The organism is Variovorax sp. AC103 (assembly GCF_979254005.1).
Genome location: NZ_CEEDFC010000002.1, coordinates 166513 through 223037 on the forward strand (window position 1 = coordinate 166513; position 56525 = coordinate 223037).

Sequence of the window (56525 nt, forward strand, 5' to 3'; positions counted from 1 at the left end):
TTCGAGGGATCGAACGATTCTGGCGCAGTCGCCCGCCGCGCGCACGCGCGGGTTTCGCAGGCCGTGCGGCTTTACCCGAGCCGCCCTTGCTGCCGCAGCGTCGCGCCGATGCGCCGGATCTCGGCCTCGCCCTGCTCGAGCGTCGAGCGGCTCGTGTGCACCGAGTAGTGGCCCATCACCAGTTCGTGCGGATGCTTCACCGCCGAGCCCAGCACGAAGGCCGTGTCGCCCCGGGCGGTGAAGTCGATCGCGTCCTGCGACTCGTCGAACACCGCGAGTTCGCCGCCGCCGATGGGGCCGCCCCGGTCGTCGCCGGTTGCGAGCGCGCCTTCGTTGACCGCGACCCAGCCCACCGTGTGCCCGGCCGGCGGCACGTAGCGCCAGTGCTCGCCGTCTTTCAGCTGCACGGCCAGGTAGTTCATCGACGCGGGCGCCGCTATTGCGCTACGCGCCGCGCCATAACGTCCGAGCAGCACGCGCGCCGGGCCTTCCTGCGGCACCTGCGCGGGCGCGAGGTACAGGCTTTGCGCGGGCGCGTTCTCTTCAGAAGCCGGCAGCGCCACCCACAGCTGGAAGCCGCGCACGCGCGTCACGCCCGGCGCGGGGCCGCCGGTGTGCCACACGCCGTTGCCGGCGCGCATCCACTCCACGCCGCCGCCCAGCAGCGTGCCTTTCTCGCCGGTCGTGTCTTCGTAGAGCGTGTCGCCTTCGATCAGGTAGGTGAGCGTGGCGATGCCCGAGTGCGGATGCAGGCCGAAGCCCTTGTGGCCGCCGGTGGTGTCGAAGCCGAAGAGGTCGAGGAACACGAAGGGCTTGAGAAATTCGCCCAGGTCGCCCGGGCTCACCAGCCGCGTGATGCCGCCGTGCTTCGCGCCGCGCGTGCGGTAGACGATGGCGCGGGCCTGCGTGACTGTGTCGGTGCTCATGCGGCCTCCCTTGCGGTCTTCAGCGCGCGGGTCCACCAGGCCATGTCGTCGAGCATGGCGGTGGCAGCCTGTGCGAGGTGAGGGAAGTCGTCGAACGACTTGCCCTGCTGCCAGATGCCCATGAACTCCACCATGCCGATGTGCACCGCATGGCGCACCGGCGCCATCTGCATCTCGACGGCAACGAGCCGCAGCTGCTCGACGGCCCGCGCCGCGCCCACGCCGCCGTAGCCCACGAAGCCGATCGGCTTGCGAATGAACTCCTTGTAGGCCCAGTCGATCGCGTTCTTCAGCACCGCGCTCGGGCCGTGGTTGTATTCGGGCGTGACGACGACCAGGCCGTCGAAGGTGGCCAGCTTCGCCTGCCAGCGCTGCGCGGCCTCGTTCTTCACCGGACCCCACGCGGGGGCGCCGGCCTCGTCGAAGAAGGGCAGCGGATGGTCGCGCAGGTCGACGAGTTCGAAGGCCAGGTCGGTGCGCTGCTTTGCGATCTCGTGGATCCAGCGGGCGGGCTTGTCGCCGAAGCGGCCTTCGCGGGTCGAGGCGATGACGATGCCGATGCGGGGTTGTGCCTGGGTCATGGGGGGCTCCTGATGGGTTGGCATGGCGGCCGGGGTGGCCATGCACCGAAGCTTAGGCACGCACCCATTGATCGACTAGACGGTAGAGTCGGATTGCACTCATCCAGAATTCGAAGGAATCAACCCGCCATGCTCGACCTCAACGACATCGCCATGTTCGTGCAGGTGGTGCGCCACGGCAGCTTTGCCGAGGCCGCCCGCCGGCTCGGCCTGCCGCCCAACACCGTGAGCCGGCGCGTCCAGCAGCTCGAGGCGCAGCTGGGCACGCGGCTGATGCAGCGCTCCACGCGCAAGCTGACGCTGACCAGCGCGGGACAGGCCTTTCACGAGCGATGCGCGGGGGCGGTCGACGGGCTGGTGGCGGCGGGGCAGGAACTGGTGGCGGGCGGGCAGGCGCCCAGCGGGCTGATCCGGGTGGCGGCGCCGGCGGATTTCTTCGATTTCTTCCCGATGGAATGGGTGGCGGACTTCCTGGCCGAACACCCCCTGGTCAGGCTCGACTTCGTGCTCAGCGACGCCGCCGCCGACCTGATCGCCGAGCAGATCGACGTGGCGTTCCGCGGCGGCGTGCTGCGCGATTCGGGCTATATCGGCCGGCGGCTGGCCACGCGCAGCGGCGGCCTGCTGGCCAGTCCCGCCTACCTCGCGCGGCGCGGCGCGCCCGCGACCTTGCAGGCGCTGGCGGACCACGACTGCGTGACGCCGCCGCACCCGGCCGGCCACACCACATGGCGGCTCACGGGCCCCGACGGGGTGCAAGAAGAAGTGCAGGTCGCCGGGCGCTTCACCGGCAACACGGCCCAGGCGCTGCGCAAGGCCGCGCTGGCCGGCATGGGCATCGCGCAGCTGCCGCCGTCGATGGCGACGCGCGACGAGCAGGAAGGGCTGCTCGTGCGGGTGCTGCCGCAGTACGCGTACACGGGGCGGGGGCTGAGCGTGGTCTACCCGAGCCGCAAGCACCTGCCGCTGGCGGTGTCGGCGTTCATCGAGATTGTGGTGGGCAAGCTGGGGCAACTGGACGTGCTGCAGGAGCCCGTGCCTTCAGGGAAAGCCTAGCCGCCTGCGCTTTTTCGTTTCCACTGAAAATGCCTTCCCATGAAAATCGAAAAAGACACCGTCGTCACCATCAAGTACAAAGTCTCCGACGCCCAGGGCAAGCTCATCGAGGCGAGCCCCGAGCCGATGGCCTACCTGCATGGCGGCTACGAGAACACGCTGCCCAAGATCGAGGAAGCGCTCGACGGCAAGGAGAAGGGCTACCAGACCGTGGTGAACCTCTCGCCCGAAGACGCCTTCGGCCAGCGCGACGAGGCGCTGGTGCGCAGCATTCCCAAGGCCGAGTTTCCGCCCGGCGTGAAGATCGGCGGGCAGCTGCAAGGCCGCCTGGACGACGGCACCGAGCATGTCTTCACCGTGATGAAGATCAAGGGCCCGGTCGTGCTGCTCGACGGGAACCATCCGTGGGCCGGCAAGGCGCTGAAGTTCAGCCTGCAGGTGACGGATGTGCGTGCGGCGCTGCCGGTGGAGATCGAGCACAAGCATGTGCATGGGGCGCACGGGCACCATCACTGACGACTGAAGCAGCCGGGTCGCCGGGACCGGCGGCCGCTCAGTTCTTCTTCCAGAACCTCGGCGCGTCCCCGATCTTTCCCAGCGCCTTGCGGCAGGCCTTCGCGCCGCCCGCATGCCGCGCAGTGAACCAACCCACCGCAAACCACGCGCGCGCATCGCGTTCCGTGGCCTCGCGGTACAGCGCCAGCGCGACCGCCTCGTCGTTGAACTCCCCCAGCGCGTCCTGCGCGGGCCGCAGCGCCTTCAGGTAGCGCTCGGCGGCCTCCTTGTCTTCGCCCTCGAACAGCGGCGCCACGAACTCCGCCAGGTAGCGCAGGCGCTTGAGCCGCTTGCGCACGCGGTGCTGGCTTTCGGTTGCCAGTGACTCGAAGCGCTCGCCGTCGCGCACCGCCTGCTTGTGCAGCTTCTGCAGGCGCTTGCGCAGCAGGCGGCGGGCGTCGTCGGCACTGGCCGCGGCGGATTCCGCCGGCGCCAATGCGGTGAAGCCGATCAGCGAAACCAGCACGTCCTGGAACGCCGCAGCACGCACCACATCGCCTGCAGACGACGCGCTGGACGCCGCGTCGCCCGCCATCGGGTCGAAGGCCGGCCCGCCCGCTTCGCGCAACAGGGGCTGCGCGAGCTTCACGACCTGTTCGCGGTCGCGCAATTCGCCGAGCGCGCGGAAGGCGTCGACCAGCGGCGGCTCCCACGCGGCGGCCTCGAACAGCCCTGAGTCCGCATCGAGCGGCGCCAATTCGCGCAGCGCCGTGCGCAGCCGCCGGATGCCGATGCGCAGCTGGTGAATCTGCTCTTCGTCCGCGGGGTCGGTATTGCCCGCCGCAATCTCGCTGGCATTCGGCAGCATCTGCGCCAGGCAGGACGCGACCACGGCCTGCTGAATCGCCCGGCCGTCGGGGTGCTGCGCGGCGAAGCGCGGCGGCTGCGCCTTCACCGCTTCCACGCGGTCTTGCGCGGCCAGCAGGCGCGCGCCGCGCTCGGCCTTCGACACGGTGCCGAACCACAGCCCATGCTGCTGCGACCAGCGCCGCGCGAGCGACACCAGGCCCCGCACGTCGCCGCTCTTGAGTTCCAGCTCCAGCTCGCACACCGGCGATTGGCGCTGTTCGGGCGTGCCAGCGTGCGCGACGACCTTGCCGACGTCCAGCGCCATCTCGACCACCGCGCCACCGGGCCCCGTCACGCGCACGTCGCGCGTGAGCCGCACGATGTCGGTCGATTGCCGTTCGACCAATGCAGCATCTCCCCCCTCCGCCAGCAGTTTGGCGAGCCGTTCGCCCACGGGCGTGCCCTGGTGGCGCTGCGGATCGATTTGCGGCGCCTTGCCCGCCGTGCCCAGGTCGACGTTGTGCTCCAGCCGGTGCAGCGCGTTGTCGCCCGTGGCCTTCACGGTCTGGACCCAGCGCGGGCCTTCCTTGCGCAGCCGCAGCACCATGCCATGGGCGGCCAGCCGCTGGTCGGCGGTGTCGAAGTAGCGGGCCTGCAGGCGGGTGCGCACGACGGCGCCGCGCTTCAGCGCGGCTTCGACGGCCTTCAGGCGGCCGGGGGGAATGCAGAACTTGAACTCGATTTCCATAGCCGCCGATGATGCGCGCGCCGCATCCGCCAGCAGCGCAAAACCCCCGCGCCGAAATTCATGTGGACGCCGTCCATTTTCTTTGGTATCTTTTGTGGACGGCGTACACAAACACCGGAAATCCTCCATTCATCCTCATCGACACAGGACGACACCATGGCCACCAAGCAGATCTTCGTGAATCTCCCCGTCAAGAACCTCGACAAGACCAAGGCTTTCTTCGCCGCCCTGGGCTACACCTTCAACCCGCAGTTCACCGACGCCAATGCCGCGTGCATGGTGGTGCAGAAGGACAGCATCCACGTCATGCTGCTGGTGGAAGACTTCTTCAAGACCTTCACGGCCAAGGCCATCGCCGACACCGGCAAGACCACCGAGGTGCTGCTGTGCCTGTCGTGCGAGAGCCGCGCCGAGGTCGACGACCTCGTGGCCAAGGCGGTGGCGGCCGGCGGCACCACGCCGCGCGAGCCGCAGGACTACGGCTTCATGTACGGCCACGGCTTCCAGGACATCGACGGCCACCTGTGGGAGCTGATGTACATGGACCCGAACGCAGAAATGCCCAAGCAGTAAGGCATCGACCGACCCGGCAGGAGGAACGAACGATGCCCATCGTTCCATACGCGCTCTTCACTGTTGCAGGCAAGGCACCTACCGGAAGGCGCTTGCGCCCCGATATTCCAGCCATCGGCAAGGCACCATCGGCCATGCCCCCCATGGAAAGGAATAACGACATGTCCGAAGACAACAACAAGCGCGCAAGCCCCGTCCTGCAGGTCGCGCCCCTCGGGTTCCCGTGGCAGACGATCGACCCGTTCCTGTTCTGCGTGTACCACGACGACGCCTACCCGCAGGGCAACGGCCGCATGGGCCCCGAAGCCTCGCTCGCCGGGCGCCAGATCGGCCAGGACTTCAGCCGCAAGGACGGCTGGAGCATGTACCACGGCGACACGGTGCCGGGCTTTCCCTCGCACCCGCACCGCGGCTTCGAGACGGTGACCATCGTGCGCAAGGGCCTGGTCGACCACTCCGACTCGCTGGGCGCCACCGCGCGCTTCGGCGGCGGCGACGTGCAGTGGCTCACGGCCGGCAAGGGCATCGTGCATTCCGAGATGTTCCCGCTGCTCGACGCCGGTGCGCCGAACCCGCTGGAGCTGTTCCAGATCTGGCTCAACCTGCCGGCGCGCAGCAAGATGGCCGAGCCGCATTTCACGATGCTGTGGTCCGACGACATTCCGCGTTTCGCGTCCGACGACGCCAAGGGCGGGCGCACCGACGTCGCGGTGATCGCGGGCAAGCTCGGCGACGCCCTGAACGGCCAGGCGCCGATCCAGCCGCTGGCGCCGCCGCCCGATTCGTGGGCCGCGCAGGCCGACGCCGACGTGGCCATCTGGACGATCAAGATGACGCCCGGCGCGCAATGGACGCTGTCCGCCGCCACGGGCGAGGACACGCGGCGCATGCTGTACTTCTTCAAGGGCGCGACGGCGCACGTCGGCGGCGAGCGCGTGCAGGGCCCGGTGGCCATCGAGCTGCGCGCGGACATGGCCGTCGAGCTGGTCAACGGCCCCGACGAGGCGAGCGAGTTCCTGGTGCTGCAGGGCCGCCCGATCGCCGAGCCGGTGGTGCAGTACGGCCCCTTCGTGATGAACACGCAGGCCGAGATCAGCCAGACCATGGCCGACTACCGGCGCACGCAGTTCGGCGGCTGGCCCTTCGACAATTCGGCACCGGTTCATGGCCGCGAGACGGCGCGCTTCGCGAAGCACCCGGGCGGGCGCGAGGAAGTGCCTGTGGCCTGACCGAGCCTTGCGGGCGGGGGCGTCAGAGGGTCTTCAGCACCTCGGCGCCCAGCGCGGTCATGCTCGGGATGAACTCGAGCACCTCCGTGCGCGCCACACCGTTCTGCACGAACGGGTCGCGCGCCAGCACCGCGTCGAGCGCCTCCCGGTCGCCCGAGCGCGCCAGGATCACACCCCCCTTGCGCGGCACCTGCCGGCCAGAGGCCACGAACAGGCCGCTCGCATAGTGCTTCTTGAGCCAGGTGACATGCGCGTCCATCAGGGCGTCGAGTTCCTCGAGCGGGCGGACGTAGGTGAGGGTGACGATGAACATGGCGGGATGGCGGGAGTTCAAGAAACGCCATCCTATGGGCTCGGCGTGTTGCCGACTGCGCCAAGGTGTGCGCACCGGTAACCGCCGGCGCGCCGGCGCGGGCTAGTCGATCGCCACGCCGCCTTCCTTCACCAGCTTCGCGAACTTGGCCGTCTCCTCGCGGATCTGCTTCGCCATCTCGTCCTGCGTGCCACCCAGCGGCTCGGCGCCGATGGCCTGCATGCGCTGCGCGAAGTCGGGCGAGTGGATGATCTTCACCATCTCGGTGTTCAGCCGCGCCAGCACGTCCTTGGGCGTGGCCGCCGGCGCGAGCACGCCGAACCAGGTGCCGATGTCGAAACCCTTGAGCCCCGCTTCTTCCAGCGTGGGCACGTCGGGCAGCACCGACGAGCGGCGTGCCGTGGTCACGGCCAGCGCGCGCAGCTTGCCGCTCTTGATGTGCTGCAGCACCGGCGTGATGGTGTCGAAGGACATCGCCACCTGCCCGCCCAGCAGGTCGGTGGTGAGCGGGCCGCTGCCCTTGTAGGGCACGTGCAGCAGCGTGGTGCCAGTGCTGGCCTGGAACTGCGTGCCGATCAGGTGCTGCGCCGTGCCGTTGCCGTTGGAGCCGTAGGCCAGCTTCTCGGGCGTGGCCTTGGCCAGCGCCACCAGTTCGGCCACGTTCTTCGCGGGCGTCTGGGCCGCATTGACGACCAGCACGTTGGGCACCATGGCCACCACGGTGACGGGCGCCAGGTCTTTCTGGAAGTCGTAGGGCAGCTTCTTGTAGACGCTGGTGGCGATGGTGTGGTGCACCGCGCCCATCAGCAGCGTGTAGCCGTCGGGCTTGGCCTTGGCCACGTAGTCGGCCCCGAGCGTGGCGCCGGCGCCGGGCCGGCTCTCGACCACCACGGGCTGGCCCAGCGACTGCGAGAGCTTGTCGGCCAGCGCACGCGCCAGCACGTCGGTGGTGCCGCCCGCGGGGAAGGGCACGACGAGGCTGATGGGCCGCGCGGGCCAGCCGGCGGGCTGCTGCGCGAAGGACAGCGCGGTTGCACCCAGGCCCAGGCCCAGCCCGAGCCCCAGGGCGGTGGCGCGAAGCACGGTGCGCCGGCGGCGCGCGTCGAAAAAAGCGGTCATGGTGTTTGTCTCCGGCTTGTTGTCGTGGTGCGCGCATCGAGGCACGCGAATACCGTCGGGGTCGCTCGAAATCGATCAGGCCATCAAGGCCCGGGCCGTCAGGCGGCCATGCGCTGCGGCACGCCGGCGATGTGGTCGCACACCGCGCGCGTCACCTGCGCCGTGGTCGCGCTGCCGCCCAGGTCGCGCGTGTGCAGCGACGGGTTGGCCGTGACGTGCTCCACCGCCGCCATCACGCGGCGCGCGGCCTCGGCCTCGCCCAGGTGCTCCAGCAGCATCACCACCGACCAGAAGGTGCCGACCGGATTGGCCAGCCCCTTGCCCATGATGTCGAAGGCCGAGCCGTGGATGGGCTCGAACATCGAGGGGTAGCGGCGCTCGGGGTCGATGTTGCCGGTGGGCGCAATGCCCAGGCTGCCCGCCAGCGCCGCCGCCAGGTCACTGAGGATGTCGGCATGCAGGTTGGTGGCGACGATGGTGTCCAGCGTGGCCGGTCGGTTGACCATGCGCGCGGTGCACGCGTCGACCAGCTCCTTGTCCCAGGCGACGTCGGGGAACTCCCTGGAGACCTGCAGCGCGATCTCGTCCCACATCACCATCGCGTGGCGCTGCGCGTTGCTCTTGGTCACCACCGTGAGCAGCTTGCGCGGCCGCGAGCGGGCCAGGGTGAAGGCGAAACGCATGATGCGTTCGACGCCCGCGCGGGTCATCATGCTCACGTCTGTGGCGGCTTCGATGGGGTGGCCCTGGTGCACGCGGCCGCCGACGCCCGAGTATTCGCCCTCGGAGTTCTCGCGCACGATCACCCAGTCGAGCTGGCCCGGCGCGCAGCGCTTGAGCGGGCCGTCGATGCCCGGCAGGATGCGCGTGGGCCGCACGTTGGCGTACTGGTCGAAGCCCTGGCAGATCTTCAGGCGCAGTCCCCACAGCGTGATGTGGTCGGGAATGTGCGGGTCGCCCGCGGAGCCGAAAAGAATGGCGTCTTTCTCGCGCAGCGCGTCCAGGCCGTCGGCCGGCATCATCTCGCCGTGCGCGCGGTACCAGTCGCCGCCCCAGCCGAAGTCCTCGAAGCTGAACTGCAGCGCGCCGCCGGAAGCCGCGGCCAGCGCCTCCATCACCTCGCGACCCGCGGGGATCACTTCCTTGCCGATGCCGTCGCCGGGAATGGTGGCAATGCTGTAGCTGCTCATCGATGTCCTTGTGAATGTGTGCTCTGTCGAAAGAGCCCACTGTAGGATTCGATGCGCCGAACGATTCATGCCGAAAGTGAATCCATCCTTAACTTCAATTCAACAGTGAGGTGGCCATGACATCCCCCGTCCAGCCCGCCGACCTCGGCTTCTTCGCCACGCTCGCGGCCTGCGGCAGCCTGAGCGCCGCGGCGCGCGAGCTCGGCATCAGCACGCCGGCGGTGAGCAAGCGGCTCGCGCTGATGGAAGCGCGCCTGGGCGTCACGCTGGTGAACCGCACCACGCGGCGCATGAGCCTCACGCCCGAAGGCGAGCTCTACGTGGCCAGCGCGCGGCGCATCCTCGGCGAGATCGACGACATGGCACAGCAGCTCGGCGGCGCCAATGGCGAGGCACAGGGCCTGCTGCGCGTGAACGCCACGCTGGGCTTCGGGCGCAGCCATGTGGCGCCGCTCATCTCGAAGTTCGTGCGCAAGCATCCGCAGGTGGAGGTGCAGCTGCAGCTCTCGGTCAACCCGCCGCCGCTGTCCGACGACGCCTTCGACGTCTGCATCCGCTTCGGCGCGCCGCCCGAGGCGCGCGTGATCGCGCGGCGCATCGCGTCGAACCGGCGCCTGCTGTGCGCCTCGCCCGCCTACCTGGCGCGCGTCGGCACGCCCAAGGTGCCGAACGACCTCACGCACCACCGCTGCATCGGCATCCGACAGGGCGACGAGGCCTACGGCGTGTGGCGCCTGAGCACGGGGCGCGGCACGGCGCAGCGCACCGAGGCGGTGAAGACGCGGGGCGCGCTGAGCACCAACGACGGGGAGATCGCGGTCAACTGGGCGCTGGACGGCCACGGCATCCTGATGCGCGCCGAATGGGACATCGCGCGCTACCTGCGCAGCGGCCGGCTGGTGCAGGTGCTGGCCCACTGCCGCACGCCCGACGCCGACATCCACGCGGTGTACCCGCAGCGCCACCAGCTCTCGGCGCGCGTGCGGGCCTTCGTCGATTTCATGGCCGCGGCGCTGGGCAAGGACGACGCCGAACCGGCGCTCAGCCGCCGCTGAGCACCGAGCCCACCAGCCACACGTTGGCCGCGCCGATCACGCCGAACAGGCCCCAGGCCAGCAGCTTGACCACCGGCCCGTTGGCGAAGCTGCCCATCATGTCGCGCCGGCTCGTGAAGCGAATCAGCGGCCACATCGCGAACGGCAGCTGGAAGCTCAGCACCACCTGGCTGAGCACCAGCATCTTGCCCACGCCGCCGTCGCCGAACCACCAGACGCCGAGGAAGGCCGGGCCCAGCGCCAGCAGGCGCGTGATCAGCCGGCGCTGCCAGCACGGGATCTTCATGTCGAGAAAGCCTTCCATGATGATCTGGCCCGCGATGGTGCCGGTGAAGGTCGAACTCTGCCCCGAGGCCAGCAGCGCAATGCCGAACAGCGTGGCCGCGAACGCGCTGCCCACGATGGGTTCGAGCAGCCGGTAGGCGTCGTCGATCTCGGCCACTTCGCGGTGACCCGTGGCATGGAACGCGCTGGCCGCCAGCACCATGATCGCAGCGTTGACCAGCAGCGCGAGCGACAGCGACACCACCGCGTCGAGCGTGCAGAAGCGCACCGCCTCGCGGCGCGCCGCGTCGGTGTCGGCCACGAGGCGGGTCTGCACGATGGACGAATGCAGGTACAGGTTGTGCGGCATCACGGTGGCGCCCACGATGCCGATGGCCAGGTACAGCGCGCCCGGCTGGTGCAGCCGCTCCAGGGCGGGCGCGAAGCCCATCGCCACGCCGAACCAGTTGGGCGGCGCCATCGCCAGCTCGACAATGAAGCAGCCCGCGATGGTGCCCACCAGCCCGAGCACGATGGCCTCCACGCGCCGGAAGCCCGCGCCCTGCAGGCCCAGCACCAGCAGCGTGTCGAAGGCCGTGATGGCGATGCCCACCGGAATCGACACGCCGAACAGCAGGTGCAGCGCCAGCGCGCTGCCCAGCACCTCGGCCAGGTCGCAGGCCACGATGGCCAGTTCGGCGCCCAGCCACAGCAGCCGATTGACGCGCGGCGAATAGTGCTCGCGGCAGGCGCGCGCCAGGTCTTTCTGCGTGACCAGGCCCAGGCGCACGCACAGCGTCTGCAGCAGCATCGCCGCCAGGCTCGCGAGCAGCACCACGAACAAGAGGCCGTAGCCGAAGCGCGAACCGGCCTCGATGTCGGTGGCCCAGTTGCCGGGGTCCATGTAGCCGACCGACACCAGCAGGCCCGGGCCCGCGTAGCGCATCAGCTTCTTGATGAACGGCAGGTCTTGCGGGACGGCGACGCTGCCCTTCACTTCGGACGGGCAGAAGGGCGCGGTGGCCGTGCGGGGCAGCGGAAAGAACATGCGCGCGATGATAGGGACAAGCCTGCGAAGTTGTCGCGGACCGGACCCGCGCCCTCTGCGCGGCGGCGCGAAATCTCTTAGATTCGAGCGTCGAAATTCCTACACACCCTGGAGACCTTTCACATGATCCACGTCGTCGCAGTCATCACCGCCAAGCCGGGCCAGCGCGCCGCATTGCTCGAGGCCTTTGCCGCCAACCGCGCGGCCGTGCTGGCCGAAGCGGGCTGCATCGAGTACGGCGCCGCGGTCGATGCGCAAGGTGTCCCCACGTCCAAGGCCAGCTTTGGCCCCGAGACCTTCGTCGTGATCGAGAAGTGGGAAACGCTGGCCCATCTGCAGGCCCATGCAGTGGCACCGCACATGAAGGAGCACGGCGCGAAGACCAAGGAGCTGGTCGAGAGCAAGCTGATCCACGTGCTCGAGCCGGTCTGAGCCTGGGCGAAAAGCAGCGCGGACGCGCCTTGCGGCCACCCATGAAAAAACGCGCCCTCGGGCGCGTTTTTCATTGAAGCCGCGAAGTCTTACTTCGACACGACCTTCACCATTTCGAGGCACTTGTTCGAGTAGCCCCATTCGTTGTCGTACCAGCTCACCAGCTTCACGAAGGTGCTGTCCAGCGCGATGCCGGCTTCGGCGTCGAAGATGGAGGTGCGCGGGTCGCCGCGGAAGTCGGTGGCCACCACCTTGTCTTCCGTGTAGCCCAGCACGCCCTTCAGCGCACCTTCGCTCTGTGCCTTCATTTCGGCGCAGATTTCCTTGTACGTGGCTTCCTTCTCGAGTTCGACCGTGAGGTCGACCACCGACACGTCGGAGGTCGGCACACGGAAGCTCATGCCCGTGAGCTTCTTGTTGAGCTCGGGAATCACCACGCCCACGGCCTTGGCTGCACCGGTGCTGGACGGAATGATGTTTTCCAGGATGCCGCGGCCGCCGCGCCAGTCCTTGTTGCTCGGGCCGTCCACGGTCTTCTGCGTGGCGGTGGTGGCGTGCACGGTGGTCATCAGGCCGCGCTTGATGCCCCACTTGTCGTTCAGCACCTTGGCCAGCGGGGCCAGGCAGTTGGTGGTGCAGCTGGCGTTGCTGATGATGGCTTCGCCGGCGTACTTCTTGTCGTTCACGCCGTAGACGAACATGGGGGTGTCGTCCTTCGACGGTGCCGACAGGATGACCTTCTTGGCGCCCGCGTCGATGTGCTTCTGCGCCGTTTCCTTGGTGAGGAACAGGCCGGTCGATTCGAGCACGACGTCGGCGCCGACTTCGTCCCACTTGAGCTGCGACGGGTCGCGCTCCTGCGTCAGGCGGATCTTCTTGCCGTTCACGATCAGCGTGTTGCCTTCGACCGTGACTTCACCCTTGAAGCGGCCGTGCACCGAGTCGTACTGGAGCATGTAGGCCAGGTAGTCGGGCTCGAGCAAGTCGTTGATGGCAACGATTTCGATGTCGTTCTTGAAGTTCTGCACCGCTGCGCGCAGCACGTTGCGACCGATGCGGCCGAAGCCGTTGATACCGAGTTTGATAGCCATCTGACTTGCTCCTAAGGTTGAAAAACTTGTTGTGAACCGGCAAGAAGAAACGCTGCGCGACGGTCAGTCGCGCAGTGCCGCTTCCACCGTGGCGGCCACGTTCTCCGCCGTGAATCCGAAGTACTTGAACAGTTCCGGCGCGGGCGCCGACTCGCCGTACGTGTCGATGCCGACGACGGCGGCGCAGCCGTACTTCCACCAGCCGCCCGTGCAGCCCATTTCAACGGCGATGCGCGGCAGCTTCTTCGGCAGCACGGCCTTCTTGTAGGCGAGGTCCTGGCGGTCGAAGGTGGTGGTCGAGGGCATCGACACCACGCGCACGGCGATCTTCTTTTCGGCCAGCAGCTTCTGCGCGGCCAGTGCGAGCTGCACTTCGGAGCCGGTGGCGATGATGACGGCGGCTGTCTTCTTGCTCTTGAGGCCCACGGTTTCCGGCTCGGACAGCACGTAGGCGCCGCGGCTGATGTCGCCGAGTTCGCTCTTCGGTGCGTAGGCGATGTTCTGGCGGCTCAGCAGCAGCGCGGTCGGGCGCGTCTGGTTTTGCAGCGCCACGGCCCAGGCCACGGCGGTTTCGGCCGTGTCGCCCGGACGCCAGACGTCCAGGTTGGGAATCAGGCGCAGCGAGGCGGCGTGTTCGATCGACTGGTGCGTGGGGCCGTCTTCGCCCAGGCCGATGGAGTCGTGCGTGAACACGTGGATCACGCGGTGCTTCATGAGCGCGGCCATGCGGATGGCGTTGCGGCTGTAGTCGCTGAACGTGAGGAAGGTGCCGCCGTAGGGGATGTAGCCGCCATGCAGCGCCACGCCGTTCATGATGGCCGCCATGCCGAACTCGCGCACGCCGTAGTTGATGTGCCGGCCGATGGTGCCGTGCGGCACTTCCACCGGGGCTTCGGGCTTGGCTTCGTCTTCGGCGCCTTGCTTGGCGTCGACCGCCGGCACGTTCATGACCACGGCGCCGGTCTTCGCGTCGAAGCGCAGGGCGGCAGTGCTCTTGGTGTTGGTGAGGTTGGAGCCGGTCAGGTCGGCGCTGCCGCCGAGCATTTCGGGCAGCGCGGCGGTGAAGGCTTCCAGCGCGAGCTGGCTGGCCTTGCGGCTGGCCACGGTCTCGGCCTTGGTGTGGGCGGCGACCACGGTGTCGAACGCCACCTGGTGGAAGTTCTTGGGCAGCTCGCCCTTCATGCGGCGCGTGAACTCGGCGGCCAGCTCGGGGAACGCCACGGCGTAGGCGGCGAACTTGGCGTTCCACTCGGCTTCGATGTTGGCGCCGGCTTGCTTGTGGTCCCAGTCGGCGTACACCTCGGCCGGGATCTCGAAGGGCGCGTAGTGCCAGTCGATGGCATCGCGCGTGAGCTTGATTTCTTCGGCGCCCAGCGCCTCGCCGTGCGCCTTGGCGGTGCCGGCGCGGTTCGGGCTGCCCTTGCCGATGACGGTCTTGCAGTTGATGAGCGTGGGCTTGTCGGTCGACTGCTTGGCCTTGGCGATGGCCTTGGACACTTCGGCGGCGTCGTTGCCGTCGATCGGGCCGATCACGTGCCAGCCATAGGCGTGGAAGCGTTCGGCCACGTTGTCGATGTACCAGGGCTTGACCTGGCCGTCGATGCTGATGCCGTTGTCGTCGTACAGGGCAATGAGCTTGTTCAGGTGCCAGGCGCCGGCCAGTGCGCAGGCTTCATGGCTGATGCCTTCCATCATGCAACCGTCGCCCAGGAAGGCGTAGGTGTGGTGGTCGACGATGTCGTGGCTCTTGCGGTTGAACTCGGCGGCGAGCAGCTTTTCGGCCAGCGCGAAGCCCACGGCGTTGGTGATGCCCTGGCCCAGCGGGCCGGTGGTGGTTTCCACGCCGGGGGTCACGTCGACTTCGGGGTGGCCGGCGGTCTTGCTGTGCAGCTGGCGGAAGTTCTTGAGCTCGCCGATCGGCAGGTCGTAGCCGGTGAGGTGCAGCACGGCGTACAGCATCATCGAGGCGTGGCCGTTCGAGAGCACGAAGCGGTCGCGGTCGAACCAGTGCGGGTTCGCGGGGTTGTAGCGCAGGTGATCGCCCCAGAGCGCGACGGCCATGTCGGCCATGCCCATCGGTGCACCCGGATGTCCGGAGTTCGCTTGTTGGACGGCATCCATGGCCAGCGCGCGAATCGCGTTGGCCATCAGGGCTTGGTTTGCCATGGGCATGGGGCTTTCGGGGGAAAAGGGTGGGTGGGATTGGGGGGAACCCGCGATTTTACCGGGCGAGCCCGCCGGGGCGCCGATACAGGCCGAACACCCGTCCGATGCGCTCCTGTGCCGGGCCGGACTGCTAGAGTTGCCACCCATGCTTGGGCTGCACCTTACCGCCGACCTCCACGACTGCCAATGCGGCCTTCAATGGCTCACCGACCGGGAGGCCCTGGGTGCCGTCTGCATGAAGGCGGTGGCCGCCGCCGGCCTGCAGGCGGTGGGCAAGCTGGTCCACGGATTTCCCGCCACGCCCCTGGGGCCGGGCGGCGTCACGGCCACGGTGCTGCTGGCCGAATCGCACCTGTGCATCCACACCTGGCCCGAGCAGCGCGGCGTGACGCTGGACGTGTATGTGTGCAACTTCGGCGGCGACCATTCGGCCAAGGCGCATGCGCTGATGGAATGCCTGGTGTCGCTGTTCCAGCCCCGTCACAGCGAGCGCAACGAACTGCAACGCGGGCGCGTGGCAGCAGGCGCGCAATGACCCCGGTCCGCGCGATGGTGCTGGCCGCCGGGCGCGGCGAGCGCATGCGGCCGCTGACCGACGCCTGCCCCAAGCCCCTGCTCGAGGTGCGCGGCAAGCCTTTGATGCAGTGGCCGATGGAAGCGCTGGCCGCCGGAGGGTTCACCAAGCTGGTGGTCAACACCGACTGGCTGGGCGCGCAAATTTCAGACCATTTCGGCGCAACACCCTTGATGGACAAGGGTGTCGCGCTATCAATTTCATACTCCGACGAGGGCCGCGACTTCGGCGGCGCGCTGGAGACGGCCGGTGGCATCGTGCGCGCGCTGCCGCTGCTGGGCGAGGTGTTCTGGGTGGCGGCCGGCGATGTGTTCGCGCCCGATTTCACCTTCACGCAAGCCTCGGTCGAGCGCTTTGTCGCCAGCGGCAAGCTCGCCCACCTGTGGCTGGTGCCCAACCCCGAACACAACCCGAACGGCGACTTCGGCCTGGCACCCGACGGCCTGGCGCTGAACACGGCGCCCGAGAAGTTCACCTTCTCCACCATCGGCCTCTACCGCGCCGCGCTGTTTACGCCGCCGTACTGCGACATTCCGGCCGGCAACCCCGAAGGCCGCAAAGCCCCCTTGGCCCCGATCCTGCGCGCCGCGATGGAGCGCCGGCAGGTGAGCGCCGAGCTCTACGCCGGCCCCTGGACCGACGTGGGCACGCCGCAGCGGCTGCAACAACTCAACGCCGGCGTGGTGCCGGCGCCCGACGCATGACGATCGCCCCGCTGCCCGACGCGCTGCGCCTGCTGCCCCTGCGCATTCACGACCTGGCCCTGGAAACAGCCGCCGAACGCAACGGCGGCGCGCCCGAAGACCCGCTGAGCGTGCCGATGTACGAAAGCGACTTCACGCGCCTGAGCCTCGCGCCCATGCGCCAGGGCTGGCATGTCGAGTATTTCGGCGAGACCTGGGGCGAGGCCTTCGAGGAAACGCTGGCCTGCCTGGCCCGCCAGGACGTGGCCGACTGCATCACCTCGCTGTCGTTCAGCGGCGTCGACAGCGGAGCGAACGGCACGCGCGACTGGACCTTCGCGCCGCTGCTCGACAGCCCGGTGATGTTCCCGCGCCTGCGCTCGCTGTTCATCAAGCCCACGCAGCCGGAGGACCACAACCAGTCGCTCGTGTGCGCGAGCGGCCGCATCCTCAAGGAAGGCGGCGACATCGCGCGCTGGGTGCGCAAGACGCCGCGCCTGAGCGAGCTCACCGTGCCGAACGCGCCGGACGCCGACTTCTTCGCGGTGCCGCTGCCGCAGCTGGGCAGCCTGTGCATCGGCGCCCATTTCGACACCCAGGGGTTCATCCGCAACCTCGCCGCGGCGGCGCACCTGCCGGCGCTGCGGCTGCTGGACTTTTCCGAATCCACCGAGCAGCAGATGGTGTGGCCGCCCGACCGGGCGCCCGGCGGCATCACGCCCTTCGAGGACTACGAGGCCCTGCTGCAAGGCCCCATGGGCGCGCAGCTGCGCGTGCTGAGGCTGCGCAACACCTGCCTGGACCTGGCGCAGCTCGAACGGCTGCAGGGCGTGCGCAAGGGGCTGCAATTCATGGTCATCCAGTCAACGATCGGCGGGTACGTCAGCCACTTTGCGCAGGATGTGTTCCCATGGCGGCACCTGGTTCCCGCGGACCCCGGACTTGCACCGTATCGAAAGTGAAAACCCATGCTCATTGACACCACGATCTACGCCGAGCGCCGCGCGCGCCTCGCCGCGCAACTGGGCAAGGACGGCATCGCCCTCATCCCCACGGCCCCCGAGCGCCAGCGCAACCGCGACAGCGACTTCCTGTTTCGCCACGACAGCTACTTCTACTACCTGACCGGCTTCACCGAGCCCAACGCCTGGCTGGTGCTCTCGGGCGACGGCCGCGCCACACTGTTCTGCGCGCCCAAGGACCTGGAACGGGAAATCTGGGACGGCTTTCGCCTCGGCCCCGAGGCCGCGCCCGCCGCGCTGGGCGTGGACGACGCCCTCTCGATCAACGAGCTCGACACGAAGCTGCCCAAGCTGCTCGAGAACAAGTCGACCGTGTGGTTTCCCTTCGCCACGCACAAGGGCCTGGAGACCCGCATCGACGGCTGGCTGCAGTCGGTGCGCGCGCGCGTGCGCTACGGCGCGCTGTGCCCCGAGGAGCAGCGCGACCTGTGCGGCCTGCTCGACGAGATGCGCCTCGTGAAGGACGCGCACGAGCAGGACGTGATGCGGCGCGCCGCGCAGATCAGCGCGCGCGCCCACATCCGCGCGATGCAGCTGTCGGCGCGCATGCTGCGCGAAGGCAAGGACGTGCGCGAGTACCACCTGGACGCCGAGCTGCTGCATGAATTCCGCCTGGGCGGCTCGCAGTACCCGGCCTACGGCTCCATCGTCGCGGCGGGCGCCAATGCCTGCGTGCTGCACTACCGCGCCGACGCCGCGCCGGTGCGCAAGGGCGAGCTGGTGCTGATCGACGCGGGCTGCGAGCTCGACAGCTATGCCAGCGACATCACGCGCACCTTCCCGGCCGACGGCAAGTTCAGCGGCCCGCAGCGCGCGCTGTACGACCTGGTGCTGCAGAGCCAGTACGCCTCGGCCGCCGCCACCAAGGCCGGCAACCGCTTCAACGACCCGCACGACGCGGCGGTGAAGGTGCTGGCGCAGGGCATGCTCGACCTGGGCCTGCTCGACGCCAACAAGGTCGGCGGCCTGGACGACGTGATCGACTCGCGCGCCTACTTCCAGTTCTACATGCACCGCACCAGCCACTGGCTGGGCATGGACGTGCACGACTGCGGCAGCTACGTCGAGCCCACGCAGGTCGGCGAAGTGAGCGAGCGAAAAGATCCGCTGTCCAACGAAGTCATCAAGAACCGCCCGAGCCGCATCCTGCACCCGGGCATGGTGCTGACGCTGGAGCCCGGCATCTACGTGCGCCCCGGCGAGGGCGTGCCCGAGCAGTTCCACCACATCGGCATCCGCATCGAGGACGACGCGATCGTCACGGCCACCGGCTGCGAGCTCATTTCGCGCGGCGTGCCGGTGGACGCGGACGAGATCGAGGCGCTGATGCGGGCTTGACCGCCCGCTGCGACACCGGCGGCGGCGCATGCCGCGCCTGTAGGAAGTCGATGAACACCCGCAGCTTGCGCGGCATCTGCGCGCGGCTCGGGTGGTACAGATAGAAGCCCGGAAAGGTCGGCCACCAGCGCTCCAGCAGCGGCACCAGCCGGCCGCTTTCGAAGTCTTCGCGCACTGCGCCTTCGAAGGCCGAGGTGATCCCCGCGCCCGCGCGCGCCGCGGCCAGCAAGACCTCGCTGTCGTTGCTGACCAGCGGCCCCGGCAGCGCGATGTCCAGCACGCGCCCGTCCTGCGCGTACTCCCAGCGATAGAGGCCGCCCGTGCTCAGGCGGTAGTTCAGGCAGCGGTGCTCGCGCAGGTCTTCGGGCACCAGTGGCGGCTTGCGGCCCTTCAGGTAGCGCGGCGCGGCGAAGGTGACCATGCGCAGCGGCCCGCCCACCGGCACGGCCACCACATCCTGTGCAAGGCTTTCGCCGAGCCGGATGCCGGCGTCGAAGCCGCCCTCGACCAGTTCGACCATGCGGTTGTCGCAGACCAGCTCGAGCGTGATGTCGGGCCAGGTGTCCGCGAAGTCGCCCAGGTACGGAAAGAGCAGCAGCTCGGCCGCCACCCGCGAGACGTTCAGGCGCAGCAGTCCGGCTGGCTTGTCGCGCGCCTCGTCGAGGCCTTCGACCGCCTGGGCCAGCGCGTCGAGTGCGGGTCGCGCGCCGTTCAGCAACTGCTGGCCCAGTTCGGTCACGCCGACCCGCCGCGTGGTGCGGTCCAGCAGGCGCACGCCCAGGCGCTGCTCCAGCGTGCGCACGGTCTGCGACAGGGCCGAGGGCGACACGCCCAGTTCTTCCGCGGCGCGCGTGAAGCTGGCGTGGTGCGCCACGCGGGCGAAGGCGGCGATGGCAGGGAGCAGCTCGGGCGACATGGCTTTCATTATGAAGACAGGCTTCACAAAGCATCAACCCCAGCGGGCTGTTTCCAGAGGAATTCCGAGCCTACCTTCGAGGCCATGGCGATGCGACCGCACCGCCAGCCATCTCGAAAGGACATTCACCATGAAGCTCGACAACTACCTCACCCTCGGCCGCTCGGGCCTGCGCGTCAGCCCGATGTCGCTGGGCACCATGACCTTCGGCAGCGACTGGGGCTGGGGCGCCGACGCTGTGGAGTCGCGCCGCATGTTCGACCTGTACGTGGAGCGCGGCGGCAACTTCATCGACACGGCCAACTTCTATACCAACGGCAGCTCGGAGAAGCTGCTGGGCCAGTTCATCGCCGAGCGGCGCGAGTCGGTGGTGCTGGCCACCAAGTACACGCTGAACATGCAGCCCGGCAACCCCAACGCGGGCGGCAACCACCGGCGCAACATGGTGCGCTCGGTCGAGGCCAGCCTGAAGCGCCTGGGCACCGACTACATCGACCTGCTGTACCTGCACATCTGGGACAACCTCACGCCCATCGACGAAGTGATGCGCGGCTTCGACGACCTCGTGCGCTCGGGCAAGGTGCTCTACGCGGGCATCTCCGACACGCCGGCCTGGCAGGTGGCGCGCATGCAGACGCTGGCCGACCTGCGCGGCTGGACGCCGCTGGTGGCGCTGCAGATCGAGCACAGCCTGATCGAGCGCACCGTGGAGCGCGAACTGCTGCCGATGGCCCACGAGCTCGGCCTGGGCGTGATGGCGTGGTCGCCGCTGGGCAGCGGCGTGCTGTCGGGCAAGTACACGCGCGCCGACCTCGCGCAGATGAAGGGCGCCACGTCGGGCACGGCAGGCGTCTCGGGCACGCGCAAGGACCTGGTCGCCATCAACGGCGCGCTGAGCGGCCGCACGCTCGACATCGCCGACGTGGTCGCGCAGATCGCGAAGGAGCAGGGCCGCTCGTCCGCGCAGATCGCGCTGGCCTGGCTGCTGCACCGCAGCGCGCCGACCGTGATGCCGATCGTCGGCGCGCGCACCTTCGCGCAGTTCGAGGACAACCTGGGTGCGCTCGACGTGGAACTCGATGCCTCGGCGCTGCAGCGTCTCGATGCAGTCAGCGCCGTGCCGATGGGCTTCCCGCACGACTTCATGGCGCTGCCGGTGACGCAGGGCGTGCTCTCGGGCGGCACCGCGGCGCGGCGCCCGGCCTGAACGGCTCAGGCCAGCAACAGGAGCAGCAGGTAGAGCAAGCCGCCGCCCACGGCGACGAGCGCCGCGGCCGACCCGATCCACGGAAACCGCCGCGGCGCGCAGCCCAGCAGCCCGACCGTCGCCAACGCGGCGGCCGTGAGCGCGCCCAGCCACAGCACCCAGCCGATCGAGCTCCCCGCGGCCTGCAGGCTCGCGGCCAGCGACAGGCACAGCAGCACGGTGCCGCCCAGCTGCAGCCAGCGCCGCCACGTGCCCGGCGAGCTGCCGCGGCCGTAGACGTCTTCGCTGTGGCGGTCCATCGCGAGGCTCAGCGCGCAGAAGCCGCCGAGCGAAGCGGCGAACACGAGGGCCAGGAGCAGCGAATCCATCACGAACCCTGTTCCGAGGTGACGAGCGCGGACTGCGCCGCAGGCGTGGCCTTGGCCGCCGGCGGAGCGGCCTTCCTGGCCAGCGACTTGCGGCGCTTGCGCTCCACGATCCAGACCGCGCTCGCCAGGCCCAGGCCCAATGCCATCGCGACGAGGTCGAAGCCGGCCACCGCGCTCGGGCCCGAACGCAGGCTCACGGTCAGCGGCGCGGGACCTGTGAACGCGTTGAGCACCGGCAGCAGCACGAACAGCAGTGCGCCGAATGCCAGCTGCGCCTGCCACATGCGCAGCGTCGGTCGCAGCAGGCCGAGCACGGCGGTCGCGCCCCAGACGATGAAGAACCAGCGGATCTCGACCGCGCCGCGCTCGGCCACGTCGACCGGCACCAGCCGGTTGGCCCAGAAGAAGGCGGCCATCGCCACCGGCAGGCCGGCGACGGCGCCGACGTTCAGGCCGTCGACCAGCCGCAGGCCGAAACCGATGCGCCCGCCCTGCTTGAGCGTCTTGGCGAACTTCTGGCGCTCCTTCACGGCCCACAGCAGCAGCCCGGTCGCCACCATCAGGCAGCCGGCCAGGCCCGAGAGGAAGAACAGCGCGCGCAGCAACGGATCGCCGAAGCGCCCGATGTGCAGGCCGTAGAGCACGCCGCGCGTTTGCGCGGCCGGCCGGGGCACGTCACCGAAGGCGCCGATCAGCGCGCCAGTGGCGCCGTTGAACTGCATCGACGGCTGGTCGTACGACAGCTGCGGCCCTTCGGCGCGCGTGAGCGAGACCACCGCATTGGCATCGTTGGGCTGGTGCACCGTGATGCGGCCCACGGCGGCGCCGTTCCAGTGCGCCGAGGCCTGGGCCAGCATCGGCGCGAGGGGCGCCAGCGGCGCCTTGGTGCCCGAGGCCTTGACCTGGTCGCGGCCGCTGCCCGGGAAGGCTTCGGCGAAGAAGGCCTGCTCGCCGCCGCGGTCCTTGTAGGCCACCTGCGGGCCCCAGGGCATGTACATGAACATCAGCGTGACCAGGCCGGTGTACGTGATCATCAGGTGATAGGGCAGCGCGAGCACCGCCGTCACGTTGTGCGCGTCGAGCCAGGAGCGCTGGCCCTTCTTCGGGCGAAAGGTGAAGAAGTCCTTGAAGATGCGCTTGTGCGTGACGATGCCGCTGAAGATGGCCACCAGCATGAACATCGCGCAGAAGCCCACGATCCAGCGTGCCCACAGCGCGGGCATGTAGTGCAGGTCGAAGTGCAGGCGGTAGAAGAACTCGCCGCCGCGGGTGGCGCGCGGCGCGGACATCGCTTCGCCGGTGGCCGGGTCGAGCGAGGCGCGGTCGAAGCGGCGGCGCGGCCTCTCGGCGGGTGCGCCACCGGCGGCGGCGGGCGCCGGCGCGGCGAGATACAGCACGTCGGTCGAGGGCTGGCGCTCGGTCGGCAGGTTGATGAACCAGCGCGGGCTGCCGGCGCCGTGCCGCTGCAGGTAGGCCACGGCGCCTTCGGCGGCCTGGACCGGCGGCACCGCGTGCTGCGCCACCGCGTGCAGCTCGGGCTTCATCCAGAACGTGATCTCGTCCTTGAAGTACGAGGCCGTGCCGGCCGCGAACACCATGAACAGCACCCAGCCGACCAGCAGGCCCGACCAGGTGTGCAGCCACGCCATCGACTGGCGGAAACCTTCCTTCATGCGGCGCCCCCGGCGATGCGCAGGAGCACGAACAGCAGCACGGCGAGCGGTGCGGCGGCAACGGCCAGGCCGGTCCATGCGCGCATGGCGGTGCGCGCGGCAAAGACCCACATCACGGCCAGCGCGAAGACGATGAAAGAGGCCAGCGTGCCGGTCATGGCGGCTTCGCTGCGTGCCATGCCGAAGGCGGCGGGCAGGCACAGCGCGAGCACGGCGGCAGAGAGCGCCGCCACGCCGTAGCCGCCGGCAATGGCGGCCACCGCGCGGGACGCCACGCCGAGGCGATGGCGAACGCCGGTGCTCACGCCGCGCGCCGGACGGCGCGCGAGGTCGTTCGGAAATTCATGGGAAAGGGGACGAGGGAATATGCTTGAAGATGAGAATCATACGCATCTGGCGCAATTTCCCCAACCCGCCCCTCACCCGCCCTGCCTGCGCGCCGGGGCAATGCGGCCCCCGGGAGCGCCCCGTGCCCGCCGCCTACTTCGCCTGCAGCAGCGCGCCCGCTTCCAGCAGCACCAGCTCGTTGTCGTCGGCCTTGTTCGGCTCGCGGCTGCTCGAGAAGGGCAGGTTGTTGTCGTTGCCGACCACGATGTGCGTGGCGTCGACCACGTCGACGTTCTCGATGGTGAAGAACGGGAACTTCAGCGCGCCGTCGTTCAGCGGCTTGCGCGCGAGCTTGTCGGGATCGGCAATGTTCAGCAGGTCGATGTAGCCGATCTTGCGCACCGGGCCGCCCACGTTGGCGTCGCTCAGCTCGACCTTGTAGACGCGCTTGAACTTCGCGATGTCGTGGAAGCAGTCGGTGCGCTTCTGGCCTTCGGGGCAGGCCTTGTCGGAGGTGCCTTCGCCGTTGTCGCGCTCGATGACGAGGCCCGTGGTGGCGTCGATCATGTTGAAGTCGCCGATGGCGTTGCCGTTGGCTTCCAGCACGTACTTCCAATGGCGCCCCGTCCACTTCTCGGTGGCCACGTCGAACTCCAGCATGCGCAGCGCCTCCTTGCCCTCCACGCGCTCGTAGTCCTTGGCCTCGGCATTCCACACCGGCCCTTCGAGCAGCGCATACAGCTTGCTGCCGTCCTTCGAAGACGCCATGCCCTCGAAGCCCTTGGAGCGCTTGATCTGGAAATCGACCGCGCCACCGGGCACGCCCGGCGTGGTCACGGCCGGATGGTCGGGCGAGCGCACGGCCTTGCCGTCGACCAGCGTGTCGAACACCGCGAGCACCTTGCCCTTGAGGTCGGCCTTGATCAGGAAGGGGCCGAACTCCTCGCCGATCCACAGCGCGCCGCCGGCGAACTGGAAGCTCTCGGGGTCGAAGTCCGAACCCGTCAGGTAGCGCTGCCTGGTGCCTTCGTGGACGATGCGAAACGGCACCTTCTTGTCGGGGTCGTGCAGGAACACGGTTTGCAGCCGGTCGAACTTGCCGCTCTTGAAGTCCACCTTGTAGTGGTTCAGGTAGAGCATGAAGTCGGGCGAGTTGGCCTTGGCGCCCGCGCCGTTGTCGGTGAGGATCCAGAACGTGCCGTCGTCCATCTTCTTGATGCCCGAGTGGCCCTGCAGCGGCTGGCCCTTGAAGGGCACCGAGATCCCCGTGCCGCGCCCGGCAGAGAGGCCTTCGACGGTGCCGATGGCCTCGACGCGCCTGGGCGTCGTGAACTTGCCGCTGACCTGCAGGTCGGCCGGCGCGTCCTTCGGCGCGGCCACGAAGCTCTGCGCGGGCAGCACGGCGTGGCCGGCGAGCGTGGACGGAAAGGCGGTCTGCGCCGCCGCGCTGCCGCAGGCGAGTGCGGTGGCCAGGGCAATGAAGGAAAGAGAAGCGAGGCGCGTCATGAACGAAGAAGTTCCAAGTCGAAAACGCGTGACCATGCCGGGCAGGCATGACGCGGCCATGACATCCGTTCAGGGTGCGACGTCCACCGTCACCTCGCGCGATTCGGCGCGTCCCTGGTCGTCGACCGCGCGCAGCACGTAGCGCCGGCCGGACTCCGAAAGGCTCGGCATCCAGGTGATGCCTTCTCCGGGCGCGGCACGGCCGATGAGCGCGTCGTCGGCGAACCAGTACACCGCCTGCGTGCCGGCGGCGGCCTCGGCGCGCAGCACCAGCGGCTCGGGCTTGTTCACGCGCAGCGTGTGGCGCACGCCGCGCAGCGGCGAGGTGATGAGCGGCGCGCCCTCGGGTGCATCGCCGTCCTTCTCGCAACCGTCGGCCGGTGCGCTCGCGCGCGGCAGCCCGGCCTGGCGGAACAGGCGGCGCATGTCGCTGCCCCACTGTTCCACCACCTGCTGTCGTGCGTTGGGCTGCGGCCCGCACACCACCTTGCCGGTGGTCTCGTCGACCCACACCGCGCGGTGCAGGTTGCTGACCTGGATCGGCGACTTGCCGGCGATGAACCACGTCGTCGCGCGCACCGGGCACAGCGCATCGGGCAGGCCGCCGGTGGCGGCGCACACCTCGACCTGGCGCAGGTCCGGCGGCTGGCGCGACGCGACTTCACCCGGGTCGAGCCGCTCGGCGCGCAACGCGTCGACCATGCGCAGGAACAGCGGCGCGGCCGCATCCACGCCCACCAGCGCGGGGTTGCTGGTGCCGTCGAAGTTGCCCACCCACACCACCAGCACATGGCGGCCGAACACGCCGGCCGTCCATGCATCGCGAAAGCCCCATGACGTGCCCGTCTTCCACGCGACGGCGGGGCGCGCGGGCAAGGTGGTGTCGGGACGCGGCGTGTGGCGCAGCATGTCGAGCGTGATGAACGATGCCTCTTCGCTCAGCAGGCGCAGCGGCTGCACAGGCGGCTCGTCGGGCGCGGGCTGCGTGTAGCGGATGGGCTGCGAAATGCCGCCGTTGGCCAGCGTCGCATACATGCCCGCGAGCTCCTCGGGCGTGACCTCGCCGCCGCCCAGCACCAGTGCCAGCCCGTAGTGCGATTCGCTCTGCAGCTTCTGCACGCCGGCCAGGCGCATGAAGTCGTACAGCCCCGGTTTCGAGAGCCTGGCGGCCACGGCCACCGCGGGAATGTTGCGGCTGCGGATCAGCGCCTCCTGCGCCGACAGCGGACCGGCGAAGCGGTGGTCGAAGTTCTCGGGCGTGTAGGGACCGAAGGAGGTGGGCGCATCCTTCAGCATCGTGCGCGGATGCAGCAGCCCCTGGTCGAGCGCCAGCGCATAGATGAAGGGCTTGAGCGTGGAACCCGGCGAGCGCCTGGCCAGCACGCCGTTGACCTGGCCCGAAATGGCGTCGTTGCGGAAGTCGGCCGAGCCGATCATGGCGCGCACCTGCATGGTCGAGGCGTCGAGCAGCAGCGCACTCGCGTTGGTCATGCCAACGTCGGCATGTGTGCGCAGGTACTGGCCCATCACGCGCTCCAGCGTGGACTGCATGCGCAGGTCGATGGTGGTGCGCACCTCCTGCACGCCGCGCTCCTGCGCAAGCAGCATGTCGGTGGCGTGCGGCGCCAGAAAGGGCAGGCTGCCGCGCGACTGCGCCGAGAGCGCGAGCTGCGCGTCGGGAGCGTGCTGCCTGGCGGTGGGGTCGCGCTCGGCCCACAGCGCCCACAGGCGTTCGCGCGCCGACTGCAGCTCGGTGTTGCGCCCGCGCTCGGCAATGCGCTTGACGGGGTTCTGCGGAATCACCGCGAGCGTCAGTGCCTCGGGCAGGCTGAGCCTTGCGGCGTCCTTGCGGAAGTAGATGAGACTCGCCGCCTGCACGCCTTCGATGTTGCCGCCGTAGGGCGCGGTGTTGAGGTAGGCCTCCAGGATGTCGTGCTTGCTGAAGCGTGCTTCGAGCCACAGCGCGGCGAAGATCTGCCCGATCTTGCCGCCGGGCGTGCGGCTGTCGATGCCGTACACGCGGCGCGCGAGCTGCATGGTGAGCGTGGAGCCGCCCTGGCGGCGCTCGCCGCTGGCGATGCGCCACGCGCTGCGCGCCAGTGCGGCGGGGTTGACGCCGGGGTGCGCGTAGAAGCGGCGGTCTTCGTACAGCAGCACCGCATCGACCAGCGTGGGCGAGATGCGCGCGAGCGGCACCCAGAGCCGGTACTGTTCATCGCCCGCGAGCGTGAGCCGCATCAGTTCGCCGCCTTGGGCGTAGACGGCGCGGGAGCTGCCGACGGTTTCGCTGAGCGGGGCGTGAGGCCAGAGGCGCAGCAGGGCGAGCAGCGCGGCAATGACCGCAAGGACGACGAGCATCTTGCGCCCCCGTGTCTTGCCCCCTCTCCCGCGTGCGGGAGAGGGCTGGGGTGAGGGCGACGGCGACGGCGACGGATCAAGCAGCGTGTTCATGGGAAGGCCGGACCCTCACCCTGGCCCTCTCCCGCACGCGGGAGAGGGAACAACGCGGACCGTCGTCGTGGTCAATTGCCCACCACCTGGAAGCGCCCACCCGCCGAGCGCGAGAACACGCGCCGGTCGTACATCGCTTCGCCATAGGCGGCCGGCACCACGTAGTCGCCCACGTTGGTCGCGCGCGCCTTGTAGGTCACCTCGAGCAGGTCCTTGCCGACGCCGCCGTAGAACACCACGCGGTCTTCGCGGATGTCGGCGTACTGCACCTGCCACGAGCCGCCGCCGCCCAGGCGCTTCTTCCAGATCGGCGCATCGGCGTTGGTGTCGTCGTCGTCGCCCACCGCCTGCAGCACCGGCTCCAGCCCGCCGGGCAGCACGTCGACCAGCGCCACGTCGGCGATCTGCGCGCGGTCCAGGCTGCGCACGCGCACCCGCACCGTGACCTCGTCGCCGAGCTTCACCTTGGTGACCGGGTTGCCCTTGGCGTCGAGCACCTCGTGGAATATTTCCATGCCCTGGTTCACCGGCGTGGCGGGCACGTTGCGCTCGAAGCCCTGCTCGGCCCAGCTGTAGTACAGGTTGAAGTCGCTGTCGTTCGACAGCTTCAGCTTCGCGGTGCCGGCCGGTACCGCGGCGCGCGTGATCGGGTTCACCGCACCCAGTGCCAGCGCGGCGGCCTGGCCCTGCGCGTTGACGGCGCTCGCCGTGAGCTTGCCTTCGGCGTTCTGCCCCACGGCCTCGAAGTACGAGTCGACCGCCAGCAGCATCGAGGCCGACGACAGGCTGTTGTACCAACCGTCGCGCACCATCGCGGCCATGCCTTCCCACACGGCGGGCTTCAGCGTCTTCAGGCGCGCCGGAAAGTGCCGGCCCACCAGGTGCAGCGTCATGCTGTCGTGCACCAGCGGGTCGTAGTAGGCGCCCCAGACGTTGCGGCGCTGCTTCTTCTCGGTGCGCGCGAGCAGGTCGCTCCACACCGGGTCGAGCAGTTCGTTGGCCACCTGCTCCTGCTTCACGAGCTGGTAGCTCGCGGCGAGGTACACAGCGCCCAGGTCGTCGTTCCAGCCCTGCGTTTTCTTGTTGCGCCAGGCTTCGCGCAGGTTGGCCAGCGCGGCCGGCGCGATGATGCCCTGGCGCGTCAGCAGGTAGGCCGCCTGCGTGCGCTGGCGCCAGCCGTCGAGCGTGGCGTCGCCGCTGCCGAGCCAGCCCTGCAGGTAGGTGTCGGCCTTTTGCAGCAGGTCTTGCGGCACCGGCAGCTTGTGGTCCCTGGCCTCGACCAGCAGGTGCACCGCATAGAGCGTGGCGAAGGCGTCGGTGCCTGCGCCGGGCCACAGCGAGAAGCCGCCGTCGGCCGTCTGCCGTGCGCGCAGCTGCACCAGGTAGCGCTCGAAGGTCTTGCGCGCCTCGGGCAGCGGGCCTTGCTCCGCGGTGCGGCCGCGCGCCATTTCCTTCACCAGCTCGGGCCGGCCCGACAGCAGCACCGCCGGGAAGGTCTGGCTCGTGATCTGCTCGGTGCAGCCGTGCGGGTAGGCCTCCAGGTACTGCATGAGGCCAGTCGCGAAGGCCCAGGGCGCGGCCGACACGGCCACGTCGCTCTGGCGGAAGTTCGGGTACAGGTCGGCCTTGCTGCTCAGCTCGCCGGCGCGCTGGAAGCTGCCGGCCTGCACCAGCGTGACGAAGGGCGATGCGGGCCGCACGCTCACCTCGGTCGACAGGCGCGCGCTGAAGGTCTTGTGCGTCGAGGTGAACACCAGCGCCGAAGAACCCAGCACCGCCTGCTCGCCGGGTTTGGCGCGCACGTTGAATTTGGTGCTCGCTTCGCCGCGCTCGTTGACCTTGAGCGTCTGCGTGGCGTCGCCCACCACTTCGAGGCCGCCCGAGGCGGTGAGCGTCAATGCAATCGGCGCTTCCTTGCCGGAGCCCGCGATGTTGTTCGCCAGGCCCACGCCCACCTCGACCGTGTCGCCCGGCGCCATCGCGAGCGGTGCGTTCGGCAATATCACCATGTCGCCGCGCACCACGGTGCGCGTGCTCTTGGCGGCGGTGGCTTCGTCGTTGATGGCCACGGCCATCACGCGCAGGCTGCCGTTGAAGCTCTCGGGCACGGTGTAGCTGAACTCGCGGCTGCCGTTCACGTCCACCAGCCCCGACCAGTAGGCCACCGGCTTGTCGCGCTTGCGCTTGAACGGGTTCAGGTGCTTGCCGAGCTCGCCTTCGCCGTCGCCGCCGGGGGCCGCGCCCTGCATGAGCTTCTTGAACTCCGGCAGGATCAGGTCGAGCGTCTGCAGCGTGCCCACTTCGAGCGCGCGCTTCTGGAAGAAGTGCTTCAGCGGGTCGGGCGTCTTGTAGCGCGCCACCTGCAGGATGCCCTCGTCCACCGCGAACACCACGGCGCGCGTGGGCTTGTCGCTGGTGAGCTTCATCTTCACCGTCTGCCCCGGCTTCACCAGCTCGCTGCTGGTGAGCTGCAGGTTGGCCGTGCGTTTGGTCAGCGCGGTGGCGAAGGGCACGATGCCGTACGACAGCGGGCTCATGTAGACCTCGTCCGAGGACGGGTCGCGCACGAAGTGCACGTTGATGTAGCCGGTGCCCTCGAAGTCCTTGGGCAGCACGATCTTCTGCACCGAGGCGGTCTTGTCGGTCTTGAACCATGCATGCGCGTAGACCTTGTCGCGCTCGATGGTGATGAGGCCCGCGCCCACGTACGGCGCGCGGATGCTCACCGCTATTTCCTGGCCGGGCTCGTAGTCCTTGCGGTCGAGCGTGAGCTGCAGCTCGGCGTTGCGGTCCAGCGAGCGCGACACGTTGGCGTTGCCCGCCACGCTGTACTCCACGCGGTTGAGCTCCACGCCCTGCGCGTTGCGCACCACGTAGGCGAAGTTGCCGGGCGCGCCGGTGTCGAGCGCCACGGTGTTGCCTGCGGCGGCAATGGCGAATGGCTTCTCGTCGAGCACCACTTCCTTCTTGCGCGACTCGTAGCGGTACAGGCCGTTGTCCTGCTTCACGAGCACCGACAGCACCTTGCGCTCCACGCGCTCGAGCTTCAGCCCGGCCACGGCCGTCTTCTTCGCCTGCGGGTCGATGGCGATCACGGTGGCGTTGCGCGCGGCGCCCTTGCTCACGTAGCTGGTGTCGCCGTCGACCTTCACGCCCACCAGGTAGGGCATGTCGCTCACCAGCGTCTGCGCCTCGGCCGACACGCTGCGCCCGCCCTCGGGCTCGAAGGCCTTGGCCAGCACGTGCACCTGGTAGGTGGCCGCGTCGAAGCGCGACAGGCGCAGGTCGAACTCGGCCTTGCCGTCGGCGCTGGTCTGCACGCTGCCCAGGTCGTCGACCTGCTTGTCGGCGGCGCGTTGCGGGTCGAAGAAGGCGTAGTCGGTGAACGCGCGAAACACCGGGAAGCCCGGGCTCAGCGTGAGCGTGCCTTCCACCTTGCGGTCGGGCGCGGGCGTGCCGAAGAGGTTCTGCACGTCGACGAAGGCCTTCAGGTCCTTCGGCTTGACCCAGCCTTCGGCCGCTTCGCTGCTGAGTTTGGCGGTGACCTTGGTGCGGTCGGGCAGGAACTCCTGCACCTTCACGGTGGTGCTGCCGATGAGCAGGCCTTCGACCTCCGGCGTGCCGGGCGACGATTCGCGCGGCAGGTAGAGGTTGACGGTGTAGTTGCCGGTGGGCGAGCTGTCCTGCGTGGTGTGGGCGATTTCCGCCGCGCCACCAGGGCCGAGCTTGAGCTTCTCGCGGCGCACGCTGAGGCCGCGCGCGTCGATGATCTCGGCCTCCAGCGGCAGGTCGCGCAGCGAGGTGCCCCAGTTGCCGGCTTTCACCATCATCGCGATGTGCATCGTGTCGCCGGGGCGGTAGATGCCGCGGTCGCTGAACACATAGGCCGTCATCTGGTTCGGCACGCCGGCCGCGCGCAGGCCGCCGACGTCGAAGCGCGAGATGTCCAGCGTGCGGTCGCTGCGGTTGAAGGGCAGGAAGCTCAGGTCGCCGTCCTTGCGCACGACCAGCACCACGGGCGTCTTCTCGCGCTGGTAGCCGGCCAGGTTGGGCAGCTTCGCGGCGCCGGTGGCGTCGGTGGTCTGCGACGCGACGATCATGCCGTTGCGGCCCCACACCTCCACCAGCGCATTGGCCACGGGCTGGCCGTTGGCGATGCTCTGCACGAACACGTCGCGCGTGCCGTCGAGCGACTTCTTCGCGACGATGCCCAGGTCGGTGACGAGCACCAGGCGCTGGTCGAGCTGCTGCTCGGGGTTGCCGGCTTCGCCGTTGCTTTCGTCTTCGTTGGAGGACTGTTCTTCCTGCTGCTGTTCGTCTTCCGGCTGGGCTTCGCCGTCGCCTTCGGGTTTCTTTTTGGCGTTGGGGTCGTAGCCCTGCACCTTCAGCAGGAACACGCCGCGCCGGTCGGCCACGTCGTTGCGCAGGTACTCGGCGAAGTCGACCGTCTCGTAGTGCGCCTTGCCGGCGGGAATGCTGAGCGGAATTTCCTTCTGGAAGCGGTCGACCAGGTTGTCCGAGGTGAGGCCGCCGTAGAACTGCGGGTGCGAGAAGTCGCCGTTGGTCTGCGTCACCAGGTGCTGCAACTGCTGCGGCAGCAGGCGGCCGATTTCCAGGCGGATGCCGGGCAGGTCGCGCACCAGGATCGGCAGCTTGCGCTCGCCCGACAGCGCGAGCAGCGAGCCCTGGCTCATGATGCTGAGCTCGGGCGCGAAGGTCTTGAGCAGGCGCACGTCCTGGCGCGCCGCACCCAGCTGGTAGCCGCCGGGCGTCTTCAGGCCCTTGGCAATGCGCACCAGCAGGTAGCGCCCGCCCTCGGCCTGGGGCATGCGGAAGCTGACCATGTCGGTCACTTCGCGCTCGCTGGCGATGGGCTGCAGGTTGATCTTCTTCGCGCGGCGCAGCACGGCGTCGGTCACCTTCGCGGGGTCGGCCGACCAGTCGAACTTCTCGTCAGGGTCGCCCTTGGCTTCTTCGGTCGCGGGCAGCAGCCAGGCTTGCACCACGCGCGCCATTTCGCGCTCGTGCACGGGCATGGAGGCGCTGACGTGCATCACGTGCTCGGGCTCGCCGTTCTCGCCGGTGACGATGGTCGGGTCGATGCTGGCGATGCTCAGGCTGAAGAGGCCGGGAATGTCGACCGCGCGGGACACGTCGTTGCGCAAGGCCGGGCCGCCCTTTTGCGCAAGCGCGCCGGCCGTGAGGCTCAGCACCACGGGGCGGGTCTTCTCGGGAATGGGCAGCGGCTCGGACTGCAGCGTGGCGTAGAGGCGCAGCTTGTCGTAGCTGACGGTGAACTTTTCGCTGGCGCACTTGCCGACGCTGAAGAACGAGGTGCTGCAGGCCTGGTCATAGGTGAGCACCAGCCGCTTCTCGAACTCGGCGGTGTTGACGGGGTGCGAGAAGCGCACCTGGAACAGCGCGCGGCGCACGTTGGCCTGCACCGGATCTTGATAGAACTCGGCGCCGGCGATCTGGGCGGTGAACTCGGGGGAGCTGAACTCGTACTTGCGCTGCGCCATCTCGATGTGCGGCGCGAGCGCGTTGCCGGCAAGCTGCACCTTGTAGGGCTGGCCGACGGGCCAGTCTTGCGCGGGCAGGAACTCGAGCCGGTTCTGTTGGGTCCAGGTCCAGCGGCCAGCGATGGCAGGCTCGATGCTGACGCCGGTGGCCTCCTGGCCGATGCGCGCAATGGGCGCCACCGAGGCCGAGAAGTTCATGACGAAGGGGTTCGGCCCCTTGTCGAGCTCGATCAGCGTGCGCTGCGGCGGTTCGATCCTGGCGGTGGCGACGACGGGCTCCACGCGGTCTGGCGTGAGGCCGTGCCACCACTTCAACACATGGGGGCTGGCCATCCATCCCGCGAGCACCAGCAACATCAGCAACACAAGCCATGCCAACCGTTGCTGAAGCCACTGCAACCCGAGCAGCGCGAAGGCACCCGCAATGCGCAGCCAACCCGGCGGTCGCCATGACCCGATGAGCCCACGGGCCACCGGACGCAAGAAGCCGAGCACGCGGCCCAGTCCGGTGAAGAGCACGTCACTGAGCGACGCGAGTTTTCGATTGGCGACTTGAAGCATGGATGCCTCCGCTGTTTTTGTTGGCGTTGGGGAGTGTGCTCAGGGCTTGTGAAGCAATGGCGATGTGTGTGAAGTCTTTGTGAAAACCGCACGGGTTTCGGGGCGGGTGAACAGGACGCTGGGTACTCCCCTCCGCGAATGTCCCCCGGGGCTGCGCCCCTCCTCCTTTATTTCGCTGCGGGGAGCACCCGACGCCCTGTTCACTTGGGCACGCTGCCGGAGAACCGCGATCAACGACCGCTGCCAACAGCGATCACGCCCTGAACGACGCATCGGCTTCATCTCAGAACGAGAGCTGCGGCTTGTTCACCATCAGGTAGAACACCACCGCCATCGCCACGAAGGCCGGGTAGCCGAGCAGTTCCCAATAGCGTTGGTACCGCGCGTAGAGCGGCGGCAATGCGGTGCCTTCGCGGTGCGCCTGCGCCGCAATGGCCGCCATGCGAATCTGCAGCCACACCACCGGCAGCCAGCACAGGCCCGCGACCACGAACAGCAGCAACGACAGCGCGAGCCACGGCGTGGACATCGGCCAGCCCGCCATGTGCGCCAGCGCGAACCCGGTGGCCGGCTGCAGGATGACGGTGGGCGTGGTGAACCACCAGTCCGCGCGTACCACCAGCCGGCTGACCACCGCCTGCGCAGGCACGCTGCCGCTGCGGTTGGTGAAGAACAGGTAGAACGCCGAGCCAGCCCCGTGCCGACCATCAGCACGCTGGAGACGATGTGCAGCCACTTGAGGACGAGGTACGTGTTCATGGTGCGGCGCGTCGGTACAGGTGCCAGAGCAGGGCGGCAATGGGCAGGTTCTTGAGCAGCGGACCCAGCGGATGCAGCCACAGGCTCGGCTGGAGCACGGTCGCCACGGCGGTCATGACGGCCATCAACGCGAACGCCGCGGCGTAGCTCGCGCGGCACGGCCAGCGCCACAGCGCGATGGCGATGAGCAGGTCTGCGGCCGCGCCGCCGACGATCAGCCCCTGCACCAGCCACGGCGGCGACGCAATGCCTGCCGCGGCCAGCACCTCGCGGCTCTGCCCGTTCAGCTCGACCAGGCTGGCGACGGCGGTGAACAACCACACCGCGACGAGGCTCAGGCGCAGCAGGCGATCGCCGTCGCAGCGGGTCATGCCGCGCCGGCCCCGTGCTGCGTGCGTTGCCACTCGACGACCTCGTGCGCATGCACCGCGAGGAACTCGCGCATGCGCGCGAAGCGGCGTTGCGTCTGCCGTGCGAAGACCCGCGCCACCACCGGCTCCAGCAGCCATCGCAAGGCCTGCGGCCCCGCTTCGATGGTGTAGACGTAGATCAGCACCGAGTGGCCGGGCTGCGTGTCGCGGTGCCGCATGGACGCGGCCCAGCGGCTGAAGGGGAAGGAGCGGCCGACCATCGACGCCGCCGCCACGTGCGGCCGGTCGAAGGTGACGAAGCGCGTTCGCATCGACAGGCCGCGCAGCCAGCCACCGCCGCTGTTCTCGGTCTCCGCGCCGACGAAGGGGCAGGGGGCACCACCCACCACGCGCGCATTGCCGACCAGCGAATCCCAGCGCGCGCGCCACACATGGAAGTGGAAGGCGTCGAAGACCACGTCGGCGGGCGCCGGCATGTCGAACTCAAAGCGGCGGTGCGCCATGGTCCTGCACCGCGGTTGCAGCCTCTTCGACGATGTCGCTCACCATGCCCCAGCGCGCGAACTCGGGCGCGAATTCGTGCAGGCCCAGCAAGCCGGCGCAGGCATGCGCGCCCGTGGGCAACGCATCGCCACGCGCGAGCCGGCGCGCCAGCAGGATGGCGGCCATGCACGGGATCTCGGGGCCGTGGTTGTGGTCCGCGGCGATGTGCCAGGCGCGGCGCGCTGTCCGGCCTTGCGCGTCCGTGCCTTCGACGCGCACCACCATGCCGCCCAGCGCGGTGCCGAGCGCATCGAACACGCGGCCTGCCGAATGCAGCAGCGGCGCCAGCTTGTGCGGCGCGGGCAGCAGGCCCACGCGGCGCATGAAGGCCATGAACGCGAACGCGTGCTGTGCCAGCCCGACTTCCAGCGCGGCGCGGAACATGACCGACTGCACGCCGGGATAGCGAGAGGGAAGAAGCTCGAGGTCGGGGATGTCGCACAGCGCACCGCGCCTGGGCTTCATGCGCGTGAACTCGACCTTCACCGGGTCGGCCCAGCCGAGCCGCTCGACCCACCGGCCGTCCTGCCACACGCGGATCGGCTCGCCGCAGTACGCAAGCACGCCGGCCAGCGTGGCCTCGCCGCGCGGCGCGCCTTGGGCCGGCGCGATGCAGATGTCGATGCTGCGAATGCCTTGCCAACCCACCGCGAGGTGGTCGACCACCGCCGAGGACAGCGCGGGCACGGTGCTGGCGCCACTGACCGCGGTGCGGCCCGCGTGGCGGAAGGCGGCATCGAGCGCCGCTGGAAAGTCGCACACGAAGCGTCGGCCGTCGGCCAGGTCGATGTAGTGCGCGCCTGCTGCGGCCACGGCCTGGGGCACGCGGTAGTCCTGGCTTTGAAAGGGCCCCGCCGTGTGAATCACCAGGTCGACACCCAGCTCGCGCAAGCTGGCCGCCAGGTCGCCCGCCTGCACATCGAGGCGGACACCGCGCGCACCGCCGCCGAGCGAATCGGCCAATGCCGTGGCACGCTGCGCATCGCGCCCCGCCACCAGCAACGCAATGCCGGGGTCGGCGGCCAGTGCGCGGCAGATGCGCGCACCGAAGTTGCCGTAGCCACCGAGCACCAGTGTCTTCATGCCACTGCGGTCCCGGCCACGTGCCCGCGCGTGAAGGCCTCCTCGAAGATCGAATAGCCCGACCAGTCGGCATGCGCGAACGACAACCGGCCCGCGACGACGCTGCCGCGGTGCGCTTCGTCCGGCGCGCTGCGCTGCGAGCCGATCTGCGCGAGCAGGCCGGGTCTGGGGATGGACATCGCGTGCCCGTAGCGCGTGATGTCGATGCGCGTGGCCAGCGAGGGCAGGTCTGGGTGCGGCACCGACAGCTCCGCGAGCAGGTCGTCGCGCCAGCCGGTCCAGGGGCGCTCCAGCAAGAGCTTGCGGCCGTCGACCGTGTCGTAGCCGCTGGCGCCCAGCGGGCGGTACCAGCTCAGCACGGTGCCGCGCGGTGTCGGGTCGAGTGTCTGGTGGCGCGCGTCGACATAGCCCAGGCCCTTGGTGCCGTACACCACGTTGTCCCAGCTCGGCGCGGCGCCGTGCCGGTCGGCCAGCGGCCCGCGCAGGTGGATGTTGGCCACCAGCCAGGGCGCGTAGCGCACGTGCGCGGCGGCGTTCTTCAGCACCTCGGGCGGGTTCTCGACCACGCGCGCGGCGATGAACACCGGCAGCGCGACGATGCAGCGCTCGGCCTGCCAGCGCACCAGCGACTTCGTGGCGGTGTCCCACGCATCGACCTCGACGCCGCCGCGCACGTCGGCGATGCGCGTGACGACCTGGCCGGTGCGCAGCCGCTCGCCGAGCGGCTTGGCAAGCTGCTTCGTGAGCCAGCCGTTGCCTTCGGGCCAGGTGAGGATGCCGTCGCGCTCGGGGTTCGCGTCGTTGGCGCTGCCGGTCGGATCGCCGGGCGCATGAAAGCCATGCCGGCTGGCGAAGTAGTGGATGCCGGCCCAGGCCGACACCTGCGCGATGCCCGCGCCGTAGTCGTCGCGGCAGCAGTACTCCAGGTACCAGCGCAGCTGCACGTCGCTGAAGCCCTCGCGGTCGAGCCAGCTCAAAAAGGGAATCGCGTCGAGCGCCAGCAGCTCAGGCGTGACGGCGACCTTGAGCGTGGGAATGGCGAAGTGCGCCGCGTGCTGCAACGCGTCGATGCGCTGCGAGAACTTGCGGTACTGCGCCAGCGTGCCTTCGCCCACGCCGTGCACGGGCAGCAGGCCGTCCTGCCATTCGCCCTGGAAGAACAGGCGTTCCTGCGGGCTGTGGCACAGCGTGACCTCGTCGTACGCCCAGCGGCCCGCCACGCGGCGGCGCAGGCCGAGCTCCTCGAGCAGGTCCTGCACCTCGCGCGCATCGTCGCCGGGCACGGGCAGGTAGTGCGCGCCCAGCGGGCAGGCGATGCCGTTGACCATGCCGCCGCGCGCGTTGCCCCCGGCCGTGTCTTCGAGTTCGAGCAGCGTGAAGTCGTCGATGCCCGCGAGCCGCAGGGCGCGTGCGGCGGCGAGCCCGGCGACGCCGCCACCGGCGATGACGACACGGGTGCGCTTCACGACAGCGGGTGACGCGCTCTTGAGCGCGCCGTCGCGCATCGCATGGCCGCGCGCCACGTCGATGCCGGTGAAGCCGCCTTCGATGGGCGCGGGCGGCGCCTCGCAGCCCGCAAGCGCCAGGGCGCCCGCCGCACCTGCCGCCACGCCGAGGAATTCGCGCCGTTGCATGGCTCGGCTAGTGCGCCATCACCTTGCCCCACTCCTGCTCATAAGTGGTGACGAGGATCTGGTTCGAGAGGCGGTTCACCTCGGTCGGCACGCGCGCCATGTCCAGCGGAAAGTCGAACATCAACGGCAGCGTGGAAGGCGACAGGAAACGCAGGCCCGGCGGCAGCGCGTCGGGCATTCGGTACGGCCGGCGGCTCGCGATGATGTAGCCCCATTCGCCGAAGCTCGGCACATGCGCGTGGTACGGGGTGGCGCGCAGGCCCACCGATTCGATGGTCGTCGCCACGGTCCAGTAGCTCTTGCGTGCCACCAGCGGCGAGGTGGTCTGGATCACCGCGTAGCCGCTGGCCGACAGGCGCTTTTCGAGCAGCGCATAGAAGCTGTTGGTGTAGAGCTTGCCGATGGCGAAATTGGTCGGGTCCGGAAAGTCGACCACGATCACGTCGTACATGTCGCCGGGTTGCTGCAGCCACTGGAAGGCGTCGGTGTTGACGATCTTCACCTTGGGCGAGGACAGCGAATGGCCGTTGAGCGCGGCCAGCGTCTCGTGCGTGGTGAAAAGCTGGGTCATGTTCGGGTCGAGTTCCACGAGCGTGACCGACTCGACCGACGGGTACTTCAATATCTCGCGCACCGCCATGCCGTCGCCGCCGCCGAGCACGGCAACCTTCCTGGGTGCGCCCTGCGCAGCCATCACCGGATGCACCAGGGCCTCGTGGTAGCGGTACTCGTCGCGCTCGGCGAACTGCAGGTTGCCGTTCAGGAACAGGCGGTGCCCGAGCAGCCCGCGCGTGACCACGATGCGCTGGTAGGGCGAGGTGGCGCTGAAGACGATGTGGTCCTGGTAGAACTTGTCCTCGGCCAGCGTCGTGATGTGGTCGGCCCACACAAAGGCCGCGAGCAGCGCGGCCAGCGCCAGGAAGCAGGCCACGGCATGCGCGCCGATGCGGCGCAGCTCATGGCGGAACAGCCACAGCGCCCACACCGCCACGGCGGCGTTCATGAAGCCGAACAGCAGGCCGGTGCGGATCATGCCGAGCTGCGGCACCAGGATCAGCGGGAACGCCACCGACACCGCGAGTGCGCCGAGGTAGTCGAAGGTGAGCACCTGCGACACCAGGTTCTTGAGCACGATGTTGCGCTTGAGGATGCGCATCACCAGCGGAATCTCCAGGCCCACCAGCGTGCCCACGACCATCACAAGGCCGTACAGCAGCAGCCGGAAGGCGCTGGGCACGTAGGCGTTGGCCAGGAACAAGATGGCCGGCAGCGCGCCGCCGATCAGCGCCACCATCAGCTCGATGCGAAGAAAGTGCGCGGGCAGCTGCCGGTCGAAATAGCGCGAGAGCCACGAGCCCACGCCCATGGCGAACAGGTAGGTACCGATGATGGTGCTGAACTGCAGCACCGAGTCGCCGAGCAGGTAGGAGCTCAGCGCGGCCGCGCTCAGTTCGTAGACCAGCCCGCAGGCGGCGACCACGAACACGCTGGCAAGCAGCGCGATCTCCACGGGTTGCGGCCCCCGCGCATCCGGGGTGCGCGCGGGCACGGCCGCGTCGTTCAATGGATTGCTGCGGCCACGATGATGCAGATGCCCAGGCTCATCGCGGCGACGACCAGTCCGAGCGCCACGTTCTGCTTCTCGACGATCTCGGCCCACAGGTCATAGGGCGTGATCTTGTCGATGATCAGGAAGCACAGCCAGAAGATGATCACGCCGATCAGCGCGTACACGAGCGATCCGAGGACCACGCCCGGTTTCAGCCATTCAAATCCCATGGGGACCTCCAGTCGTAGTAATAAGAAACATCGCGTGCATCTTCGCCGTCATTTGTGGCCGCCGCCACTCGAATAGCCGCCGTACGAGCCGCCCGAACTGCGCGAGCCACCGGACGATCCGCCGCTGCAGGTGCTCAGGATGATCAGCAGGATGATGATCACCACGATGATGAGGATGATGGTGCCGCAGCCCATGCCCGAGGCGGCGCTCACGGGCAGCGCGTCGGCGCGCTTGAACATGTCCTTCTTCGCGTCGAGCTTGAAGGCGGTGGCCACCACGCCGCTGTCGAGCTTGATGCCCGACGACCACGTGAGCTCGTTGGCCGAGCGCTCCATCGACAGCAGCGCGGGGCCGTTGGCGAAGTCGCGGTTGAAGGTTTTCTGCCCGCGCTCGACCTGCCAGTAGAACTCGCCCGCCACGTAGGTGGTCTCGGCGTTGTAGGCGTACTGCTGCTGGTAGCGCTTGTTGAGGTAGGTGGCGGTGCTGCCGTTCTCGGCCATCACCGGCGCGCCGGTGGTCGGCTTGACCAGGCTCCAGCCGTCCTCGGCGTCCACCAGGAAGCTGAAGCCGCGCTTCTTGTTGTAGAGCAGGTACTCGTCCCAGCCGAACATCTCGTCGTCGCCGGGCTCGGTGCCCATGCGGTGCTGGAAACCGACCACCTGCCACTGCGCGCCCTGCAGCTGGCCCATGGTGCCCAGCGCGATGAGCGGGCGCACGGGCTCGTCCTGCGTGGCGTGCTTCAGCTCGCCGCCGATGCCTTGCGACAGGTCGATGATGCTGTTGCACGAGCGGCAGGTGATGCTCTTGCTGTCGGCCAGGTTGACGGTGACGGGCGAGCCGCAGTTGGGGCAGCTGAAGCTGCGGCCCGTCTCGTTCTTGGCGGAGTCCTCGCGCAGGCCGGTGAGTTGCAGGTCTTCGAGCTGCACCGAGCGGCCCAGCGAGGCCGCGGGCGGCGCGGTGCCGTAGTCCAGGCTGAGCACCAGCCCCTTGTCGTTGCGCAGCTCGACCATCGCGAACGGCTTGCCGAGCTCGGGCAGGTGCGGCAGCTCGCCCTGCGCGGAGGTCAGCGCCACCTGCTCGTTGGAGGTGACGGTGTAGCTCTGGCCGGCGAAGGCGGTGGTGGCGCCCACGCGCAGTTCGTTCCAGGGCGGCGCGGTGCGCTGGATGTCGAAGGGCAGCGCGAACACGTAGGCGCCGTTGTCCTCGCTGAGCACGCCGGTGCGCTCGCCGTCGAGCGCGGCGATCCACTCGGTCCAGCGACCGCCGGGGTAGGTGTACTGCAGCCGGCCGATCAGCGTGAACGGCTTGTCCTGGATGCGGCCGGCGGCGAACAGCTGCAGCGGGCTGAAGTCGTCGAACAGCTCGGCCATCTTGCCGGTGCGCGCGAGCGTGTCGCCCTGGCGCACGACGGTGCTCTGGCAGTAGGGACAGACCGCGTGCGTCGACTGCGCCGAGCGGAATTCGACCGGCGCGCCGCAGCCGGGGCAGGGCGCGCGGTAGTAGCGTTGGTTGCCGGTTTCCTCAGCCATGGCGCGCGGCTGAAGATGCGACGAACGAAGCGGGAGATACCGCGGTACCGGCTACGCCGGGCCGCAGGTATCGCCCCCTGCAAGGGGGAAGGAGTAGCGACACGAAGTGCGCGAAGCCTGGGGGTTAGACCAGCTTCTTGAGCAGCTCGACCTTCTTGGCGTCGAACTCTTCCTGCGTGAGGATGCCCTTGGTCTTGAGTTCGCCGAGCTTCTCGAGCGTGGTCATCACGTCGCTCGCGCTCACCACGGCCACGGCGGGCTGCTGCTGCGTGGCTGCGGCCTGGGCGGCCGCATTCGGGCTCAGGCCCTGCGCGAGGTTCTGCGCCAGCACCTGGCCGAGCGCCACGCCGGCGCCCAGGCCCATCGCGTCGCCGGCAATGCCGCCGCCATTGGCAGCGCCTTCGGCGAACTTGGGGATGGCCTGCGCCGTCTGGTACTGCATGAACTTGCCCATGTCGTTGCCGACCATGCCCATGCCGATCTTCTGGTCCAGGATCTTCTGCAGCTCTTCGGGCAGCGAGACGTTCTGCACCGTGATGTTCTCGAGCTTGATACCGATCTTCTCGAACTCGGGCACCAGCTGCGCGGCGAGCGCCTGCGCAAACTGGATCTGGTTGGCCGCGAGATCGAGGAAAGGCACGCCGCTGGACGCGATGGCGTTGCTGATGTTCTGCAGCACCAGGCCGCGCAGCTGGCCGTCGAGGTCGGCCACGCTGTAGATGTCGCGCGTGCCGGAGATTTCGGTGTGGAACAGCTTGGCATCGCCGATGCGGAAGCTGTAGTTGCCGAAGGCGCGCAGGCGCACGGCGCCGAAGTCCTTGTCGCGGATCGTGATCGGCTGGGGCGTGCCCCACTTCTGGTCGACCTGCTGGCGCGTGCTGAAGAAGTAGACGTCGCTCTTGAAGGGGGACTCGAAGAGCTTGTCCCAGTTCTTCAGGTACGTGAGCACGGGCAGCGTCTGCGTCGTGAGCTTGTACATGCCGGGGCCGAACACGTCGGCCACCTTGCCTTCGTTGACGAACACCGCCACCTGCGACTCGCGAACGGTGAGCGAGGCGCCGTTCTGGATTTCCATCTCCGCCATCGGGAAACGCCAGGCCAGCGTGCCATCGCCGGTCTCCGTCCACTGGATGATGTCGATGAACTGTTTCTTGATGAAATCCATCAGCGCCATGGTCGCTCCTCTTCAGGTTTTTTCAGGTTTTGTCCGAGCCGTGCATATTGCCACAGCGACTTGACGGCGCAACCCGTGCATTTGGTCATGTGCGCCCCCGGCCATGCGGCGTATGGCCTCTGCCAAGGCCTTGCGAAGCGAGGTCTACAATCGGCGCCCCCAGAAGAAGCGCCACCAGGAGCTACAGGCACATGTCCGATTCGACCCCCTCGACCTCATCGACTCCCACGCCCGAAGACAAACGCGCCGAGCTGCGCCGTGCCGCCCTCGAGTACCACGAGTTCCCCGTTCCCGGCAAGATCGCCATCGCGGCGACCAAGCAGATGGTCAACCAGCGCGACCTGTCGCTGGCCTACTCGCCCGGCGTGGCTGCGCCCTGCGAGGAAATCGTCAAGGACCCGGCCAACGCCTTCAAGTACACCTCGCGCGGCAATCTGGTCGGTGTGATCAGCAACGGCACCGCGGTGCTCGGCCTGGGCGACATCGGCCCGCTGGCCTCCAAGCCGGTCATGGAAGGCAAGGGCGTCCTGTTCAAGAAGTTCGCCGGTGTCGACGTGTTCGACATCGAGATCGACGAGAAGGACCCGGTCAAGCTGGTCGAGATCATCGCCGCGCTGGAGCCCACCTTCGGCGCCATCAACCTGGAAGACATCAAGGCCCCGGACTGCTTCTACGTGGAGCGCGAACTGCGCAAGCGCATGAAGATCCCGGTGTTCCACGACGACCAGCACGGCACGGCCATCACCGTGGCGGCCGCCATGGTCAACGGCCTGAAGGTGGCCGGCAAGAACATCGCCGAGGTCAAGCTGGTCACCTCGGGCGCCGGTGCCGCAGCACTGGCGTGCCTGAACCTGCTGCTCAAGGTCGGCCTGAAGCGCGAGAACGTGTTCGTCACCGACCTGGCCGGCGTGGTCTATGAAGGCCGCGAAGAGCTGATGGACGACGACAAGCGCCAGTACATGCAGAAGACCGACATGCGCAAGCTGTCGGAGGTGATCGTCGGTGCCGACGTGTTCCTGGGCCTGTCGGCCGGCGGCGTGCTGAAGGCCGAGATGGTGGCGAAGATGGCGGCCAAGCCGGTGATCTTCGCGCTGGCCAACCCGAACCCCGAGATCGCGCCCGAGGACGCCCATGCGGTGCGCGACGACGTGATCATGGCCACCGGGCGCACCGACTATCCGAACCAGGTCAACAACGTCCTGTGCTTCCCGTACATCTTCCGCGGCGCGCTCGACTCGGGTGCGACCACGATCACCGACGAGATGGAAATCGCCGCGGTGCACGCCATTGCCGACCTGGCCCAGGCCGAGCAGAGCGAGCGCGTGGCCGCTGCCTACGTCGGCGAAAAGCTGTCCTTCGGCCCCGAATACCTGATTCCGAAGCCCTTCGACCCGCGCCTGATGATGAAGATCGCGCCGGCCGTGGCGCAGGCCGCCGCCGACAGCGGCGTGGCGACGCGCCCGATCAAGGACATGGACGCCTACCGCGACCGCCTGCAGAGCTTCGTCTACGCCTCGGGCACGACCATGAAGCCGATCTTCGACGCGGCCAAGCGCTCGCCGAAGAAGCGCGTGGCGTACAGCGAGGGCGAGGAAGAGCGCGTGCTGCGCGCCGCGCAGATCGTGGTCGACGAAGGCCTGGCCCGCCCGACGCTGATCGGACGTCCGGCCATCATTGCCCAGCGCATCGAGAAGTTCGGCCTGCGGCTGAAGGAAGAGCTGGACTACGACATCGTCAACGTCGAGCAGGACCACCGCTACCGCGACTTCTGGCAGACGTACCACCGCATGACGGAGCGCAAGGGCATCACCGCCCAGGTCGCGAAGATCGAGATGCGCCGCCGCCTCACGCTGATCGGCGCGATGCTGCTGCACAAGGACGAGGTGGACGGCATGATCTGCGGCACCTGGGGCACCACGCTGATCCACCTGCACTACATCGACCAGGTGATCGGCAAGCGCCCGGGCGGCTGCGCCAGCACACCGCAGGACGTGCCGGTGTACGCCTGCATGAACGGCCTGCTGCTGCCCGACCGCCAGGTGTTCCTGGTCGACACGCACGTCAACTACGACCCCTCCCCCGAGGAGCTGGCCGAGATCACGACCATGGCGGCCGAGGAAATGATGCGTTTCGGCCTGAAGCCGAAGGCGGCGCTGCTGTCGCATTCCAACTTCGGCACCAGCAACGAGCCCAGCGCCATCAAGATGCGCAAGACGCTCGACCTGCTGCGCGTGCAGGCACCGTGGCTCGAGGTGGACGGCGAAATGCACGGCGACGTGGCGCTGGACAGCAAGCAGCGCGCAATCGTCATGCCGCACAGCGCGCTGGCCGGTGACGCCAACCTGTTGGTTTTTCCGAACATCGACGCGGCCAATATTTCGTACAACCTGCTCAAGACGGCAGCCGGCGGCAACATCGCGATCGGCCCGGTTCTGCTCGGCGCGGCCAAACCTGTGCACATTCTCACGGCCAGTGCGACTGTTCGGCGCATCGTGAACATGACAGCCTTGACAGTGGCTGACGCAAACGCCGAAAGATAGGCGCTTTGGCGAGAGTGGTCGCCAACTTAAAACACCACTTACCCCCTTGGCGACTGCTCAAACTTTGGGCAGTCGCTTGCTATTTTCGCCAGCGTGGTGCACACTCGCGGGCTTGAATTTGCGGGTTAACCCCGAGGTTGGACGCCGATTCAAACCCCCCGCTCTTTTCTTGTGGTGCCCCATGGCGGCTTACGCCTCGATCACGTCCTCTGTCACCAAATTTGCGCTTACCGGCCTGATGCTGGCGGCGCTGACGACCGGGGCCGAGGCCCGCGGATGGTTCGGCGCCGGAAAAACGTCCACCGAGGGAACGATCGCCCTGTCCGAATTGCCGGTGCAGGGCCAGCGAACCTACCAGTCCATCCTCAACGGTGGACCTTTCCGGTACGACAAGGACGGCACGGTTTTCGGCAATCGCGAGCGTCTTTTACCGCCGGCACGGCGTGGCCACTACCGCGAGTACACGGTGACAACACCTGGCTCGCGCAATCGTGGTGCACAACGAATCGTTTGCGGCGGTGAACAGCGCACCACACCCGAGGCCTGCTGGTACACAGCGGACCACTATGCAAGTTTCAGACGGATTGCGCCATGAGCGATGACAACGACCTGGGTGCCGCCCCGAAGCGCCCCGAAGAAATGATGATGACTATGGAAAGACCAGCGGAGATGACCTTATCCCTTCGTGCCGTACGCCCGAACATCGTGCAATCGATCCGCGCGTTCCGCGTGAACGACCTGCAGGACGCTGCCAACGCAGCCGGCCAGCACTTCCTGTACGCCAACCTGGGCAACGCCCAGACCAAGCAGGACGTGCTCGACCTGATCGCGCAGCAATTCACGTTCCCGGCCCACTTCGGGAAGAACTTCGACGCGCTGTACGACTGCATGACGGACCCGTTGCATAAATCGGGCCCGCAGCCAGGTTTCGTCATCGTGCTGGAGCAGATTCCGGCCAATGCCAAGTTCGACAAGGAAGCACGCGAGCAACTGCTCGACATCTTCCGCGACGCCTCGGACTACTGGGGCGACCGCAAGGTCCCGTTCCGGTGCTTCTATTCTTTTCTGTAGCCCGTTCTGCATCTACCAGCCAAGCAGAACGGGCGAACGAGGCTCAGCCCAAAGCTGAAACCCTCGATGGCATCGAAGTGAACACCACCGCAGCATCAGCCACCGCCAGCACCGAGCCGGCCGGCGAAAAAATGCCGACCGACAAGCTCGTCGACGTGTCGCCGCTGGCGCTGCGCATGAGCAGCCCGTTCAACGCGGGTTACTGGCTCGCCGCCGCTTGAATCGGTTCGAGCATCAGCGCCTGGGCTTTCCCCGGCGCACATAAAAAAGCCCGTCTGTGACGGGCTTTTTTCATGGGGCCACGGTCTGCGCCAGGGCCACATATTCGTGCACGGGCACTTCCTCCGCCCGGCGCTGGGTGTCGAACTCGCCAGTGAAGCCATGCTCCTGCAGCCACTTGCCCAGCGTGTGCCGCATGATCTTGCGCCGCTGGCTGAAAGCCACCTGCACGATTTCGCCCAGGCGCTTCGCATCGACGAGCGGCGGCTGCGCCAGCGGCACCATGCGCACCACGGCGCTGTCCACGCGCGGCGGCGGCTCGAAGCTCTCGGGCGGCACGAACAGCACGTTGGCCATGTCGTAGCGCCACTGCAGCATCACGCTCAGGCGGCTGTAGTCCGACGTGGCGGGCTTGGCCACCATGCGGTCGATCACTTCCTTCTGCAGCATGAAATGCTGGTCGGCCACCAAATGGGCAGAGCCCAGCAGGTGGAACAGGATGGGCGTGGAAATGTTGTAGGGCAGGTTGCCCACCACGCGCAGCGGCTTGGCCGGAAAGCGGCCCGCGAGTTCGGCGAAGTCGACCTTGAGCACGTCGGACTCGATCACGTCGAGCTGCGCATGCTCGCGCAGTCGCTTGGCGAGGTCACGATCCAGCTCGATCACGGTGAGCCGGCCGAGCCGCTCGACCAGCGGTTGCGTGAGCGCCGCGAGCCCCGGGCCGATCTCGACCATGGCGTCGCCGGGCTGCGGTGCGATCTCCCGCACGATCGCATCGATGATCCCGCCGTCGGACAGGAAATGCTGTCCGAACCGCTTCCTGGCGATGTGTGCCATCAGTGAATCAGGACTGCGGGGGTTCGCGGTATTCGACGTAGGCCCGGGCGCGCACTTCCTGCACCCAGGTGTTGAAGGCTTCCTCGATGCGCTGCTCGCGCAGCGCCGCCCGCGCGGCTTCGCGCTGCTCGGACTGGCTCAGCTTGGCCTCGCGGCGGCCGACCACCTGGATCAGGTGCACGCCGAAGCGCGACACCACGGGGTCGCTGATCTGGCCCGGCGTGAGGCGGTCCATCGCTTCCTCGAACTCGGGCACGAACTGGCCCGGGCGCGACCAGCCGAGGTCGCCGCCGGCCTTGGCGCTCGCGTCCTGCGAGTTGTCGCGAGCCAGGGCCGCGAAGTCGGCCGTGCCGGCCTGCAAGCGGCGCTTGAACTCCGCCAGCTGCGCGACCGCCTGGGCCGTGGTGCGCTTGGGATCGCTCAGCAACAGGATATGTCGCACCTGCGTTTGGGTGACGGTGGCGTCGCTCGAACCGACCTGGGCCTTGGCCACCACCTTCAGCACGTGGAAACCGGCGCTGGAGCGCACGGGTCCGGCAATGCCGTTCACCGGCGTCGACTGCGTGGCCTCGACGAACAGCGACGGGTAGCGGTCGGCGCTGCGCATGCCGATGGCGCCGCCGTTGGCGCGGTCGGGCGAATCGGAGTTGTCCTGCACCAGCTTGGCGAAGTCTTCGCCGGCGCGGGCGCGCTGGGCGAGGCCCTGGGCCTTCTGCTGCGCGGTGGCGATCTGCGCGTCGGTCGCGTTTTCCGGCACGGCGACCAGGATCTGCGCCAGGTTGAGGTTCTCCAGCGCGGCGTTCTTGACGGACACGTTGCGCTGGTCGCGCAGGTACTCGTCGGCCTCGGAGTCGCTGATCTTGACCTTCGACTCGACCTCGCGGTCGCGCAGGCGCGTGAGCAGCAGCTGGTCGCGCAGGTCGTTGCGGAACTCCTGCTGCGCAATGCCTTCGGCGGCCACGCGGCGGCGCAATTCGACCAGGCTGATCTCGTTCTGGCGCGCCACGGTCTGTTCGGCCTGGTCGATCGCCACCTCGTCGACCTTGATGCCGTTTTCCTTGGCGAGCTGGAGCTGCGCGCGCTCTGTGATCAGGCGCTCGAGCACGAGGCGCGTGAGTTCGTTGCGCGGCACGCGCTGCGCATCGGGGTTTTCCTTCAGCAGGCGCTCCACGCGGACCAGCACCTCGGTGTTGGTGATGGGCTCGGAGTTGACCAGCGCGACGATGAATTCCGCCGAGCGCTGCACCGGCGCCGCCGGAGGCGTGGCGGGCGTGGGGCGTGCCGCCGGTGGGCCCAGCCGCGGGCCGGCGCGCATGATGTCCGTGATGCCGCCGCCGGAGCGAAAGCCCTGGGCGCCCGCGGTTGCAGCCATGGCTGCAAGGCAGCCGAGGGTGATGATGGAACGGATGTTTTTCATGGCTAGCTCGGTCAGTCGACTCAGTCGTAATTGGTGAAGCGGCTCGGCGCCTCGCCCGGTTGGCGCAGGGGTTCGTAGCGCTGGATGTTCTGCCGCAGGGCCTGCATCGGGCTGGAGCCGATGCTGGAGAACCCGACGAATTCGAGCTGGAACATGATGCGGGTGTTCGCCGTCACCAGGCCCGTGGTGGTGCGCTGCAGCACCACGCGCCCGATCCAGCAGCAGCCGTCGTACTCGAAGCCGAGCACGCCGTCGGTGAGCTTCTTGTCCTGCAGGCTGTAGTTGAGGCGGCCCACAGCGTACCAGCGTCCGCCGCCCTGGCCCTTGCCCGGACCGAGGTTCTTGCCCTTGTCGCCCCACAGGTCGTTGAGGGGCCATTGCCAGCCCACGTCGAACGACTTGCTGCCGTCGGTGGCGGTCGGGGTGGTGGGCGCCTGGTAGCGGAAGGCCGCGCTCAGGTTGTGGTACGGCTCGGGGTTGTAACGGGCACTGATGGCCGAACGCTCCGAGCGGCGGGTGTCGGGATTGTACTGGACCACCGTGTCCAGGCTCCACTTGGGCGTCCAGTTGATCTGCGCGCCCACCAGCAGGTCGCTTGCGCGGTCGGTGACCGGCGTGCCGCCGGGCAGCGTGACCTTCTGGTCGCTGAAGCGCAGGCGCTGCGCGATGCCGAAACGCGCCGCCTCGACACCGGTGGCCGGGTCGATCAGGCGCGAGGTCACGCCGAGCGTGAGCGCATTGGTGTCCGAGACGCGGTCGCCGCCCGAGAACGCGTTCTCGGTGTAGATGGTCGCGAAGCTGAAGTCGTTGGCGGCCGAATCGTAGTTCGGCAGCATGCTCTGGTTTCGGTACGGCGTGTACACGTAGTACGCGCGCGGCTCCAGCGTCTGGCGGAAGGCGCGGCCGAAGTAGCTCGCATCGCGCTCGAAGATCAGGCCGCTGTCGAGGCTGAAGGTCGGCACCGTCCGGTTGCTGGAGGTCGGGAAGAAATACAGCGAGTTCGGGTTGTAGGGAATCCCGCCGACGTACTGCGTGCCGTTGATCGTGAGCTTCGGAATGTCAGCCTGCGGCACGTAGTAGCTGTACGACGCCGCGTTCACCATCACCTTGGGGATGACGAACGAGCTGGGCGTGATGAACGGCCGGCTGATCGAGGCGATGGCGGAGGCCCGGTCGCCGTCGGGCTGCGACTGCTGGCTGACGTCGAAGCCGGGCTGGCCGCTCAGGATCGTGTTGACCCGGAAGCGCGTGTAGTCCAGGTTGAGCGACACGTCGAAGCCGTGCCAGTCGTACTTGTTGTAGTTGGCCGTGATCTGCGGCATGCGGTCGTACGACGGCACGATCGGCGACAGGTTGTACTGCAGGTTCTGGTACTTGAGCGTGCGGATCGCGCCGCTCCAGTCGTCCTTGGCCCAGCTGAGCGACGCGTCGTTCGGCAGCTGGCGCTGCGCGAGCGACGGCGTGCGCGTGAAGTCACGCCAGTAGTCGTTGTCGCTCACGCGGTTGATCGCGATGTTGGCCGACAGCGAGTCCAGGCCGAACGCCTTGGCGTCGAAGTCCTGGTGGTGATTGAGCCAGAGGCCCCAGCGCCTGGTGCTGTTGGGCGGGGCGGTCAGGTCCTTGGCCTGGATCTCTCCGTTCGCCAGCTGCTGCAGCTGGCTCGCGCGCAGCTCGTTGTAGCGCTGGCCCACGAGGCGGTCGCTGCCCATCAGGTCGAGCCGGGCCGTGCCGTTGTAGCCCTTCTCGAGGTAGCGGAACTCGTTGCTGAGGTTGAGCCCGCGCTTGCTCATGAGCGTGGGCGTGATCGTGGCGTCGCGGTTCGGGGCGATGTTCCAGTAATACGGCTGCGCGATCTCGATGCCGTTGTTGCTGTCGATGCCCACGGTCGGCGGCAGCAGGCCGCTCTTGCGATCGTTCGACAGCGGGAAACTCACACTCGGAATGGGCGGCGTGGAGATGCCCATGAAGCTCAGGCGCGCATTGGTGGCCACGCCCTCGTTTTCCTCGGTGTCGGTCGTTATGGTGGTTGCGGTCAGCAGCCATGCCGGCATCCAACCGGGAAAGTCCTCGCGGCGGCAGGTGGTGTAGGTGGCCTGGCGGGCCACCGACACGTTGGCGTCGACGAAGTCGATGCGTTGTGCCTCACCGTGCGCCTCGTTCGCCAGGAACTGGTAGCGCACGTTGTTGAAGAAGCCCTCGAAGGTCTCCAGCTTGAGCTGCAGCTCCGGGCCTTCGTACACGTTGCCGCCCTGGTTGACCCGCACGTTGCCGGTGGCCTTGGCCAGGTCGTCGGGCTGGTAGTACTCGAGCCGGTCGGCGGTGATGGAGACCGGGCCGCGGCGCAGCGTGGCATTGCCTTCAACCACGGTATCGAGGTCGGGGCGACCGGACATGCGGTCGCCGGTGACCAGGCTGGGCAACTGGCCGCGCTCGGCGGGCGGCACGACCTCGGTCAGCAGCGGCGTGCGCTTCAGCGTGAGCGGTCCGTCGACATTGGCCGCGGTCTGCGCGGACGCGCCGTGCACATGCATGAGGGCCAGCGACAGCACAGCCAGCGGCAGAGGCGGGCTTGAGCGCCGCAGGGTCACGCGTCGGCTCATCAAGCCTCCCGCCCGGCCGTTCCGAGGAAAGCCGGCGACTCCCCCGGGGAGAGCAGCGAGCGCGCAAGGTGCCCAGCGTGAGGGCTTTGGGTCGTAGGCATCGGTTCGGAACGAAAGATCGTCGGGGAGACGGCGCGGCAGGCCGGCGGGTTGCAGGGGCCGGCGGCGACCCCGGCCCGGCCGGAAGCCGGCCACGGGGGGTTGCCGCGCCAGGCGGATTTGTAGAATCGATTATCCATGACAGCACCCTTGCCCCCCGCCTCTTTGGCCCCGAGCCCCGCCGAGACCATTCTCTGGACCGATCCGCAGCGTGCCGAGGCGTTCCAGGCCTGGCTGGCCGGCATCGCACCCGCCCAGCGGCTGCTGCCCGACACGGTGCGCCTCGCCTCGGCGGACGCGAGTTTTCGCCGCTATTTCCGCGTCGACACCACGGACCCGGTCGCCCCCACGCGCATCGTGATGGACGCGCCGCCGGACAAGGAAAACAGCGACCCCTTCGTCCAGGTGGCGCGGTTGATGTCCGAGGCCGGCGTGCTCGCCCCGACGGTGCTCGAGTGGGACCGGCTCCAGGGCTTTTTGCTGCTCGACGACCTGGGCCGCCAGACCATGTTGGACGTGCTCGACCCGGCCCGGCCCGATGCCAGCCGCCCGCTGTACGACCAGGCGATCGACGCGCTGATCAAGTGGCAGCTGTCTTCCAAGCCGGGCGTGCTGCCGCCCTATGACCGGGCGCTGCTCGAGCGCGAACTGGCGCTGTTCCCCGAGTGGTACATCGGCCGCCACCGCGGCGTGGCCATCGAGGGCAAGCTGAAAGAGCGCCTGGAACGCAGCTTCAAGTTGATCGTCGACAGCAACCTGGCCTCGCCCAGCGTGTACGTGCACCGCGACTTCATGCCGCGCAACCTGATGGTGAGTGCCGCCCCCACGCTCGGCGCTGACGTGTCCTCGCTGCCCCCCGAGGGAGCGCTCGGCGTGCTCGACTTCCAGGACGCGGTCTACGGTCCCATCACCTACGACATCGCCAGCCTGATGCGCGATGCCTTCCTGAGCTGGGACGAGGAGTTCGTGCTCGACATCACCATCCGCTACTGGACCGCCGCGCGCAAGGCCGGCCTGCCGGTGGACGAGGACTTCGGCGCCTTCTACCGCGCGGTCGAATGGATGGGCCTGCAGCGCCACCTGAAGGTGGCCGGCATCTTCGCGCGCCTCACGCTGCGCGACGGCAAGCCCAGGTACCTGGCCGACACGCCGCGCTTCATCGCCTACATCCGCGCCACCGCCAGCCGCTACATGGAGCTCACGCCGCTGGTGCGGGTGATCGACGAGGTCGAAGGCACCTCGGCTCTCACCGGCTTTGCCTATGGCCGCGTCTGACGCCCGTCAGATGGACCTGTGCCGCTACTGATTTCATAGCATGCCGCGTTTTCACTGTTCCGTGCCGCTGACCGCCGGCACCAGCCTGGCGCTGCCGTCCGGCGCCGCACGCCACGTGCAGGTGCTGCGCATGCAGCCCGGCGACGCGCTCACCCTGTTCGACGGCGCGGGCGGCGAGTACGCGGCCACGGTCGAGCGCATGGGCCGCAGCGACGTTTCGGTCTTGGTCGGCACCCACCAGCCGGTGGAGCGCGAGGCGCCGCGCGCCGTGCACCTCGCGGTCGGCATGCCGGCCAACGAGCGCATGGACTGGCTGGTCGAGAAGGCCACCGAACTCGGCGTCGCGAGCATCCAGCCGCTGGCCACCGCGCACGGCGTGCTGCGTCTCTCAGGCGAACGGGCCGAGAAGAAGCGGGCGCACTGGGAGGCCATTGCCGTCGCCTCCTGCGAACAATGCGGGCGCAACCGCGTGCCGATGATCCATCCGGTGCAGTCCTTTGGGGGCTGGATCGATGCCCAACCGCCCCAACCGGCCCAACCGGCGGAATTGGCCGCCGTGCGCCTCGTGCTGAGCCTGGCCGACGGCACCCGCGCCGTGCACGCGCTGCAAGTGCCGCAAGACCGCGGCGCGCTCGTGCTGAGCGGGCCCGAAGGCGGCCTCAGTGGCAGCGAGGAACAGCAGGCCATCGCCCGCGGCTTCGCGCCGGTCACCCTCGGCGCACGCGTGCTGCGCGCCGAAACGGCGGCGCTGGCCGCGCTGGTGTCGCTCGCCGGGCTCTGATCCCTGCGCGGCAAGTGCCGGACAAAGGTCGAGCAAGCTTCGAACAGAGGGCGAAAGGTGGGTGTTTTCCGCCACGCGCGCGTGGAGCAGTTGGGAAACAATCGTTACCTTATTAAGACAAAAGAAGGACTTTTGCCCCATGTCCCGCCTGCCTGGCGCGCTGCGCCTCGCCCCGCTCGTTCTTGCCGCGCTGTGCGCGGCCCAAGGCGCCAGCGCCCAGCACCCGGCCGTCGCCCCGGCGCCGGCGCAAGTGAGCCCCGAGGTCGACAAGGCCTACACCCAGCTGATGGCGTCCCCTGCCATCCAGAAGCTGCTCGACGCCGTCAAGGCCGACCATGAACGCTCGGTCGAAGACCTGAAGATGCTCACCGAGATCGAGGCGCCCCCCTTCAAGGAGCACAAACGCGCAGAGGCTTTCCTCGCGCGCATGAAGGCGCTGGGCCTGAGCCACGCGAAGATCGACGCCGAAGGCAACGTGGTCGGGCTGCGCAAGGGCATCGGCGGCGGACCGAAGCTGCTCGTTTCCGCCCACCTCGACACGGTGTTCCCCGCCGGCACCGACGTGAAGGTGAAGGAGCGCGACGGCCGGTTGTATGCGCCGGGCATCGGCGACGACACGCGCGGCCTCGCCGTGCTGCTGTCCTGGCTCAAGGTGCTGAACGAGCACAAGGTGCAGACCGTGGGCGACCTGATGTTCGTCGCCAACGTCGGCGAGGAAGAGCTGGGCAACCTGCGCGGCATGAAGGCGATCTTTCGCGACCACCTCGACATCGACGGCATGGTGGGACTGGAGCCGTCCCCGCCGGGCGCCGTGCTGGTGCTGGGCACCGCGAGCCACCGCTACGAGGTCACGTTCCAGGGCCCGGGCGGCCACAGCTTCGGCGCCTTCGGCCAGGTGCCCAGCGCCATCCACGGCATGGGCCGCGCGATTGCAAAGATCGCCGACGTGCGCACGCCGAGCTTTCCCAAGACCACCTTCACCGTCGGCACGGTCGGCGGCGGCACCTCGGTCAACACCATCGCACCCGACGCGCGCATGGCCATCGACATCCGCTCGGACGACATGGGCGCGCTGCTCGAGACGGAAAAGAAGATCCTCGCCGCCGTCGACGAGGCCGTGGCCGAGGAAAACAGGCGCTGGAACGTGAACACGCTGAGCGCCAGCACCAGGCTCATCGGGGACCGGCCCGGCGGCCGCACGCCGCCGGACTCGGTGATCGTCGAGGCCGCGACGCGCTCGAACGCGGCCTTCGGCCACAAGACGATGCTGCGCGGCGGCAGCACCGACGCCAACGTGCCGATCTCGCTGGGCATTCCCGCGATCATCGTCGGCGGCGGCGGCAAGGGCTCGGGATTCCATTCGCTCGCCGAGTCCATCGACGTGACAGACGCCTGGAAAGGCGCGCAGAATTCCCTGGTGACGGTGCTCGGGTTGGTGGGTGTGCAAGGGGTGAGCCCTGCATTGCTGCCCAAACGCGTGGCGCGTACCAAGTAATTTGTCACGTTGCCCGTTCGAAAGTGGCCATGCCACTTTCGATTCAAGGTCCGCGGCATTTAACAATGTTGTCGGTTCTGTCACACACCAAGGAAACGGCCATGGGATTGCTCGATTCGGTACTCGGTCAAGTGCTGGGAGGCGCCGCACAACAGCAGCAGCCGCAAGGCGGAGGCCTCGGCGGGCTGGGCGATCTCGGTGGCCTGGCCGGCGCGCTGGGTGGCCTGCTCGCGAACAATGGCGCACAAGGCGGTCTGGGAGGACTGGTCTCGAAGTTCGAGCAGGCCGGCATGGGCAACGTCATCAACTCGTGGATCGGCAAGGGAGAAAACCAGGCGGTCTCGGGCGACCAGCTGCAGAACGCACTGGGCGGCGACACCATTGCCGCCATCGCGTCCAAGCTGGGCATCAATGCACAGACGCTGCTGCCGATGCTTGCGACCATGCTGCCGGCGCTCATCGACCAGCTCACGCCGCACGGCAAGGTGCCGGAGCAGGGCCTGGGCAACCATGAAGACCTGCTGGGTTCGCTCAGCGGCCTGCTGCAAGGCAGGCAGTCCTGAGCGACGGCGGCCTCTTTCCCTCATTCCGGCGCCCGCGAGGGCGCTTTTTTTTGGCCTGCCCCCGTGGCCGACAATGCCGCTCGCATCAGTTCGAGGGAGCATGGCATGGCGGTCGGTGGCAAATCGAAAGAGGAAAAGGCGGCACAGGGCCTGCAGGCACAGCCCGACGGCAGCGTGCGCTGGACCAAAGGCATGCGCGAATCGCTCGCGCGGTTCAACGACCGGGCCTGCGGCCACTGCGGCGGCTTGCTGTCCACCGAGCGCAGCCTGGACGACAGCCTCGACTTCTATCGCCGGCACCGCGCCAGCTTCTACCCGCCCCGCGCCGCGCGGCTGCGCATGCTCGAGATGCACGGCGCTGCGGCCGCCGAGCCGTTCTTCGAGCCCTCGCCGCACAAGGAGGCCGTGACCGACCTGCTGGCCATCCACGACGCGGCGGTCGTGCGCTTCTTCGTGACGCAGGTCAAGCAGATCGATTGCAAGTCCGCGCTGGCCAAGCAGGCCGCGCGCTGGCCGCTGTTCGTGCTGCGCGCGCTGCTGTCGGCGAACCCGTCACGCCACCAGGCCGGCGCCGCGCTCGTGCTGGAGCTGCTGGCCGCCAACCCCGACTGGCAGGCGGCACTGGAAGCGTCGTGCGACGACAGCCAGCGCAAGACGCTCGCGCGCCTGCAGGAAGACGGCTCCGACGGCGTGACCGACGCCGCCCCCCACGCGTGGCCCGCGCTGCTGCGCCATCCACCGTGGAAGAACCGGCAGGCGCTCCCCGTCGTTCCCACGCTGGCGCTGCAGCCGCTGCCCGCCACCGCCGCGCTCCACTGGAACACGCTGCCCCCGCCGCAGTACCAGCAAGCCACGGGCGAGGCGTCCGACTGGCTGGCGCAGGAGGTGCGCGCCTTGCGCGCGCGCTCCGACGAGCAGGCCAGGGATTTCGCTCGCCAGCAGCCCGAGGCGCCCGCGGCCATCCGCAACGGCGACCCCGTGCGCAAGGCGCTGTGGATGTTCGGCGTACGGCCGGAACGCATCGACGACATCGCCGAGGGCCGCGCGGTGCAACCGGACGACTTCGGCGACATGCCCGGCAGCGCCTGGGCCACGGCCGACTACATCTGGCAGCTGCCGCCGCAGCTGGCCATGGCGGTGTTCACGCACGGGCCGGCGCAGATGCACGCGCTGAGCGACGCGGGCCGCATCCGTCCGGTCCTTCATCACTTCGGCGTCGCCGCGCTGCCGGCGTTGCCGCACTACCTGCGGCACGGCGCGCGCGCCATGTTCGAGCTGGCGTCGGCCATCGAGTGGGACCCGCTGGCGGGCTGGATCGCCAAGGGCCTGCATACCAACCGCTGGGTGCGGCGCGAGGCTGGCGAATGGCTGGCCCGCTATCCCGACGCGGCCGCGCGCGGGCTCGTTCCCGCGGCATTGGGCGAACCCGGCCCCGCGCATGAAGCCGCCCAGGCCGCGCTACGCTGGCTGCA

At 68.6% G+C, this 56525-nt stretch carries 47 protein-coding genes and 1 pseudogene (1 of these 48 running past the window's edge); 20 read left to right on the top strand and 28 right to left on the bottom strand.

Going from position 1 to position 56525, the window contains the following annotated elements:
* Positions 1-71: 71 nt before the first annotated feature.
* Positions 72-926, bottom strand: coding sequence for a pirin family protein (locus AC0IYU_RS03445; protein ID WP_472113060.1), 855 nt, complete (start codon positions 924-926; stop codon positions 72-74).
* Positions 923-1507: an NADPH-dependent FMN reductase gene (locus AC0IYU_RS03450; protein ID WP_472113063.1), complete on the bottom strand. Its 585-nt coding sequence runs from the start codon at positions 1505-1507 to the stop codon at positions 923-925. The genes AC0IYU_RS03445 and AC0IYU_RS03450 overlap by 4 nt, the downstream gene beginning before the upstream one ends.
* 129 nt (positions 1508-1636) lie before the next feature.
* On the opposite strand from AC0IYU_RS03450, the gene AC0IYU_RS03455 reads away from it, so the two are divergent.
* The gene (locus AC0IYU_RS03455) at positions 1637-2563 is read left to right on the top strand and encodes a LysR family transcriptional regulator (RefSeq protein WP_472113066.1); all 927 of its coding nucleotides are present in this window, start codon (positions 1637-1639) and stop codon (positions 2561-2563) included.
* Between the two features lie 39 nt (positions 2564-2602).
* Complete coding sequence (locus AC0IYU_RS03460) at positions 2603-3079, top strand: FKBP-type peptidyl-prolyl cis-trans isomerase (protein ID WP_116911885.1); 477 nt, start codon at positions 2603-2605, stop codon at positions 3077-3079.
* A gap of 37 nt (positions 3080-3116) precedes the next feature.
* Here the strand turns inward: AC0IYU_RS03460 and AC0IYU_RS03465 are convergent, their stop codons facing one another.
* Positions 3117-4655 (bottom strand): CYTH and CHAD domain-containing protein, encoded by a 1539-nt coding sequence (locus AC0IYU_RS03465; RefSeq protein WP_472113069.1) that lies wholly within the window; start codon positions 4653-4655, stop codon positions 3117-3119.
* A 156-nt stretch (positions 4656-4811) separates the two neighbouring features.
* On the opposite strand from AC0IYU_RS03465, the gene AC0IYU_RS03470 reads away from it, so the two are divergent.
* Positions 4812-5228, top strand: coding sequence for a VOC family protein (locus tag AC0IYU_RS03470; RefSeq protein WP_435486684.1), 417 nt, complete (start codon positions 4812-4814; stop codon positions 5226-5228).
* A 161-nt stretch (positions 5229-5389) separates the two neighbouring features.
* Positions 5390-6457, top strand: a complete 1068-nt coding sequence (locus tag AC0IYU_RS03475) for a pirin family protein (RefSeq protein ID WP_472113072.1) — start codon at positions 5390-5392, stop codon at positions 6455-6457.
* A 22-nt stretch (positions 6458-6479) separates the two neighbouring features.
* On the opposite strand, the gene AC0IYU_RS03480 is transcribed toward AC0IYU_RS03475, so the two are convergent.
* From AC0IYU_RS03480 to AC0IYU_RS03490, 3 genes are all read right to left on the bottom strand, one after another.
* Complete coding sequence (locus tag AC0IYU_RS03480; RefSeq protein ID WP_435486682.1) at positions 6480-6770, bottom strand: YciI family protein; 291 nt, start codon at positions 6768-6770, stop codon at positions 6480-6482.
* A gap of 102 nt (positions 6771-6872) precedes the next feature.
* Positions 6873-7889, bottom strand: a complete 1017-nt coding sequence (locus AC0IYU_RS03485) for a tripartite tricarboxylate transporter substrate binding protein (protein ID WP_472113075.1) — start codon at positions 7887-7889, stop codon at positions 6873-6875.
* A 98-nt stretch (positions 7890-7987) separates the two neighbouring features.
* On the bottom strand, positions 7988-9079 hold the full coding sequence (locus AC0IYU_RS03490) for a tartrate dehydrogenase (protein WP_435486680.1): 1092 nt from the start codon (positions 9077-9079) through the stop codon (positions 7988-7990).
* Between the two features lie 116 nt (positions 9080-9195).
* Between AC0IYU_RS03490 and AC0IYU_RS03495 the strand changes: the two genes are divergently transcribed.
* Positions 9196-10134, top strand: coding sequence for a LysR family transcriptional regulator (locus AC0IYU_RS03495; protein WP_472113077.1), 939 nt, complete (start codon positions 9196-9198; stop codon positions 10132-10134).
* Here AC0IYU_RS03495 and AC0IYU_RS03500 read toward each other — a convergent pair.
* Positions 10121-11446 (bottom strand): Nramp family divalent metal transporter, encoded by a 1326-nt coding sequence (locus AC0IYU_RS03500; RefSeq protein WP_472113080.1) that lies wholly within the window; start codon positions 11444-11446, stop codon positions 10121-10123. The genes AC0IYU_RS03495 and AC0IYU_RS03500 overlap by 14 nt on opposite strands.
* A gap of 123 nt (positions 11447-11569) precedes the next feature.
* Here AC0IYU_RS03500 and AC0IYU_RS03505 point away from each other — a divergent pair, with 123 nt between their 5' ends.
* Positions 11570-11878 carry a putative quinol monooxygenase gene (locus AC0IYU_RS03505; protein ID WP_435486678.1) on the top strand — a complete coding sequence of 103 codons (309 nt, stop codon included), beginning with the start codon at positions 11570-11572 and terminating at the stop codon, positions 11876-11878.
* Between the two features lie 89 nt (positions 11879-11967).
* On the opposite strand, the gene gap is transcribed toward AC0IYU_RS03505, so the two are convergent.
* Both gap and AC0IYU_RS03515 read right to left on the bottom strand, forming a co-directional pair.
* Positions 11968-12969, bottom strand: a complete 1002-nt coding sequence (gene gap, locus AC0IYU_RS03510) for a type I glyceraldehyde-3-phosphate dehydrogenase (RefSeq protein ID WP_472113083.1) — start codon at positions 12967-12969, stop codon at positions 11968-11970.
* 63 nt (positions 12970-13032) lie between these two features.
* Complete coding sequence (locus AC0IYU_RS03515) at positions 13033-15135, bottom strand: transketolase family protein (protein WP_472113086.1); 2103 nt, start codon at positions 15133-15135, stop codon at positions 13033-13035.
* 145 nt (positions 15136-15280) lie between these two features.
* Between AC0IYU_RS03515 and speD the strand changes: the two genes are divergently transcribed.
* The 4 genes from speD to AC0IYU_RS03535 are packed head-to-tail and all read left to right on the top strand — an operon-like array spanning position 15281 to position 18752.
* Positions 15281-15670, top strand: coding sequence for an adenosylmethionine decarboxylase (gene speD / locus AC0IYU_RS03520; RefSeq protein WP_472113088.1), 390 nt, complete (start codon positions 15281-15283; stop codon positions 15668-15670).
* A 14-nt stretch (positions 15671-15684) separates the two neighbouring features.
* Complete coding sequence (locus AC0IYU_RS03525; RefSeq protein WP_472113623.1) at positions 15685-16413, top strand: nucleotidyltransferase family protein; 729 nt, start codon at positions 15685-15687, stop codon at positions 16411-16413.
* Positions 16410-17354 (top strand): hypothetical protein, encoded by a 945-nt coding sequence (locus AC0IYU_RS03530; protein ID WP_472113091.1) that lies wholly within the window; start codon positions 16410-16412, stop codon positions 17352-17354. The genes AC0IYU_RS03525 and AC0IYU_RS03530 overlap by 4 nt, the downstream gene beginning before the upstream one ends.
* A gap of 6 nt (positions 17355-17360) precedes the next feature.
* The gene (locus AC0IYU_RS03535) at positions 17361-18752 is read left to right on the top strand and encodes an aminopeptidase P N-terminal domain-containing protein (RefSeq protein ID WP_435439762.1); all 1392 of its coding nucleotides are present in this window, start codon (positions 17361-17363) and stop codon (positions 18750-18752) included.
* On the opposite strand, the gene AC0IYU_RS03540 is transcribed toward AC0IYU_RS03535, so the two are convergent.
* On the bottom strand, positions 18694-19668 hold the full coding sequence (locus AC0IYU_RS03540; RefSeq protein WP_435486673.1) for a LysR family transcriptional regulator: 975 nt from the start codon (positions 19666-19668) through the stop codon (positions 18694-18696). The genes AC0IYU_RS03535 and AC0IYU_RS03540 overlap by 59 nt on opposite strands.
* A gap of 130 nt (positions 19669-19798) precedes the next feature.
* Here AC0IYU_RS03540 and AC0IYU_RS03545 point away from each other — a divergent pair, with 130 nt between their 5' ends.
* Positions 19799-20875 (top strand): aldo/keto reductase, encoded by a 1077-nt coding sequence (locus AC0IYU_RS03545; RefSeq protein WP_472113094.1) that lies wholly within the window; start codon positions 19799-19801, stop codon positions 20873-20875.
* A 5-nt stretch (positions 20876-20880) separates the two neighbouring features.
* On the opposite strand, the gene AC0IYU_RS03550 is transcribed toward AC0IYU_RS03545, so the two are convergent.
* The 15 genes and pseudogenes from AC0IYU_RS03550 to AC0IYU_RS03620 form a co-directional block, all read right to left on the bottom strand.
* Positions 20881-21243, bottom strand: coding sequence for a DUF3325 domain-containing protein (locus AC0IYU_RS03550; protein ID WP_435486671.1), 363 nt, complete (start codon positions 21241-21243; stop codon positions 20881-20883).
* On the bottom strand, positions 21243-22916 hold the full coding sequence (locus AC0IYU_RS03555) for a PepSY-associated TM helix domain-containing protein (protein WP_472113097.1): 1674 nt from the start codon (positions 22914-22916) through the stop codon (positions 21243-21245). The genes AC0IYU_RS03550 and AC0IYU_RS03555 overlap by 1 nt, the downstream gene beginning before the upstream one ends.
* Positions 22913-23221 (bottom strand): iron transporter, encoded by a 309-nt coding sequence (locus AC0IYU_RS03560; RefSeq protein WP_472113099.1) that lies wholly within the window; start codon positions 23219-23221, stop codon positions 22913-22915. The genes AC0IYU_RS03555 and AC0IYU_RS03560 overlap by 4 nt, the downstream gene beginning before the upstream one ends.
* Before the next feature lie 175 nt (positions 23222-23396).
* Positions 23397-24749, bottom strand: a complete 1353-nt coding sequence (locus AC0IYU_RS03565) for an esterase-like activity of phytase family protein (protein WP_472113102.1) — start codon at positions 24747-24749, stop codon at positions 23397-23399.
* A 69-nt stretch (positions 24750-24818) separates the two neighbouring features.
* On the bottom strand, positions 24819-27107 hold the full coding sequence (gene pbpC / locus AC0IYU_RS03570; protein ID WP_472113105.1) for a penicillin-binding protein 1C: 2289 nt from the start codon (positions 27105-27107) through the stop codon (positions 24819-24821).
* 164 nt (positions 27108-27271) lie between these two features.
* Complete coding sequence (locus AC0IYU_RS03575; RefSeq protein WP_472113108.1) at positions 27272-33283, bottom strand: alpha-2-macroglobulin family protein; 6012 nt, start codon at positions 33281-33283, stop codon at positions 27272-27274.
* Between the two features lie 283 nt (positions 33284-33566).
* A pseudogene (locus tag AC0IYU_RS03580) lies at positions 33567-34042 on the bottom strand (DUF2269 family protein).
* Positions 34039-34413 carry a DoxX-like family protein gene (locus tag AC0IYU_RS03585; RefSeq protein WP_472113111.1) on the bottom strand — a complete coding sequence of 125 codons (375 nt, stop codon included), beginning with the start codon at positions 34411-34413 and terminating at the stop codon, positions 34039-34041. Before AC0IYU_RS03585 ends, AC0IYU_RS03580 begins: the two are co-directional and overlap by 4 nt.
* Positions 34410-34889, bottom strand: coding sequence for an SRPBCC family protein (locus AC0IYU_RS03590; RefSeq protein ID WP_472113114.1), 480 nt, complete (start codon positions 34887-34889; stop codon positions 34410-34412). The genes AC0IYU_RS03585 and AC0IYU_RS03590 overlap by 4 nt, the downstream gene beginning before the upstream one ends.
* Positions 34890-34896: 7 nt before the next feature.
* A complete protein-coding gene (locus tag AC0IYU_RS03595) occupies positions 34897-36039 on the bottom strand; it encodes a saccharopine dehydrogenase family protein (protein ID WP_472113117.1) in 1143 nt (380 codons plus the stop codon).
* Entirely contained in the window at positions 36036-37673 is a 1638-nt protein-coding gene (locus tag AC0IYU_RS03600; RefSeq protein ID WP_472113120.1) for an FAD-dependent oxidoreductase, read from the bottom strand. Before AC0IYU_RS03600 ends, AC0IYU_RS03595 begins: the two co-directional genes overlap by 4 nt.
* Positions 37674-37680: 7 nt before the next feature.
* On the bottom strand, positions 37681-39222 hold the full coding sequence (locus AC0IYU_RS03605; RefSeq protein WP_472113123.1) for a polyamine aminopropyltransferase: 1542 nt from the start codon (positions 39220-39222) through the stop codon (positions 37681-37683).
* 11 nt (positions 39223-39233) lie between these two features.
* Positions 39234-39452, bottom strand: a complete 219-nt coding sequence (locus tag AC0IYU_RS03610) for a DUF350 domain-containing protein (protein ID WP_472113126.1) — start codon at positions 39450-39452, stop codon at positions 39234-39236.
* Positions 39453-39500: 48 nt separating this feature from the next.
* Positions 39501-40982, bottom strand: coding sequence for a DUF4178 domain-containing protein (locus AC0IYU_RS03615; RefSeq protein WP_472113128.1), 1482 nt, complete (start codon positions 40980-40982; stop codon positions 39501-39503).
* Between the two features lie 124 nt (positions 40983-41106).
* Positions 41107-42156 (bottom strand): SPFH domain-containing protein, encoded by a 1050-nt coding sequence (locus AC0IYU_RS03620; protein ID WP_472113131.1) that lies wholly within the window; start codon positions 42154-42156, stop codon positions 41107-41109.
* 191 nt (positions 42157-42347) lie between these two features.
* On the opposite strand from AC0IYU_RS03620, the gene AC0IYU_RS03625 reads away from it, so the two are divergent.
* The 4 genes from AC0IYU_RS03625 to AC0IYU_RS03640 all read left to right on the top strand — a co-directional run bounded on the left by AC0IYU_RS03625 (position 42348) and on the right by AC0IYU_RS03640 (position 45988).
* Entirely contained in the window at positions 42348-44696 is a 2349-nt protein-coding gene (locus tag AC0IYU_RS03625; RefSeq protein ID WP_472113133.1) for an NADP-dependent malic enzyme, read from the top strand.
* Positions 44697-44877: 181 nt separating this feature from the next.
* Positions 44878-45291: a guanyl-specific ribonuclease gene (locus AC0IYU_RS03630; protein ID WP_472113136.1), complete on the top strand. Its 414-nt coding sequence runs from the start codon at positions 44878-44880 to the stop codon at positions 45289-45291.
* 50 nt (positions 45292-45341) lie between these two features.
* Positions 45342-45767, top strand: a complete 426-nt coding sequence (locus AC0IYU_RS03635) for a barstar family protein (protein WP_086011111.1) — start codon at positions 45342-45344, stop codon at positions 45765-45767.
* A 77-nt stretch (positions 45768-45844) separates the two neighbouring features.
* Positions 45845-45988: a hypothetical protein gene (locus tag AC0IYU_RS03640; protein ID WP_472113139.1), complete on the top strand. Its 144-nt coding sequence runs from the start codon at positions 45845-45847 to the stop codon at positions 45986-45988.
* Positions 45989-46058: 70 nt separating this feature from the next.
* On the opposite strand, the gene rsmA is transcribed toward AC0IYU_RS03640, so the two are convergent.
* From rsmA to AC0IYU_RS03655, 3 genes are read right to left on the bottom strand one after another with little or no spacing between them, the layout of a single operon-like run.
* Positions 46059-46823, bottom strand: a complete 765-nt coding sequence (rsmA, locus tag AC0IYU_RS03645) for a 16S rRNA (adenine(1518)-N(6)/adenine(1519)-N(6))-dimethyltransferase RsmA (RefSeq protein WP_472113142.1) — start codon at positions 46821-46823, stop codon at positions 46059-46061.
* A 7-nt stretch (positions 46824-46830) separates the two neighbouring features.
* Positions 46831-48240, bottom strand: coding sequence for a peptidylprolyl isomerase (locus AC0IYU_RS03650; protein WP_472113145.1), 1410 nt, complete (start codon positions 48238-48240; stop codon positions 46831-46833).
* 20 nt (positions 48241-48260) lie between these two features.
* Positions 48261-50840 carry an LPS-assembly protein LptD gene (locus AC0IYU_RS03655; protein ID WP_472113147.1) on the bottom strand — a complete coding sequence of 860 codons (2580 nt, stop codon included), beginning with the start codon at positions 50838-50840 and terminating at the stop codon, positions 48261-48263.
* A 237-nt stretch (positions 50841-51077) separates the two neighbouring features.
* Here AC0IYU_RS03655 and AC0IYU_RS03660 point away from each other — a divergent pair, with 237 nt between their 5' ends.
* From AC0IYU_RS03660 to AC0IYU_RS03680, 5 genes are all read left to right on the top strand, one after another.
* Positions 51078-52214: an aminoglycoside phosphotransferase family protein gene (locus AC0IYU_RS03660; RefSeq protein ID WP_472113150.1), complete on the top strand. Its 1137-nt coding sequence runs from the start codon at positions 51078-51080 to the stop codon at positions 52212-52214.
* A gap of 40 nt (positions 52215-52254) precedes the next feature.
* On the top strand, positions 52255-52995 hold the full coding sequence (locus AC0IYU_RS03665; RefSeq protein ID WP_472113153.1) for a 16S rRNA (uracil(1498)-N(3))-methyltransferase: 741 nt from the start codon (positions 52255-52257) through the stop codon (positions 52993-52995).
* A 139-nt stretch (positions 52996-53134) separates the two neighbouring features.
* Positions 53135-54490 (top strand): M20/M25/M40 family metallo-hydrolase, encoded by a 1356-nt coding sequence (locus AC0IYU_RS03670; RefSeq protein WP_472113155.1) that lies wholly within the window; start codon positions 53135-53137, stop codon positions 54488-54490.
* Between the two features lie 101 nt (positions 54491-54591).
* Positions 54592-55053 carry a YidB family protein gene (locus AC0IYU_RS03675; protein ID WP_472113158.1) on the top strand — a complete coding sequence of 154 codons (462 nt, stop codon included), beginning with the start codon at positions 54592-54594 and terminating at the stop codon, positions 55051-55053.
* A 105-nt stretch (positions 55054-55158) separates the two neighbouring features.
* Positions 55159-56525, top strand: the beginning of a protein-coding gene (locus tag AC0IYU_RS03680) for a DUF4132 domain-containing protein (RefSeq protein ID WP_472113161.1). The gene runs 1552 nt beyond the window's last position; 1367 of the gene's 2919 nt are visible here — the first part of the coding sequence; its start codon is at positions 55159-55161; its stop codon lies beyond the right edge, outside the window.

Excerpts from the sequence above, each read along its gene's own strand:
- AC0IYU_RS03445 (WP_472113060.1), bottom strand. The coding sequence starts at position 926 with ATGAGCACCGACACAGTCACGCAGGCCCGCGCCATCGTCTACCGCACG.
- AC0IYU_RS03450 (WP_472113063.1), bottom strand. The coding sequence starts at position 1,507 with ATGACCCAGGCACAACCCCGCATCGGCATCGTCATCGCCTCGACCCGC.
- AC0IYU_RS03455 (WP_472113066.1), top strand. The coding sequence starts at position 1,637 with ATGCTCGACCTCAACGACATCGCCATGTTCGTGCAGGTGGTGCGCCAC.
- AC0IYU_RS03460 (WP_116911885.1), top strand. The coding sequence starts at position 2,603 with ATGAAAATCGAAAAAGACACCGTCGTCACCATCAAGTACAAAGTCTCC.
- AC0IYU_RS03465 (WP_472113069.1), bottom strand. The coding sequence starts at position 4,655 with ATGGAAATCGAGTTCAAGTTCTGCATTCCCCCCGGCCGCCTGAAGGCC.
- AC0IYU_RS03470 (WP_435486684.1), top strand. The coding sequence starts at position 4,812 with ATGGCCACCAAGCAGATCTTCGTGAATCTCCCCGTCAAGAACCTCGAC.
- AC0IYU_RS03475 (WP_472113072.1), top strand. The coding sequence starts at position 5,390 with ATGTCCGAAGACAACAACAAGCGCGCAAGCCCCGTCCTGCAGGTCGCG.
- AC0IYU_RS03480 (WP_435486682.1), bottom strand. The coding sequence starts at position 6,770 with ATGTTCATCGTCACCCTCACCTACGTCCGCCCGCTCGAGGAACTCGAC.
- AC0IYU_RS03485 (WP_472113075.1), bottom strand. The coding sequence starts at position 7,889 with ATGACCGCTTTTTTCGACGCGCGCCGCCGGCGCACCGTGCTTCGCGCC.
- AC0IYU_RS03490 (WP_435486680.1), bottom strand. The coding sequence starts at position 9,079 with ATGAGCAGCTACAGCATTGCCACCATTCCCGGCGACGGCATCGGCAAG.
- AC0IYU_RS03495 (WP_472113077.1), top strand. The coding sequence starts at position 9,196 with ATGACATCCCCCGTCCAGCCCGCCGACCTCGGCTTCTTCGCCACGCTC.
- AC0IYU_RS03500 (WP_472113080.1), bottom strand. The coding sequence starts at position 11,446 with ATGTTCTTTCCGCTGCCCCGCACGGCCACCGCGCCCTTCTGCCCGTCC.
- AC0IYU_RS03505 (WP_435486678.1), top strand. The coding sequence starts at position 11,570 with ATGATCCACGTCGTCGCAGTCATCACCGCCAAGCCGGGCCAGCGCGCC.
- gap (WP_472113083.1), bottom strand. The coding sequence starts at position 12,969 with ATGGCTATCAAACTCGGTATCAACGGCTTCGGCCGCATCGGTCGCAAC.
- AC0IYU_RS03515 (WP_472113086.1), bottom strand. The coding sequence starts at position 15,135 with ATGGCAAACCAAGCCCTGATGGCCAACGCGATTCGCGCGCTGGCCATG.
- speD (WP_472113088.1), top strand. The coding sequence starts at position 15,281 with ATGCTTGGGCTGCACCTTACCGCCGACCTCCACGACTGCCAATGCGGC.
- AC0IYU_RS03525 (WP_472113623.1), top strand. The coding sequence starts at position 15,685 with ATGGTGCTGGCCGCCGGGCGCGGCGAGCGCATGCGGCCGCTGACCGAC.
- AC0IYU_RS03530 (WP_472113091.1), top strand. The coding sequence starts at position 16,410 with ATGACGATCGCCCCGCTGCCCGACGCGCTGCGCCTGCTGCCCCTGCGC.
- AC0IYU_RS03535 (WP_435439762.1), top strand. The coding sequence starts at position 17,361 with ATGCTCATTGACACCACGATCTACGCCGAGCGCCGCGCGCGCCTCGCC.
- AC0IYU_RS03540 (WP_435486673.1), bottom strand. The coding sequence starts at position 19,668 with ATGTCGCCCGAGCTGCTCCCTGCCATCGCCGCCTTCGCCCGCGTGGCG.
- AC0IYU_RS03545 (WP_472113094.1), top strand. The coding sequence starts at position 19,799 with ATGAAGCTCGACAACTACCTCACCCTCGGCCGCTCGGGCCTGCGCGTC.
- AC0IYU_RS03550 (WP_435486671.1), bottom strand. The coding sequence starts at position 21,243 with ATGGATTCGCTGCTCCTGGCCCTCGTGTTCGCCGCTTCGCTCGGCGGC.
- AC0IYU_RS03555 (WP_472113097.1), bottom strand. The coding sequence starts at position 22,916 with ATGAAGGAAGGTTTCCGCCAGTCGATGGCGTGGCTGCACACCTGGTCG.
- AC0IYU_RS03565 (WP_472113102.1), bottom strand. The coding sequence starts at position 24,749 with ATGACGCGCCTCGCTTCTCTTTCCTTCATTGCCCTGGCCACCGCACTC.
- pbpC (WP_472113105.1), bottom strand. The coding sequence starts at position 27,107 with ATGCTCGTCGTCCTTGCGGTCATTGCCGCGCTGCTCGCCCTGCTGCGC.
- AC0IYU_RS03575 (WP_472113108.1), bottom strand. The coding sequence starts at position 33,283 with ATGCTTCAAGTCGCCAATCGAAAACTCGCGTCGCTCAGTGACGTGCTC.
- AC0IYU_RS03585 (WP_472113111.1), bottom strand. The coding sequence starts at position 34,413 with ATGACCCGCTGCGACGGCGATCGCCTGCTGCGCCTGAGCCTCGTCGCG.
- AC0IYU_RS03590 (WP_472113114.1), bottom strand. The coding sequence starts at position 34,889 with ATGCCGGCGCCCGCCGACGTGGTCTTCGACGCCTTCCACTTCCATGTG.
- AC0IYU_RS03595 (WP_472113117.1), bottom strand. The coding sequence starts at position 36,039 with ATGAAGACACTGGTGCTCGGTGGCTACGGCAACTTCGGTGCGCGCATC.
- AC0IYU_RS03600 (WP_472113120.1), bottom strand. The coding sequence starts at position 37,673 with ATGCAACGGCGCGAATTCCTCGGCGTGGCGGCAGGTGCGGCGGGCGCC.
- AC0IYU_RS03610 (WP_472113126.1), bottom strand. The coding sequence starts at position 39,452 with ATGGGATTTGAATGGCTGAAACCGGGCGTGGTCCTCGGATCGCTCGTG.
- AC0IYU_RS03615 (WP_472113128.1), bottom strand. The coding sequence starts at position 40,982 with ATGGCTGAGGAAACCGGCAACCAACGCTACTACCGCGCGCCCTGCCCC.
- AC0IYU_RS03620 (WP_472113131.1), bottom strand. The coding sequence starts at position 42,156 with ATGGCGCTGATGGATTTCATCAAGAAACAGTTCATCGACATCATCCAG.
- AC0IYU_RS03625 (WP_472113133.1), top strand. The coding sequence starts at position 42,348 with ATGTCCGATTCGACCCCCTCGACCTCATCGACTCCCACGCCCGAAGAC.
- AC0IYU_RS03630 (WP_472113136.1), top strand. The coding sequence starts at position 44,878 with ATGGCGGCTTACGCCTCGATCACGTCCTCTGTCACCAAATTTGCGCTT.
- AC0IYU_RS03635 (WP_086011111.1), top strand. The coding sequence starts at position 45,342 with ATGACTATGGAAAGACCAGCGGAGATGACCTTATCCCTTCGTGCCGTA.
- rsmA (WP_472113142.1), bottom strand. The coding sequence starts at position 46,823 with ATGGCACACATCGCCAGGAAGCGGTTCGGACAGCATTTCCTGTCCGAC.
- AC0IYU_RS03650 (WP_472113145.1), bottom strand. The coding sequence starts at position 48,240 with ATGAAAAACATCCGTTCCATCATCACCCTCGGCTGCCTTGCAGCCATG.
- AC0IYU_RS03655 (WP_472113147.1), bottom strand. The coding sequence starts at position 50,840 with ATGAGCCGACGCGTGACCCTGCGGCGCTCAAGCCCGCCTCTGCCGCTG.
- AC0IYU_RS03660 (WP_472113150.1), top strand. The coding sequence starts at position 51,078 with ATGACAGCACCCTTGCCCCCCGCCTCTTTGGCCCCGAGCCCCGCCGAG.
- AC0IYU_RS03665 (WP_472113153.1), top strand. The coding sequence starts at position 52,255 with ATGCCGCGTTTTCACTGTTCCGTGCCGCTGACCGCCGGCACCAGCCTG.
- AC0IYU_RS03670 (WP_472113155.1), top strand. The coding sequence starts at position 53,135 with ATGTCCCGCCTGCCTGGCGCGCTGCGCCTCGCCCCGCTCGTTCTTGCC.
- AC0IYU_RS03675 (WP_472113158.1), top strand. The coding sequence starts at position 54,592 with ATGGGATTGCTCGATTCGGTACTCGGTCAAGTGCTGGGAGGCGCCGCA.